Source organism: Parahoeflea olei (assembly GCF_001703635.1).
In the GTDB taxonomy this organism is placed as follows: domain Bacteria; phylum Pseudomonadota; class Alphaproteobacteria; order Rhizobiales; family Rhizobiaceae; genus Hoeflea; species Hoeflea olei.
Window position 1 is genome coordinate 29,676 of record NZ_LQZT01000003.1, and the last position, 54,692, is coordinate 84,367.

The 54,692-nt window shown below is 64.7% G+C and carries 57 protein-coding genes, 4 tRNA genes and 1 pseudogene (1 of these 62 only partly in view); 23 read left to right on the top strand and 39 right to left on the bottom strand.

All coding sequences use genetic code 11. The features are described from left to right. A pseudogene (locus AWJ14_RS22675) lies at positions 1-255 on the top strand (DNA topoisomerase IV subunit B); the annotation flags it as partial. Between the two features lie 76 nt (positions 256-331). Here AWJ14_RS22675 and AWJ14_RS04040 read toward each other — a convergent pair. Continuing rightward, positions 332-1,471 (bottom strand): DUF2336 domain-containing protein, encoded by a 1,140-nt coding sequence (locus tag AWJ14_RS04040; RefSeq protein ID WP_066175267.1) that lies wholly within the window; start codon positions 1,469-1,471, stop codon positions 332-334. Between the two features lie 163 nt (positions 1,472-1,634). Here AWJ14_RS04040 and AWJ14_RS04045 point away from each other — a divergent pair, with 163 nt between their 5' ends. Further along, positions 1,635-2,090, top strand: coding sequence for a MaoC family dehydratase (locus tag AWJ14_RS04045; protein ID WP_066175270.1), 456 nt, complete (start codon positions 1,635-1,637; stop codon positions 2,088-2,090). Then, positions 2,090-2,989 carry an HpcH/HpaI aldolase/citrate lyase family protein gene (locus tag AWJ14_RS04050; protein ID WP_066175540.1) on the top strand — a complete coding sequence of 300 codons (900 nt, stop codon included), beginning with the start codon at positions 2,090-2,092 and terminating at the stop codon, positions 2,987-2,989. Before AWJ14_RS04045 ends, AWJ14_RS04050 begins: the two co-directional genes overlap by 1 nt. 22 nt (positions 2,990-3,011) lie before the next feature. On the opposite strand, the gene AWJ14_RS04055 is transcribed toward AWJ14_RS04050, so the two are convergent. Together AWJ14_RS04055 and AWJ14_RS04060 are read right to left on the bottom strand one after the other, a co-directional pair. Further along, positions 3,012-3,623 (bottom strand): flavin reductase family protein, encoded by a 612-nt coding sequence (locus AWJ14_RS04055; protein ID WP_066175273.1) that lies wholly within the window; start codon positions 3,621-3,623, stop codon positions 3,012-3,014. A 9-nt stretch (positions 3,624-3,632) separates the two neighbouring features. Further along, positions 3,633-4,211: a nitroreductase family protein gene (locus AWJ14_RS04060; RefSeq protein WP_066175542.1), complete on the bottom strand. Its 579-nt coding sequence runs from the start codon at positions 4,209-4,211 to the stop codon at positions 3,633-3,635. 94 nt (positions 4,212-4,305) lie between these two features. Here AWJ14_RS04060 and AWJ14_RS04065 point away from each other — a divergent pair, with 94 nt between their 5' ends. After that, positions 4,306-5,232, top strand: a complete 927-nt coding sequence (locus AWJ14_RS04065; RefSeq protein ID WP_066175275.1) for a hypothetical protein — start codon at positions 4,306-4,308, stop codon at positions 5,230-5,232. Positions 5,233-5,378: 146 nt separating this feature from the next. Here the strand turns inward: AWJ14_RS04065 and thrS are convergent, their stop codons facing one another. From thrS to AWJ14_RS04095, 6 genes are all read right to left on the bottom strand, one after another. Continuing rightward, positions 5,379-7,382: a threonine--tRNA ligase gene (thrS, locus tag AWJ14_RS04070; RefSeq protein ID WP_066175276.1), complete on the bottom strand. Its 2,004-nt coding sequence runs from the start codon at positions 7,380-7,382 to the stop codon at positions 5,379-5,381. Positions 7,383-7,506: 124 nt separating this feature from the next. Then, on the bottom strand, positions 7,507-7,923 hold the full coding sequence (locus AWJ14_RS04075) for a DUF2267 domain-containing protein (protein ID WP_066175279.1): 417 nt from the start codon (positions 7,921-7,923) through the stop codon (positions 7,507-7,509). Next, the gene (gene yidD / locus AWJ14_RS04080) at positions 7,920-8,249 is read right to left on the bottom strand and encodes a membrane protein insertion efficiency factor YidD (RefSeq protein WP_066175281.1); all 330 of its coding nucleotides are present in this window, start codon (positions 8,247-8,249) and stop codon (positions 7,920-7,922) included. The genes AWJ14_RS04075 and yidD overlap by 4 nt, the downstream gene beginning before the upstream one ends. Further along, a complete protein-coding gene (locus tag AWJ14_RS04085) occupies positions 8,246-8,530 on the bottom strand; it encodes a HepT-like ribonuclease domain-containing protein (protein ID WP_171904814.1) in 285 nt (94 codons plus the stop codon). The genes yidD and AWJ14_RS04085 overlap by 4 nt, the downstream gene beginning before the upstream one ends. Positions 8,531-8,601: 71 nt before the next feature. Then, positions 8,602-8,892 carry a nucleotidyltransferase family protein gene (locus tag AWJ14_RS04090; RefSeq protein WP_066175284.1) on the bottom strand — a complete coding sequence of 97 codons (291 nt, stop codon included), beginning with the start codon at positions 8,890-8,892 and terminating at the stop codon, positions 8,602-8,604. A 13-nt stretch (positions 8,893-8,905) separates the two neighbouring features. Further along, positions 8,906-9,355 (bottom strand): iron-sulfur cluster assembly scaffold protein, encoded by a 450-nt coding sequence (locus AWJ14_RS04095; RefSeq protein WP_139112523.1) that lies wholly within the window; start codon positions 9,353-9,355, stop codon positions 8,906-8,908. Positions 9,356-9,741: 386 nt separating this feature from the next. Here AWJ14_RS04095 and folE point away from each other — a divergent pair, with 386 nt between their 5' ends. From folE to AWJ14_RS04110, 3 genes are all read left to right on the top strand, one after another. Beyond that, a complete protein-coding gene (gene folE / locus AWJ14_RS04100) occupies positions 9,742-10,350 on the top strand; it encodes a GTP cyclohydrolase I FolE (RefSeq protein ID WP_066175285.1) in 609 nt (202 codons plus the stop codon). A gap of 27 nt (positions 10,351-10,377) precedes the next feature. Continuing rightward, positions 10,378-10,815 carry a phosphoribosyl-AMP cyclohydrolase gene (gene hisI / locus AWJ14_RS04105; protein ID WP_066175287.1) on the top strand — a complete coding sequence of 146 codons (438 nt, stop codon included), beginning with the start codon at positions 10,378-10,380 and terminating at the stop codon, positions 10,813-10,815. A gap of 115 nt (positions 10,816-10,930) precedes the next feature. Beyond that, the gene (locus AWJ14_RS04110; RefSeq protein ID WP_066175289.1) at positions 10,931-11,914 is read left to right on the top strand and encodes a patatin-like phospholipase family protein; all 984 of its coding nucleotides are present in this window, start codon (positions 10,931-10,933) and stop codon (positions 11,912-11,914) included. 81 nt (positions 11,915-11,995) lie between these two features. Here the strand turns inward: AWJ14_RS04110 and AWJ14_RS04115 are convergent, their stop codons facing one another. Both AWJ14_RS04115 and AWJ14_RS04120 read right to left on the bottom strand, forming a co-directional pair. Continuing rightward, a complete protein-coding gene (locus AWJ14_RS04115) occupies positions 11,996-12,424 on the bottom strand; it encodes a CBS domain-containing protein (RefSeq protein ID WP_066175293.1) in 429 nt (142 codons plus the stop codon). A gap of 176 nt (positions 12,425-12,600) precedes the next feature. Then, entirely contained in the window at positions 12,601-13,317 is a 717-nt protein-coding gene (locus AWJ14_RS04120; RefSeq protein WP_066175295.1) for a rhomboid family intramembrane serine protease, read from the bottom strand. Positions 13,318-13,671: 354 nt separating this feature from the next. Here AWJ14_RS04120 and AWJ14_RS04125 point away from each other — a divergent pair, with 354 nt between their 5' ends. The 3 genes from AWJ14_RS04125 to AWJ14_RS04135 all read left to right on the top strand — a co-directional run bounded on the left by AWJ14_RS04125 (position 13,672) and on the right by AWJ14_RS04135 (position 16,143). Then, the gene (locus AWJ14_RS04125) at positions 13,672-14,301 is read left to right on the top strand and encodes a PAS domain-containing protein (protein ID WP_066175299.1); all 630 of its coding nucleotides are present in this window, start codon (positions 13,672-13,674) and stop codon (positions 14,299-14,301) included. A gap of 178 nt (positions 14,302-14,479) precedes the next feature. Beyond that, a complete protein-coding gene (locus tag AWJ14_RS04130) occupies positions 14,480-14,995 on the top strand; it encodes a PilZ domain-containing protein (protein WP_083220018.1) in 516 nt (171 codons plus the stop codon). A 536-nt stretch (positions 14,996-15,531) separates the two neighbouring features. Continuing rightward, positions 15,532-16,143, top strand: a complete 612-nt coding sequence (locus AWJ14_RS04135; RefSeq protein ID WP_083220001.1) for a transglutaminase-like cysteine peptidase — start codon at positions 15,532-15,534, stop codon at positions 16,141-16,143. A 219-nt stretch (positions 16,144-16,362) separates the two neighbouring features. On the opposite strand, the gene AWJ14_RS04140 is transcribed toward AWJ14_RS04135, so the two are convergent. Both AWJ14_RS04140 and AWJ14_RS04145 read right to left on the bottom strand, forming a co-directional pair. After that, positions 16,363-16,890, bottom strand: a complete 528-nt coding sequence (locus AWJ14_RS04140) for a gamma carbonic anhydrase family protein (RefSeq protein WP_066175303.1) — start codon at positions 16,888-16,890, stop codon at positions 16,363-16,365. An 89-nt stretch (positions 16,891-16,979) separates the two neighbouring features. Next, a complete protein-coding gene (locus AWJ14_RS04145; protein ID WP_066175305.1) occupies positions 16,980-17,336 on the bottom strand; it encodes a DUF6949 family protein in 357 nt (118 codons plus the stop codon). A 116-nt stretch (positions 17,337-17,452) separates the two neighbouring features. Here AWJ14_RS04145 and AWJ14_RS04150 point away from each other — a divergent pair, with 116 nt between their 5' ends. Beyond that, the gene (locus tag AWJ14_RS04150) at positions 17,453-18,187 is read left to right on the top strand and encodes a hypothetical protein (protein WP_083220002.1); all 735 of its coding nucleotides are present in this window, start codon (positions 17,453-17,455) and stop codon (positions 18,185-18,187) included. Here AWJ14_RS04150 and AWJ14_RS04155 read toward each other — a convergent pair. Both AWJ14_RS04155 and cysE read right to left on the bottom strand, forming a co-directional pair. Beyond that, a complete protein-coding gene (locus AWJ14_RS04155) occupies positions 18,184-18,387 on the bottom strand; it encodes a DUF3126 family protein (RefSeq protein WP_066175306.1) in 204 nt (67 codons plus the stop codon). The two genes, AWJ14_RS04150 and AWJ14_RS04155, sit on opposite strands and share 4 nt — an antisense overlap. A 124-nt stretch (positions 18,388-18,511) precedes the next feature. Continuing rightward, positions 18,512-19,336: a serine O-acetyltransferase gene (gene cysE / locus AWJ14_RS04160; protein ID WP_066175308.1), complete on the bottom strand. Its 825-nt coding sequence runs from the start codon at positions 19,334-19,336 to the stop codon at positions 18,512-18,514. Between the two features lie 115 nt (positions 19,337-19,451). Here cysE and AWJ14_RS04165 point away from each other — a divergent pair, with 115 nt between their 5' ends. Further along, a complete protein-coding gene (locus tag AWJ14_RS04165; protein ID WP_342587240.1) occupies positions 19,452-20,210 on the top strand; it encodes an enoyl-CoA hydratase-related protein in 759 nt (252 codons plus the stop codon). On the opposite strand, the gene AWJ14_RS04170 is transcribed toward AWJ14_RS04165, so the two are convergent. Both AWJ14_RS04170 and AWJ14_RS04175 read right to left on the bottom strand, forming a co-directional pair. Continuing rightward, on the bottom strand, positions 20,197-21,105 hold the full coding sequence (locus AWJ14_RS04170; protein WP_066175313.1) for an alpha/beta fold hydrolase: 909 nt from the start codon (positions 21,103-21,105) through the stop codon (positions 20,197-20,199). The genes AWJ14_RS04165 and AWJ14_RS04170 overlap by 14 nt on opposite strands. Then, entirely contained in the window at positions 21,102-21,896 is a 795-nt protein-coding gene (locus tag AWJ14_RS04175) for an alpha/beta fold hydrolase (RefSeq protein WP_066175315.1), read from the bottom strand. The genes AWJ14_RS04170 and AWJ14_RS04175 overlap by 4 nt, the downstream gene beginning before the upstream one ends. 165 nt (positions 21,897-22,061) lie before the next feature. On the opposite strand from AWJ14_RS04175, the gene AWJ14_RS04180 reads away from it, so the two are divergent. Next, positions 22,062-22,307: a zinc-finger domain-containing protein gene (locus AWJ14_RS04180; RefSeq protein ID WP_066175317.1), complete on the top strand. Its 246-nt coding sequence runs from the start codon at positions 22,062-22,064 to the stop codon at positions 22,305-22,307. 33 nt (positions 22,308-22,340) lie between these two features. After that, entirely contained in the window at positions 22,341-23,519 is a 1,179-nt protein-coding gene (locus AWJ14_RS04185) for an FAD-dependent monooxygenase (protein WP_066175319.1), read from the top strand. Here the strand turns inward: AWJ14_RS04185 and AWJ14_RS04190 are convergent. The 5 genes from AWJ14_RS04190 to AWJ14_RS04210 all read right to left on the bottom strand — a co-directional run bounded on the left by AWJ14_RS04190 (position 23,498) and on the right by AWJ14_RS04210 (position 28,561). Next, entirely contained in the window at positions 23,498-24,223 is a 726-nt protein-coding gene (locus AWJ14_RS04190; RefSeq protein WP_066175321.1) for a TIGR02117 family protein, read from the bottom strand. The two genes, AWJ14_RS04185 and AWJ14_RS04190, sit on opposite strands and share 22 nt — an antisense overlap. 17 nt (positions 24,224-24,240) lie before the next feature. Continuing rightward, positions 24,241-25,038, bottom strand: coding sequence for an amino acid ABC transporter ATP-binding protein (locus tag AWJ14_RS04195; RefSeq protein ID WP_066175323.1), 798 nt, complete (start codon positions 25,036-25,038; stop codon positions 24,241-24,243). A gap of 15 nt (positions 25,039-25,053) precedes the next feature. Next, positions 25,054-26,187 (bottom strand): amino acid ABC transporter permease, encoded by a 1,134-nt coding sequence (locus tag AWJ14_RS04200; protein ID WP_066175325.1) that lies wholly within the window; start codon positions 26,185-26,187, stop codon positions 25,054-25,056. A 3-nt stretch (positions 26,188-26,190) separates the two neighbouring features. Continuing rightward, the gene (locus tag AWJ14_RS04205) at positions 26,191-27,396 is read right to left on the bottom strand and encodes an amino acid ABC transporter permease (protein WP_066175326.1); all 1,206 of its coding nucleotides are present in this window, start codon (positions 27,394-27,396) and stop codon (positions 26,191-26,193) included. A gap of 142 nt (positions 27,397-27,538) precedes the next feature. Next, the gene (locus AWJ14_RS04210) at positions 27,539-28,561 is read right to left on the bottom strand and encodes an amino acid ABC transporter substrate-binding protein (protein WP_066175329.1); all 1,023 of its coding nucleotides are present in this window, start codon (positions 28,559-28,561) and stop codon (positions 27,539-27,541) included. A 319-nt stretch (positions 28,562-28,880) separates the two neighbouring features. Here AWJ14_RS04210 and AWJ14_RS04215 point away from each other — a divergent pair, with 319 nt between their 5' ends. Further along, complete coding sequence (locus tag AWJ14_RS04215) at positions 28,881-30,068, top strand: cystathionine beta-lyase (RefSeq protein WP_066175331.1); 1,188 nt, start codon at positions 28,881-28,883, stop codon at positions 30,066-30,068. A gap of 65 nt (positions 30,069-30,133) precedes the next feature. Here AWJ14_RS04215 and AWJ14_RS04220 read toward each other — a convergent pair whose 3' ends face one another. From AWJ14_RS04220 to AWJ14_RS04240, 5 genes are all read right to left on the bottom strand, one after another. Then, entirely contained in the window at positions 30,134-32,410 is a 2,277-nt protein-coding gene (locus AWJ14_RS04220) for a PAS domain S-box protein (protein WP_066175335.1), read from the bottom strand. Between the two features lie 37 nt (positions 32,411-32,447). Then, positions 32,448-32,879 carry a response regulator gene (locus AWJ14_RS04225; RefSeq protein WP_066175337.1) on the bottom strand — a complete coding sequence of 144 codons (432 nt, stop codon included), beginning with the start codon at positions 32,877-32,879 and terminating at the stop codon, positions 32,448-32,450. A gap of 10 nt (positions 32,880-32,889) precedes the next feature. Then, complete coding sequence (locus AWJ14_RS04230; RefSeq protein ID WP_171904815.1) at positions 32,890-33,573, bottom strand: helix-turn-helix transcriptional regulator; 684 nt, start codon at positions 33,571-33,573, stop codon at positions 32,890-32,892. A gap of 436 nt (positions 33,574-34,009) precedes the next feature. Continuing rightward, positions 34,010-34,086, bottom strand: a tRNA-Arg gene (locus tag AWJ14_RS04235). Between the two features lie 33 nt (positions 34,087-34,119). Then, positions 34,120-34,425 (bottom strand): ETC complex I subunit, encoded by a 306-nt coding sequence (locus AWJ14_RS04240; protein WP_066175342.1) that lies wholly within the window; start codon positions 34,423-34,425, stop codon positions 34,120-34,122. 441 nt (positions 34,426-34,866) lie between these two features. Between AWJ14_RS04240 and AWJ14_RS04245 the strand changes: the two genes are divergently transcribed. Continuing rightward, complete coding sequence (locus AWJ14_RS04245; RefSeq protein WP_066175344.1) at positions 34,867-36,030, top strand: amidohydrolase; 1,164 nt, start codon at positions 34,867-34,869, stop codon at positions 36,028-36,030. 81 nt (positions 36,031-36,111) lie between these two features. Here the strand turns inward: AWJ14_RS04245 and AWJ14_RS04250 are convergent. The 3 genes from AWJ14_RS04250 to AWJ14_RS04260 all read right to left on the bottom strand — a co-directional run bounded on the left by AWJ14_RS04250 (position 36,112) and on the right by AWJ14_RS04260 (position 37,328). Then, positions 36,112-36,188 (bottom strand) — tRNA-Pro (locus tag AWJ14_RS04250). Between the two features lie 83 nt (positions 36,189-36,271). Then, positions 36,272-36,748 carry a DUF192 domain-containing protein gene (locus tag AWJ14_RS04255; protein ID WP_066175346.1) on the bottom strand — a complete coding sequence of 159 codons (477 nt, stop codon included), beginning with the start codon at positions 36,746-36,748 and terminating at the stop codon, positions 36,272-36,274. A 4-nt stretch (positions 36,749-36,752) separates the two neighbouring features. Further along, on the bottom strand, positions 36,753-37,328 hold the full coding sequence (locus AWJ14_RS04260) for a cold-shock protein (protein ID WP_066175348.1): 576 nt from the start codon (positions 37,326-37,328) through the stop codon (positions 36,753-36,755). A gap of 307 nt (positions 37,329-37,635) precedes the next feature. Between AWJ14_RS04260 and AWJ14_RS04265 the strand changes: the two genes are divergently transcribed. The 3 genes from AWJ14_RS04265 (at position 37,636) to AWJ14_RS04275 (ending at position 39,978) form a co-directional block, all read left to right on the top strand. Next, positions 37,636-38,076, top strand: coding sequence for a VOC family protein (locus AWJ14_RS04265; protein WP_066175350.1), 441 nt, complete (start codon positions 37,636-37,638; stop codon positions 38,074-38,076). 387 nt (positions 38,077-38,463) lie between these two features. After that, entirely contained in the window at positions 38,464-39,624 is a 1,161-nt protein-coding gene (locus AWJ14_RS04270; RefSeq protein ID WP_066175352.1) for a D-Ala-D-Ala carboxypeptidase family metallohydrolase, read from the top strand. Positions 39,625-39,903: 279 nt separating this feature from the next. Continuing rightward, positions 39,904-39,978 (top strand) — tRNA-Glu (locus tag AWJ14_RS04275). Positions 39,979-40,174: 196 nt separating this feature from the next. Here AWJ14_RS04275 and recJ read toward each other — a convergent pair. The 5 genes from recJ to AWJ14_RS04300 all read right to left on the bottom strand — a co-directional run bounded on the left by recJ (position 40,175) and on the right by AWJ14_RS04300 (position 46,497). After that, positions 40,175-41,974, bottom strand: coding sequence for a single-stranded-DNA-specific exonuclease RecJ (gene recJ, locus AWJ14_RS04280; RefSeq protein ID WP_066175353.1), 1,800 nt, complete (start codon positions 41,972-41,974; stop codon positions 40,175-40,177). Positions 41,975-42,116: 142 nt separating this feature from the next. Beyond that, positions 42,117-43,103, bottom strand: a complete 987-nt coding sequence (gene glpX / locus AWJ14_RS04285; protein WP_066175354.1) for a class II fructose-bisphosphatase — start codon at positions 43,101-43,103, stop codon at positions 42,117-42,119. A gap of 154 nt (positions 43,104-43,257) precedes the next feature. Beyond that, positions 43,258-44,580 carry a homoserine dehydrogenase gene (locus AWJ14_RS04290; protein ID WP_066175356.1) on the bottom strand — a complete coding sequence of 441 codons (1,323 nt, stop codon included), beginning with the start codon at positions 44,578-44,580 and terminating at the stop codon, positions 43,258-43,260. Positions 44,581-44,680: 100 nt separating this feature from the next. Continuing rightward, positions 44,681-45,898, bottom strand: a complete 1,218-nt coding sequence (locus AWJ14_RS04295) for an LL-diaminopimelate aminotransferase (RefSeq protein ID WP_066175358.1) — start codon at positions 45,896-45,898, stop codon at positions 44,681-44,683. 80 nt (positions 45,899-45,978) lie between these two features. Further along, complete coding sequence (locus AWJ14_RS04300; RefSeq protein ID WP_139112525.1) at positions 45,979-46,497, bottom strand: hypothetical protein; 519 nt, start codon at positions 46,495-46,497, stop codon at positions 45,979-45,981. A 169-nt stretch (positions 46,498-46,666) separates the two neighbouring features. Between AWJ14_RS04300 and phaC the strand changes: the two genes are divergently transcribed. The 4 genes from phaC to radC all read left to right on the top strand — a co-directional run bounded on the left by phaC (position 46,667) and on the right by radC (position 51,032). Next, positions 46,667-48,511 (top strand): class I poly(R)-hydroxyalkanoic acid synthase, encoded by a 1,845-nt coding sequence (gene phaC / locus AWJ14_RS04305; RefSeq protein WP_066175363.1) that lies wholly within the window; start codon positions 46,667-46,669, stop codon positions 48,509-48,511. Between the two features lie 89 nt (positions 48,512-48,600). Beyond that, positions 48,601-49,323, top strand: coding sequence for a DNA/RNA nuclease SfsA (gene sfsA, locus AWJ14_RS04310; RefSeq protein WP_066175553.1), 723 nt, complete (start codon positions 48,601-48,603; stop codon positions 49,321-49,323). 45 nt (positions 49,324-49,368) lie between these two features. Next, on the top strand, positions 49,369-50,196 hold the full coding sequence (gene map, locus AWJ14_RS04315) for a type I methionyl aminopeptidase (protein ID WP_066175365.1): 828 nt from the start codon (positions 49,369-49,371) through the stop codon (positions 50,194-50,196). Then, positions 50,193-51,032 (top strand): RadC family protein, encoded by an 840-nt coding sequence (gene radC / locus AWJ14_RS04320; protein ID WP_083220004.1) that lies wholly within the window; start codon positions 50,193-50,195, stop codon positions 51,030-51,032. Before map ends, radC begins: the two co-directional genes overlap by 4 nt. On the opposite strand, the gene AWJ14_RS04325 is transcribed toward radC, so the two are convergent. The 4 genes from AWJ14_RS04325 to AWJ14_RS04340 all read right to left on the bottom strand — a co-directional run. Next, entirely contained in the window at positions 51,029-52,597 is a 1,569-nt protein-coding gene (locus AWJ14_RS04325) for a cryptochrome/photolyase family protein (protein WP_066175367.1), read from the bottom strand. The genes radC and AWJ14_RS04325 overlap by 4 nt on opposite strands. 185 nt (positions 52,598-52,782) lie before the next feature. Further along, positions 52,783-54,204, bottom strand: a complete 1,422-nt coding sequence (gene tig / locus AWJ14_RS04330; RefSeq protein ID WP_066175558.1) for a trigger factor — start codon at positions 54,202-54,204, stop codon at positions 52,783-52,785. A gap of 183 nt (positions 54,205-54,387) precedes the next feature. After that, positions 54,388-54,472, bottom strand: a tRNA-Leu gene (locus AWJ14_RS04335). Between the two features lie 171 nt (positions 54,473-54,643). Then, positions 54,644-54,692, bottom strand: partial view of a GDYXXLXY domain-containing protein gene (locus AWJ14_RS04340; RefSeq protein WP_066175369.1) — the end only. The gene runs 554 nt beyond the window's last position; only the last 49 of its 603 coding nucleotides appear in the window; the start codon falls outside the window, past its right edge; the stop codon is at positions 54,644-54,646.

Here is a 54,692-nt window from a genome sequence, read left to right on the forward strand (position 1 = left end):
CTGCTTGAAACCGAGTTCACCGGCCGCGGCAAGGTCGAGATCAACCGCTTCAAGGGCCTGGGCGAAATGATGGCGTCCCAGCTCAAGGAAACCACGATGGATCCGGCGAACCGGACGCTGTTGAAGGTGGCGGTGGACGTGACCGACCCCGAATCCACCCGCGAGACCGTCGACAGCCTGATGGGCACCAAGGCCGATGCGCGCTTCCGCTTTATCCAGGAACACGCGGAATTCGCGGACAATCTCGATATCTGAGAGGGGCCGCCCATGACGGCGATTGCCCGCCGCACCGGCTGGTACCGCGCGGCCAAGCCCACGTGATACCGGCCGCTCAGGCGGCTTCGGCGGCCAGCGCCTGGGCGTAGTCGCGCGAGACCTGGCGGCGCCAGTTGAAATGCAGGGTCTCGACCAGCCGCAGCAACTCGCCCACCGCCGGATGACGCTCGGCGTCGCAGGCGTGGCGCTCGATCAGCTGCTGCGTGACGCGGCCGGTATCGATGCCGGTGAGGCTGCGCGAGGCCGCACGCCAGATCAGGGTCGCCGACACGAACACCTGCGCCATCTCCCCACTCAGGCCGATCGCACGGTAGAGCGCGCGCATGGCGGTTTCGCGTCCGTCGACCAGGATGCCGCGCACGCGCTGGTCGCCCATGCCCGAAAGCGACACCACGGCCGCGGCGAAGAAATCGACATTTCCCGCGCACAAGGCATGGATCAGGAAGGCCGGCGTCAGACGCCCCGACATCCGCAGATGCTCGACCAGCGCCGGGATTTCCTGCGCCTCCACCGTTTCGGCGAGCCGCAGCGTGGCATTCATGCAGGCCTCTTCCGTGATCTTTCGGCCGCGGCTGCCGCCGATCGCCGAACGGACGAAATCAGACCCCGCGAGTGCCGCGCCGAGCCGCTCGACCAGCGCCTGGCGCACGTCGCAGGGCAGATCCGGGCGTTCGAACAGGCGCGCGCGCAGCTCGCAATCGTCGCCGAAGCGTTCGGCGATCCGGCGCAGCGAGATCCGCGCGATCCTGACATGGGGATTGTCGAGCATGTCGGCCACGGCCCCGGCTTCGCCGACTTCGGCAAGGGCTGCGGCAACGGCCACCGAAAGCGGGCGCCGGCAGGCCACGAACTGTTGCAGCGCCTGGCGGCCGCCGGCAACGATCTCGATCAGGTCATTGTCGGCCAGAACCGGCGACAGCGCGATCACGCGGGCCGCCACCTCGATCTGGTCGGCGGCAAGCCCGAGCACGATCGCGCGCGGCGCATGATCGAGCTGCGCCAGCCCCTCGGCCAGCGCGAGCCGCACCTTCGGCGACGGGTCCTCGATCAACAGCGCCAGCGCCGCCTCGGCCGCCTGACGTTCCGACTGGTCCATGTGGCCGAGCGCATAGGCCCGGGTCAGGGCCGCCGCGGCCTTGCACCGATCTGCAGTCTTGGCGGTTTCCGACCATTTCAGGAACGACTTGACTATCATAGGAAATCCGACCCCACTCGATACCAGCACCGCGATCCTAAGGAGAAATGGTTTACGATCGGTTCACCATGCCCGTTAACGCTTCGACGGGAAGCATCGCAGCCTTGCGCCCCGCTGCCGAACGCGGCATCAATGCGGTCGGCACAGCACAGGGGAGGTTTGAATGCGCGGCATGTATCTCGAGGACTTCGTTCCCGGCGAGGTGATTTCCCACACGCTCCGGCGCACCGTGACCGAGATGGACAACATGTTGTTCTCCAACATGACGCTCAATCCGCAGCCGCTGCATATCGATTTCGAGTTCTGCAAATCGACCGAGTTCGGCCAGCCGCTGGTCAATTCGCTGTTCACGCTGGGGCTGATGATCGGGATATCGGTCAACGATACCACCGTGGGCACGACGATCGCCAATCTCGGCATGACCGAGGTCACCTTCCCCAATCCGCTGTTTCACGGCGACACCGTGCGGGTGGAAACGAAGATCGTCTCGGTCCGCGAATCCAAGTCGAAGCCTGACCGTGGAATCGTCGAACTGGAGCACCAGGCCTTCAACCAGCGCGACCAGCTGGTGGCGCGCTGCGTGCGCCAGGCGATGATGCGCCGGAGGCCCGCGCCATGATGCGCTCGCTGCTGTTCGTTCCCGGAGACCAGGACCGCAAGATGGCGAAGGCGTCAGGCTCGGGCGCAGATGCGCTGATTCTCGATCTGGAGGATTCGGTTGCGGTTCCGCGCAAAGCCGAGGCACGGCAGATGGTAACCGCGTTTCTGGCTCAGGCCGACAGATCGGCCCCTGCCCCGCGCCTGATCGTGCGTGTCAACGCGCTTGATACCGGGCTGACGGACGACGACCTCGCAGCGGTGGTGGCGGCCGCGCCCGACGCGATCCTGCTGCCCAAGGCCGGATCCGGCGCCGACCTGCAGGACCTGAGCGCGCGGATCGCCGTGCACGAGGCCGAGGCGGGCCTGCCCGACGGCGCCATCCGCATCCACGCGCTGATGACCGAGACCGCCCGCGGACTGCTGTCGGCCGGCAGCTTTGCGGGGAAGTCCGCACGACTCTCGGCGCTCGCATGGGGGGCGGAAGATCTGGCGGCCGACATCGGCGCGGCCTCCAACAAGGACGAAACCGGTCGCTACACCGACGTCTTCCGGATGGCCCGCAGCCTGACGCTGCTTGCCGCCGCCGATGCGGGCGTCGAGGCGATCGACACCGTGTTTACAGATTTCCGCGACAATGATGCGCTTGCGGCGGAATGCCGGGCTGCGGTGCGCGACGGGTTTTCGGGCAAGATGGCGATCCATCCCGGCCAGGTCGAAACCATCAACGCCGCCTTCACCCCCGCCAGGGAGGATGTCGAGCGCGCGGTCCGGATCCTGGCGCTGTTTGCGGCCGCAGGCCCCGATGCAGGCGTGCTTTCGCTCGACGGCAAGATGATCGACCGGCCGCATCTCAGGCAGGCCGAACGTGTGGCGCGGCGCGCGGGCCTCGATGCCGCCGCCCTGCCCCAAAACGGCTGAAGGCGCGCGGCCGTCGGGCCCGTCAGGACTTCGGCCAGACCGGACGACGCATCTGGAACGGCTCGGCGCCGTCGCTGTAATCCATGTAGCCCATCCGCCCCACGGGCGTGGCGATACCCATGTCGAGCAGGCCGTCGGTGAGTGCCCGTTCGTCGATATGGATGCCCACGACCTGGCCGATGACGACGAAGGAGCCGCTCGGTGCGCCCTCAAGGCTCTTGACCTCGAATATGGTGGTGACCCGGCATTCGAGCGCGGCATGGGCTGCGGCAACGAACGGCGCATCGATCAGCCGCGCCTCGGCCATTTCGAGCCCGGCATAGGCGAATTCGCTTTCGCCATAGGGCGCGTTGACCGCACTCGCATTCATTTTCTCGGCGAGATCGCGCGTCACCATGCTCGCGGTGAAGACGCCGGTGTCCTCGGCATTGCGTAGGCTGTCCTTGCGCCCCGAGGACGAGAACATCACCGTCTTCGGGTGATCCGAGATCGCGTTGAAATAGGAGTACGGCGCCAGGTTGACCGAGCCGTCGCGGCCGCGCGTGCCGATCCAGCCGATCGGGCGCGGCGACACGATCGCCTTGAACGGGTCATGGGGAAGCCCGTGGGCATTGGCCGCGGTCTCGTAGAACACGGCCCTGCCTCACTCGCCCGAGAAGGTGACGATGTCGGCAAGATCGGGCCGCGCCCGGTCACCGGGATGCATCTTCATGGTGCCGATATGGATGAAACCGGAGATCCGCTCGCCCGGCTTGACACCGAGCAACGGATAGACGCTTTCGTCGAAGGCAAACCATTCGGTGAGCCAGTTCGAGGCGTAACCGAGCGCATTGGCGGCCATCAGCAGGTTGAGGCACACCGCGCCGGAACTCATCACCTGCTCCCACTCGGGAATCTTGACGTGGGGCGCAGCCCGAGAAACCACCGCGATCACCACCGGCGCCCGGGTGAGCCGGGTCTTTTCGACCTGTATCATGTCGTCCGCGAGATCCGGCTTGTTGGCCATCGCCACCTTGGCGAGTTCCGCCGAGATTCGGTCCCGCTCGGCTCCCTGATAGACGATGAAGCGCCAGGGCGCGAGCTTGCCGTGGTCGGGCACGCGGCTCGCCAGCGTCAGCATCTCCTCGATCTCCGCCCGCGAGGGGCCGGGTTCCTGCATCTGGAAGGCGGGAATGGAACGGCGGGTTTCAAGATAGGCTTTCAGGGCGGCATTGACCGGCATGGCTTCCTCGTGCATTCAGGTTCGGCCATGAATTTGCCATGGCGCTGATTTCAAGTGGCCTCTCACATCCCGGAAGTCAACCGGACCGGAGCGCATGAACAGACTGACGGTATTCCTGCTGGCCCTTTTCGTGCTGCCGCAGACACTCGGGCCTGCTGGTGCGCAGGATGCCTTCGGCACCGCCGACGACGCTCCGATCAAGCTGCCCGGACTGAACGAATATGCGCCGACCGACGAGGCAACCCACGCGGCCAACGGGCGCACCGTGCGCATGGAAGCGACGCTGACGGAGAACGGCGCGCCGCTCAAATACGGCCTGACCTGGCGCATTTTCCATCCGATCCCCGGCCCCGACGGCAAGCTGCCGCTGCTTGCCACCTCCGAAGGCGGATCGGCCGATTTCGAATTCGAGCCGGGCGACTATTTCATCCACGTGGCCTTCGGCCGCGCCGGCGTGACCAAGAAGCTCACGGTTCCCCGCGACGGCCCGATCGAGACACAGCACATGGTGCTCGAAGCCGGCGGGCTGGTGCTCAATGCGGTCTCCGGCATCGATGCGCGCATTCCCGCAAGCCAGCTCCGCTTCAACATCTACAAGGCCGACGAAGGCATCGACGGCGAACAGCAGCTTGTGGTCGAGGACGTCAAGCCCAACACCATCGTCCGGCTCAATGCCGGCACCTACCACATCGTCTCCGAATACGGCGCGGTGAACGCCGTGATCCGCTCGGATATCCGCGTCGAGGCCGGCAAACTCACCGAAGCCGTGATCCAGCACCGCGCGGCCCAGCTCACGCTCAAGCTGGTGGCCGAACCCGGCGGCGAGGCCATCGCCGACACCGCCTGGTCGATCCTGACCTCGGGCGGCGACGTGGTGTCGGAAAGCGTGGGCGCCTTCCCGACCATCGTTCTCGCCGAGGGCGAATACACCGCGATCGCCCGCAACAAGGGCAAGGTGCTGCAACGCGAGTTCACGGTACAGGCCGGCCAGAATTCCGATGTGGAAGTGTTGCTGAATTAGGCAGCTCGCGACATCCCGTCCACGACATCACGCGCACAAACGCGGCTGCCTGCCGGCGCGCCACCCCTTCACGGGCGGCGGGCAATCGGGCGCCCATGGAGAGAAGGATCCGGCGCGGCCTATCGTCGAGGCCGCGCCGAAAATGCTCAGGCCGCCCGGGCGGCCTTTTCGGCGTTGCGGCGCGCCACGTCCGGCGGCGTCGCCTCTTCGACCAGTTGCGCGACCGCTTCGGCAAGCGACATCGACACCTGATCGCGGCTTCCCAGACGCCGCATGTTGACCGTGTCTTCCTCGGCCTCGCGCTTGCCGCAGACGAGGATCACCGGCACCTTGGCGAGCGAGTGCTCGCGGACCTTGTAGTTGATCTTCTCGTTGCGGAAATCGGTCTCGACCTGAAGGCCTGCGTCGCGCAGCGTCTGGGCCACGCGGGCGCCGTAGTCGTCGGCCTCCGAGGTGATGGTCGCGACCACCACCTGCAGCGGCGCGAACCACATCGGCATGTGCCCGCCATGGCTCTCGATCAGGATGCCGAGGAAGCGTTCGAGCGAGCCGCAGATCGCCCGGTGCACCATCACCGGCTGCTTCTTCTCCGAATCCGCGCCGATGTAGAAGGCGCCGAAGCGTTCGGGCAGGTTGAAGTCGACCTGGGTGGTGCCGCACTGCCAGTCGCGGCCGATGGCATCGCGCAGGGTGTATTCGAACTTCGGGCCGTAGAAGGTGCCCTCGCCCTCGTTGATGCCGATCTTGATGCGGCTGTCCTCGCGCGCCATGCGTTCGAGCGCACGCTTGAGGATCTCCTCCGCATGGTCCCACATCGCGTCGGTGCCGACCCGCTTTTCGGGCCGGGTGGCGAGCTTGACCACCACTTCCTCGAAACCGAAATCCTTGTAGACCGACATCATCAGATCGTTGATCTTCAGGATCTCCGCCTCGAGCTGTTCCTCGGTGCAGAAGATGTGCGCATCGTCCTGCGTGAAGGCGCGCACGCGCATCAGCCCGTGCAGAGCGCCGGACGGCTCGTAGCGGTGGACATTGCCGAATTCGGCGAGCCGGATCGGCAGGTCGCGGTAGGATTTGAGCCCGTGCTTGAAGATCTGCACGTGGCCCGGGCAGTTCATCGGCTTCAAGGCGAAGATGCGGTTGTCCGCCTCCTCGTCGTCGGGATGGGTGAAGGCATGCGCCGATTTCACCGCGAACATGTTTTCCTGGTACCAGCCCCAGTGACCCGAGGTCTCCCACAGGCTCTTGTCAAGCACCTGCGGCGCATTGACCTCTTCATAGCTGCCTTCGAGCCTCCGGCGCATATAGGCGAGCAGGTTCTGGAACATGCGCCAGCCCTTGGAATGCCAGAACACCACGCCCGGCCCCTCGTCCTGGAAATGGAACAGGTCCATCTCGCGGCCGAGCCGGCGATGGTCGCGCTTTTCGGCCTCCTCGAGCATCGTCAGATAGGCGTCGAGTTCGGCCTGCTCGGTCCAGGCGGTGCCGTAGATGCGGGTCAGCATCGGATTGTTGGAATCGCCGCGCCAATAGGCGCCCGCGACCTTCATCAGCTTGAAGGCGGTGCCGATCTGGCCGGTCGAGGCCATGTGCGGGCCGCGGCACAGGTCGAACCAGTCGCCCTGGCGATAGATCTTCAGGTCCTGATCGGCGGGAATCGCCTCGATCAGCTCGACCTTGTAAGCCTCGCCCTTCTCCTTGAACACGCGCTTGGCTTCGTCGCGCGACCAGACTTCCTTGGTGAAGGCCTGGTTGCGGGCGATGATCTCCTTCATCTTCTTTTCGATCACCGGCAGGTCTTCGGGCGTGAACGGCTCGTTCTTGGCGAAGTCGTAATAGAAGCCGTTCTCGATCACGGGACCGATGGTGACCTGCGTGCCCGGATAAAGTTCCTGCACGGCTTCGGCCATCACGTGGGCGGCATCATGCCGGATCAGCTCAAGCGCGCGCGGGTCGGTGCGGGTGACGATCTCGAGCGCGCCCTCGCGCACGGGATCGCTCAGGTCCGCAAGTTCGCCGTCGATGGCGACCGCGACCGCTTTCTTGGCCAGAGATTTGGAAATCGACTCGGCGACCTCGCGGCCGGTCGTGCCGGCGGGGTAGTCTCGCTTCGAGCCATCGGGAAAAGTGAGGGAAACGGCTGACGCCATGACAGTCTCTCCTTGGTCCAGTCCCGCCTACGAACGCGGGTGGTTGAGTTAGGTATGTGTGCGCCGAGGCGTTTACGCCATTTGGGGAGGCCGGGCAAGGCAAACCCGCCCACTCCCGGTCCGCCTACTCCCAGAAAGCCCGGGCCTCCCCGGGCAGTCGAGCCAATGCGGCCTCGAAGGCGGCCGCGTCCATATGGGCGCGCAGGCATGCGGCGATGATCCGCCGCGCACCGGGCGGGGCGAGATTGTGGTGCCGGCGAATGGCGCGGAGCTCCGCGTCATAGGCATCCGAATCGGCAAAGGGCAGCCGTTCCGCATCCGGATCCCATTCCCGGACAAACATCGCCCCGACGATGACGGGCAGCGCCCCGGCAAACACGAGGACCTGGTCCGAATCGAGCCTTTGCCGGAACACGCGCAAGAACCCGTAGAGCACCGCATAGGTCTGGTGCCGGGTGCCGAGATTGAGTCGGTCCATGAGATCAACCAACATCGCATCAAATCGTTGCCCAGCCAGCGCGATCTCCTGCGGCACGGTCATGACGCGTCTCTCTTGGCTCGCGAGACGCTTGCGAACCGCCACGGCGCCCACCACACGAGGCGTGAATCCAGTGTTTCGGGCACATTGTCGATGCCGTGGGTTCCACCGGGGCCGCAGCGGCCGACCCGGAACAGCGCCAGCCATCCGCCCTTCCACAATCCGTGGCGGGCGATCGCTTCATAGCCATATTCCGAGCAGGTCGGCAGATGCCGGCAAGAATTGCCGATGAAGCCCGAGAGCGTGAGCTGGTAGAGCCGCACAAGACCGGTGCCGAGCAGCCGTCCGGGCGTTTTCGGCCAAGGGCCGCTGTAGTTGCGGCTGGTCATGAGTCCTCCAGAACGGCAACAACCAGTCTGCGCAAGTCCGGGATGGCCGTACGAGAGGTCTGGTAGAGGATACCCAAGTCGACCTGATCGTATCCATGCACGAGCCGGTTGCGCATGGCATAGGCGTCAGCCAGCCTCATCTCCGGATTGTCCCGCGCAAAATCCGGCCACTTGGAGAGCAGCCGACCCGCGATCTCGCCCACCTGCTCAACGGCCTTGCAGACCGCCAGTTGCCTGATCTCGTCTTGCGCGAATGCATCGAAGCCGATCCCGGACGCCATGGCCTCGACCTTTGCGCACCAGACCTCGCGGCTCCGAAGCACAGCGGTCCGTTGTCCAAAGTCCGGTGCGGTCATAGGGCCACGAGATCGCTGGCCAGAAGGCGCAGGTTTCCGTCCGAAAACTCGCCCTCGGTCCGGACATCGACCTTGACGCCGAGAAGCGCGCCCAGTTCGCGTTCGAGAGCCGCAAGATCAAAATAGGTGATCTCGCCGGTCCGTCGCACCAGAATATCGAGGTCGCTTCTTTCCGTGTCGTCTTGACGCGCCGCCGAGCCGAAAATCCGCGGGTTTTCAAGCGGATATCGTGCGATGATCGCCTTGGCCTCGTCGCGATGCCTCTTGAGCGCGTCTGAAGGTCGCATGGCTTTGGCTTCCTCAGGCCGCGTCTTCCCCCGCGCGCCGTGCCTCGATCTGGTCGAGGCAGTCATTGACGGCGTCGAAGGTCAGCAGCGTGGAAGCGTGGCGCGCGCGGTAATCGCGCACCGGTTCGAGAAACTGGAGATCGGCAAACCGGCCTTCCGGCGCCGGCCCGTTTTCCTTCAGCATGGCGCGCATCTGGTCGCGCACCGCGCGCAGTTCCGCGGCGCTGGCGCCGATGATGTTGCGGGCCATGATCGACGACGAGGCCTGCCCCAGCGCGCAGGCCTTGACGTCATGGGCGAAGTCGGCAACCCGGTCGCCGTCCATCTTGAGCCAGACCCTGACCTTCGAGCCGCACAGTTTCGAATGCGCGGAGGCTTCGGCATCGGCGTCCTCGAGCGTTCCGATCCGGGGAATATTGCCCGCGAATTCGAGGATTCGCGCATTGTACACGTCGTCAATCATGTCGTCGGACTTTCCGTCTTTCATTGCCGCCGGCGACCTTGCCGGCCGCCAGGGCGTCAGGAGCGCTGCCAAGGCCGCGTCAGCAGGCGCCGGCAGCGACACGAGATGACGCCGTCCCACCTCGACGCGCGCGTTTCGATCATTATATAGTAGGTTCCGTGCATTCGGCAAAACCTGTTTGTCAGCCAAGTGCGCAAAGGGAAACCGTGCCGGACGGCCCCGCCTGCCTGCCAGCGCCCTCAAGGCGCCTGGAGGATGGCGAATGGCCCGAAAGCCCCGGAACCCGCAGGACAATCGCGCGGCGTATCGCCGCGCAAACCGTTGTGTGCGTGGTCCGTTCGAAGATGAAACGCGTAAAGGGTGAAAACCCAACGGAGACTGCGACCATGGATGCCATCGTGAACCCCCTGCCCGGCACGGATGAAGACAATCGCCCCACGCAGGCCGAGGCCGAAGCCGCGGTCAGCACGCTGCTGCGCTGGATCGGCGACGATACCACCCGGGAAGGCCTGATCGACACGCCGATGCGCGTGGTCAAGGCCTACAAGGAATTGTTCTCAGGCTATGACCAGGATGCCGAGGAAGCGCTCGGCCGCACCTTCGAGGAGGTGGCGGGCTATGACGATATCGTGCTGATCAAGGACATCCCGTTCTTCTCGCATTGCGAGCACCACATGGTGCCGATCATCGGCAAGGCCCATGTCGCCTACCTGCCCGACGGCAAGGTCGTGGGCCTGTCCAAGATCGCCCGCGTGGTGGAGATCTTCGGCCGCCGGCTGCAGACCCAGGAAACGCTGACCGCGCAGATCGCCCATGCAATCGACGAAACGCTGAGGCCCCGCGGTGTCGCGGTGATGATCGAGGCCGAACACATGTGCATGGCCATGCGCGGCATCCAGAAGCAGGGGTCGACCACCATGACCACCACCTTCACCGGCGCCTTCAAGACCGACCCGCACGAACAGGTCCGGTTCATGACCATGCTCCGCGGCTGATCCCATCCCCTGCCTGAAAGGGCGCCCATGACGACGTTTCCCGCAGCCGAAGGCAAGGCAGCCCTCGAAGAGGGCGAAGCCCTGACTCCGCGTTTCGATGCCAACGGGCTGATCACAGCCGTGGTCGCCGACAGCCGCGACAACGCGGTGCTGATGCTCGCGCACATGAACGCCGAGGCGCTGCGGCTGACCCTCGAGACCGGCATCGCCCATTACTGGAGCCGCTCGCGCCAGAGCCTGTGGAAGAAGGGCGAGACCTCCGGCAACCTGCAGATGGTCGACGAGATCCGCGTCGATTGCGACCAGGATGCGGTGCTGCTGAAGGTTCGCGTGGGCGGCGCCGACGCCACCTGCCACACCGGCCGCCGCTCCTGCTTCTACCGCCGGATCGTGGCCGGCGACGGCGGCCCGCGGCTCGAAACAGACTCCGCGCCGCGCTTCGATCCCGCCACCGTTTATGGCTGAAAACGACCCGGCCTGCACCATTTTGGGGCAGGTCCGGTCCGCATTCACCAATTTGAAACCGATTGCTGGTGTCATGCATTGTATGGAGGGGTGTTCAGCGGGAAGGACCTGAGCGATGCTGAACTGGAACATGAACCGTACCGGCGCCGATCCGGCCGCAGTCGCGGCGCACGCGATTCCCATGCCCGTGGATCCGCCCTTGGACACCTTGCACGCCCAACCCGTCAAACCCAAACCCCGCATCGCGCTTGCGCTTGGCGGTGGAGCGGCGCGCGGATGGGCCCATATCGGCGTGCTCCGCGCGCTCGATGAAGCGGGCGTCGGCGTCTCCATGATTGCCGGCACCTCGATCGGCGCGCTGGTCGGCGGCTGCTATCTCGCAGGCCGGCTCGACGAGCTTGAAGCCTTCGCACGCAGCCTCACGATGCGCCGCATCGCGGGCCTTCTCGATTTCGCGATCGGTGGGGGCGGCCTGTTCGGCGGCATGCGGCTCAACGACCGCATGCAGGAGCACCTGGTCGGCGTCAATATCGAGGATCTCGACCGCACCTTCGTCGCGGTCGCGGCCGAACTCAACACCGGGCACGAAGTCTGGATTTCGTCCGGCTCGCTGATCACCGGGATCCGCGCCTCCTATGCGCTGCCGGGCATTTTCGAACCGGTGCGCTGCAACAACCGCACGCTGCTCGACGGCGCACTGGTCAATCCGGTGCCGGTCTCGGTCTGTCGCGCCCATGAACAGCCGCTGGTGGTGGCGGTCAACCTGCATTACGACCTCTACGGCCGCTCGGCCGTGATCAAGCACACCGCCATCGATCCGCCGCCGGTGGAAGGGGCTGAAGAGCCCCGCAAGCGGCCGCGTGAAAACCGGCTCGGCATGACCGCCGTCATGGTGCAGGCCTTCAACATCATCCAGGACCGGATCTCGCGCGCCAGGCTTGCCGGCGACCCGCCCGATCTGTCGCTGCACCCGCGGCTTGCGGATATCGGCCTGTCGGAATTCCACCGCGCCAGCGAGGCGATCGACCGAGGCTACCAGGAAGCCTCCGCCAAGCTCGGTGAAATCACCCGCATGCAGGCGGCGATCGCGCCGCTGTAGGCCCACCGCTTCCGGCGCACGCCTCCCGGCCGGGTCAGGACGTCGGATCCCAAAAGCCCGCGTGGCGCGCGTGGCGCGACCTCAGCTTGCGATATAGGCCTTGATGTCCTCGGCCTCGCGTTCGATGTCCTCGATGCGTCGACGCACCACGTCCCCGATCGAGATGATCCCGACCAGCTTGCCGCCTTCCTCGACCGGCAAATGCCGGAACCGGCCATTGGTCATCAGTTCCATGACCTGGTTGATGCTGTGCTGCTCGCCGCAAGTCGTCACTTTCGAAGTCATGATTTCGGAAATCTCGCTTGCCAGCGCCTGTACCCCGCGGGCCGCGACTGCGCGGACGATGTCGCGTTCCGACAGGATGCCGGCGATGCGGCCGCTGCCATCGGTCACCACCACCGCACCGATCTTGTTGTCCGCCAGAAACCGGATCGCCTCCTCCGTCCCCATGCTCGGGCGCACGGTCACGACATCACGACCCTTTTCGTCCAGGATTTGCTTAACAGTCATGCAGTCCTCCTTCCGCAAGAATGCCGGGGCGAACCGCCGACAAGCGACGGTTTCACAGCAAACCATGGTGCGCCGGAAGAAAATGCATTGCAAGCGGCTGGCTTTCCGCCCCGGCTCACAAAGCGAAACCGTTTCTTACCGGGCCTTGCGCGGCGGGGGCGATCCGCGGCGGCGCTTCACGGATCGAGCGGATCGAACAGCGAGAAGCAGAGGAAGCCGAACAGGAAGCCGCCGACATGCGCTTCCCAGGCGATGGCGGAATCGGCGATGCCAAAGGAAAAGCCGCCGGCCGCGAGCAGGTTTATGCCGAACCAGACCGCAAGAAAGCCCACGACCGTGCGGTTGCGCAGCGATTGTGCGACCGAAGCCCGGGGATTGAGATGGGCCAGGTCGCGGCGGAAGCCGTGGCCGCCGAAGGCGAACCGCGCCGCAGCCCCCATCAACGCCGAGACCACGCCGGAAGCGCCGACCATCACGCTGATATCGCCCCAGTGAAAGGCAAGAAACAGCGCCGCAGACGCAAGCGCGCTCGCAAACCAGAACACCAGGAACCGCACCGGCCCGATCCGGCGCGCCACGATCGAACCGAAAGCCGCGAGCCAGAACGAGTTGAGCGCGAGATGCAGGTATCCGCCATGCAGCAGCGAATAGGTGACCGGCGACCAAAGATAGGGTCCCACCTGCCCCGCGATCGGCACCGCATAGCGCTGCGGAATGAAGGCCCCCTGCAGGATGATCTCGAGCACCGCCTTTTCCGGCAGCAGCGAGGCCATGGCCACCTGGATGGCGACCATCACCAGGAGCATCGCCAGAACGACGTTCGGGATGTTGAAGAACGGCTCGTGACCTGGCTGATCCGGTGCGGCATCCGTCGGCTCTTGGGGGAAAGTCATCGCGCCTGAGCATCCTCTGCAGGGACAAGTGATTGCTGGCCGTGAGGAGTAGTGTCCGCACGCGCCGCTGACAACGCCGCAAGGGCAAAAAAAAGCCGTCCGCACCATGGCGAACGGCTGGTCGAGCCCCCCTCGAACAAATTTGTGCTGAAAACATGACACTGCATGAAGTCTGTCCTGTGTATGACATGACGCGGGACTGGCGACAATCGACACTCCCGATTAACCTTAATGCCGCGGCGGTGGCATGGTTTTCGCTTCGCTAACAGGGAATCCGCCATGCGGCCCCGGCCTGTGCCATCCCGGCGCAAATCGGGTCCCGTTCTGAAAGTTCCGGCCTCCGGAGAAACGAAAATGAAACACAAGCACAGCCTCGGGCTTTACGAATACTGGACCGCCAAGCGCGGCGCCCGCGCGGCGCCGAACCGCACCGACATCGAGCCCGCCGATATCCGGCAGATGCTGCCGCATGTGTTCATCTGCGATCTCGACGCCGAGCACCGGCTCGCCTTCCGGCTGGCCGGGACGGCGCTGTGCGCGCTCTATGGCCGCGAGCTCAAGGGCTCGTCCTTCAGTTCGCTCTGGCTGGCCGACGGCGCCCGCAACGCCGCGCGCACGGGCGTTGCGGTGGCGACCCAGACGACGCCGGCGGTGCTTTCGCTCGACGGCTTGTCCAACGGCGGTCGCGTGGCCCAGGCGGAGATGCTGCTGCTGCCGATCACCGGTCCCAGCGGTCGCCATGACCGCCTGATCGGGCTGGTGTCGGTTTTCGAGCGCCCCTATTGGGTGGGCAGCGATCCCCTCGCAGGCTTTTCGACCACCGGAATCCGTTTCATCGACCCCTCGCGCGAGCCGGTGTTTCTGGCCAACCGCCCCGAAATCGGTCTCGGCGGCACGCCCCATGCCGCCGCACCGGCCCAGGGCGGCCCGATGGCACGGAAAGTGGCGCATCTGGTGGTGCACGAGGGCGGTCGCCGCGATTGAGGCGCCAAAGGCAAATGCTTACACGTTGTTAACAATGATATGCGTAGGATGACCCAGCACACCGGGAATCGACAGGGCTGGGACCTTGACCTTCAACTCCGCATCTCACTATTACGCTCCGCCTGAAGCGCCCGACCGGCAATACAGCCGCGTCAAGATTTCGGTGCAGGGGCGTTTCATGCGTGCGGATCACTCCGAACACGATTGCCTGGTCGACACCATGTCGCCGTTCGACGCGGTGTTTTCGTCGGGCGTCCGCCCCGAAACCGGCGAACGTATCGTCGCCTATCTCGATTATATCGGCCGCATCGAAGGCAGGGTCACGGAGGCTGCGGTCCGGTCGTTCACGATCGCGCTCAACGCCACCGACCGCAAGCGCGACAAGCTCTCGGCACAGCTCACCTGGCTCGCCAACAAGCACGAGCTGGGCCTGCCCGAAGATCGGCGCCACGAACGTGTGGCCCCGAGCAATCCGGTGTCGGAAATCCGCCTCGACGACGGCCGCCGCTATCCCTGCCGCATCATCGACCTGTCGGTGTCCGGCGCCGCCGTCGAAATCGACGTGCGCCCCGCCTTCGGCACCATGGTGCTGCTCGGCAACATGCGCGGCCGCGTGGTCCGCCACTTCCAGGAAGGAATCGCCCTGGAATTCACCGCGGTCCAGCCCGAGGAGTCGATCTCCACGATCGCCTGACCGGCGCGCGGCGACATTGCTCCCGCCCGGCCCTTGAGGCTGCGCAACAGCCCACCCCCTTCTTCCTCTTCCGGATCTCCGGATCGCGGCATGAACCGCCGTTAGGGGCTTTTTTCGTCGCGGACGCCATCCGCAGGCGGTCGAAGGAGAGCACTTGTCCCTACCCAAGGCGGCACCAGCGCACGCCTTTCGCAGCTTCAAAAGCAAGGCCGGTATTGCCGGGCGCCGCAAGCCGGATGCTCAAGCCAGGCTCGCGCGCCAGACCAACCTTTATCTCCTCCCGTTGCCCCAGGCCCCGCAGGCTAGCACCGGCGCCTTTTTTCGGGCCGCCCGGCCTCGTACGCGCGATGGACGGGGCCGTTCCGTCATGGTTTGCAAATCCTTGCACGAACCCCGACAATTTTATACTTGTTTTATTGTAATTTTCGGAAGATTCGACTTAGCTTTTACTCAAGTTAATACTTATTTGTACTGGTGTTTTTTGCGCGATCGCAAGCCATGGATGTCATTGTGGCCTCGTAACGGGGAGCAAAACAATGAACGCACACATCCATGCAATCGGCAAATGTCTGGCTGTTTTCGGACTGGCAGTCAGCTTTTCGAGCGCAAGTTTGGCGGCACCGGCCAACCTGGTTCCGGCCGGCAAGACCAACCCGCCGATCGGCCATTACGAATTCTGCAAGAGCTATCCGGGAGAATGCCAGTCTCTGGGCAAGGACCGTGGCCCGATGCAGCTCACGCGTGACCGCTGGGCGAAGCTGCTCGAAGTCAACACCCAGGTCAACCAGGCAATCCGGCCCGACACGGACATGAACATCTACGGCGTCGAAGAGCTGTGGGCCTATCCGCGCGAAGTCGGTGACTGCGAGGACTATGTGCTGCTCAAGCGTCACATGCTGATGCAGGAAGGCTTTCCGGCCCGCGACCTGCTGATCACGGTTGTGCTCCAGCCCAATGGCGACGGCCACGCGGTGCTGACGGTGCGCACCGACTACGGCGATTACATTCTCGACAACATGCGCGGCGACGTGCGGCTCTGGTCTGAGACCGGCTACACCTTCGTCAAGCGGCAGTCCCCGGAACACGCCGCCGTTTGGACCAAGCTTGGCCCCGGCTCCGCACCTCTGGTCGGTACCGTCGGGAACTGACATCGACACTGTCCGGGACCACGGCCGCGGGGGCCGGTTCCGGATCCGGAATACCGGATGCCATCAGCGTCCGGCACGAAAAGGGTCCTGGTCGAGTCCCCCCATGCTTCCCCGCAACGACCAGCCCTCGAGCCGATCCCAATGTCCCCTGGGATCGGCTCACTTTTTTTGCGGCGCTCGCGCGACCGGCAGCCCGGATGAACCCGACGGGCGCCCGTCTCAGTCGATCCGCTCAAGGCCCGTGGCAAAGCGCCTGGCGTTTGCCAGGTAATGCTCCGCCGAAAGCCTGAGCCGCGCGGCGGCCTCCGCATCGAGCGTCTTGACCACCCGCGCGGGCGCGCCCACGACCAGCGAGTTGTCGGGAATGACCTTGCCTTCGGTCACCAGCGCACCGGCGCCGATCAGGCAGTTCTCGCCGATCTTCGCGCCGTTGAGCACCGTCGCGCCCATGCCCACCAGGCTGTTGTCGCCGATGCTGCAGCCGTGCAGGATCGCCGCATGGCCGATGGTGCAGCCCTTGCCGACAGTCAGCGGAAAACCCGGATCGGTGTGCAGCACGCTGTTTTCCTGGATGTTCGAGCCCGCACCGATGACAATCGGTTCGTTGTCGCCCCGGAGCACGGCGCCGAACCAGATGCCGGCGCCCTCCTCCAGCACCACATGGCCGATCACCTGCGCGCTCTCCGCCACGAAGAAGAATCCCTTCGGCAAGACCGGCGCCCGGCCATCAAGACTGTAAAGTGCCATTCGGTGTTCCTCCCTTGGGTTGCTGCGGCAAGGTGTAGTCAACGCCGCCCGGGCGCGCAACCCGGCGCCGACAGGCAGGCACGCCGGGGTCAAACCATGAAGAAGCCACTCGCGAAGGCGAGTTCCAGCACCAGCACCCCCGAGCACATCGACCAGCCGGCGGCCACGAGCGCAAGCACCCCATAGAGCGGCAGCGGCAGCGCGCCCTCCCGCCAGTTGCGATAGCCGTTGGCGAGCAGCAGGCGCGGGCCGAGCATGGCCGCAAGCGCCAGTTCCCCGCCCAGCCTGGCCGGTCCCCCGGCACCAAGTCCGTCCCCGATACCGGCGTCGGCCTGCACCGGCTCGCGCCAGCCCGCAAGCCGCGCGATCTCCAGACCGGCCCAGGATGTGGCGAACCCCGTCACCATGGCAGAAAACGCAGTCAGGATATCGGGCATGTCAATCATCGGTTAACCATGTCGAGGCAAGGTTGCGCATAGAGATCCATCAAGCAAGTCCCGTGCCGCCGCTTGATGACCCGTTCCGGCACACGAGCTCCGACTGGTTGACCATGAGAGACCGCTTGCCCGCTTCGACACCCGCGCTCGATCAGGCGCCGCTGCTGTCGTCCAGGTTCGTCTGGAAACTCACAGCCGTAGTGGCGCTGCTCTGCCTGGTCACGCTGGCGATCGCGCTTGCCGGGCGGCTGGTGGGCAGAAGCATTTCCCAGGCGGGCAACACCGCAGACACGACGCTACACGCCATCGTCATCGGCAACGATGCGCTACGGCTACCCGCCAATGTGATCCGGTTCGAGAGCCAGCGCGTCTCCGGCGCACAGATCGCCGTGGACACCTATTTCTCCTGGCCGGGCATGCAGGGTTACAGCGAAGAGACCCGCGCAGTCTTCAACCAGACCCATTCCGCCGACGGGCTGATCTTCGCCCGCATCGCCCAGGCGACGATGTCGCGCGACATGTCGGGCCGGTTCACGCCGATCTACCGCCGCCTCACGCAAGGCGCGCCGGTGGCTGGTCCGAGCGGGCTCGATTCCTACCGGCTCAAGCCCGGCGCCGGCTATGCCAACGAGTTGATGTATGTGGAACGCACCGCCGGCGCGCAGCCATATGCCATCCGCTGTCTGGTGGAGGAGGCATCGAACGGGCCGGATTTCAACACCCGAACCGGTTGCCAGCGCGACATCTTCATCGGCCAGGACCTTTCGGTCACCTACCGGTTTTCCATCGACATGCTGCCGCACTGGCGCGAGATCGAGCGCGATGTGCGCGCCCGGCTGGAGCAGGCGCTGGTCGATTAGAGATCGACGTCGAGGATCGCCATCGAGAAATTGTAGGAAAGATCGCCATCCTCGTCATCGCGGAAGATGATGCCGAGGAATTCGTCGCCGTGATAGACCTCGGCCGAGTCATCCTTGCGCGGACGCGCCTTGATCACCATGTCCTGGTTGAAAATGCGCTTGAAATAAGCTTCCAGCTTGGTGATTTCATCAGGTTTCACAATGTTCTCCTCGGCGGTTGGTGACGTCCGCGCTTTTTGCACGGACGGAGGGCTAAATCAAACCCGTGTTGGAGTTATCCCGACCTTGCGTGCCGAAACCGGTCCGGCGCCGAGGGGCGCCGCTTCAGTCACCGGCGGCGAGCATCTGGTCCATGGCGCGCGACGGCTCTTCGCATCCGGCGGTGCCCACGACCCGCGCGGGAACGCCCGCCACCGTCGAGTTCGCCGGCACCGGCTTGAGCACCACCGAGCCCGCAGCGATGCGGCTGCAGTGGCCGATTTCGATATTGCCGAGCACCTTGGCGCCGGCCCCGATCAGCACGCCGTCGCGGATCTTCGGGTGGCGGTCACCGCTTTCCTTGCCGGTGCCGCCCAGCGTGACGCCCTGCAGGATCGAGACATTGTCGCCAATGGTCGCGGTCATGCCGACGACGAGGCCGGTGGCGTGATCGAGGAAGATGCCCTTGCCGATGCGCGCGGCCGGGTTGATGTCGGTCTGGAAGATTTCCGAGGACCGGCTCTGCAGATAGAGCGCCAGATCGACGCGGCCCCGGTTCCACAGCCAGTGAGCCAGGCGATGGGTCTGGATGGCATGGAAGCCCTTGAAATAGAGCACCGGCTGGAGGAAGCGCGCGCAGGCGGGATCGCGGTCATAGACGGCCTGGATGTCGACGCGCAGCACCGCTCCCCATTCGGGCCAGTCGGCCAGCATCTCAAGGAAGGTCTGCCGGAGCAGATTGGCCTGGAGATCGGGATGGTCGAGCCGTTCGCACACGCGGTGAATCACGGCCTCTTCGAGCGAGGGCTGGTTGAGAACGGTCGAGTACAGAAACGCCGCGAGCAGCGGATCCTGTGCCACCGAGCGCTCGGCTTCCATGCGGATGGAATCCCAGATCGGGTCGATCGCCTGGAGAGATTCCCCCACGCGCACCCCTGAATTCGCTGCCATTGCCGCCTCCGGGCTGAATTGCATTCCCCCCGAAGATAAGACACAAAGCTCAAAAAACAAATGGCGGGATGAAATGGACGACAAAAAACCTTTCGCGGATGGGGCAATCATTGCCTTGACAGCGGACACGGGCATCGGGCGGCTGACCATTGCGCGGCCGGAAAAGCGCAATGCGTTGACCGATGCGATGTGGCGCGCCCTGCCCGCAGCCATTGCCTGGCTGGTCAAAACCCGCGCGATGCGGGTGATCGTGATCGAAGGCGCGGGCGGCCGCGATTTTTCCGCCGGCGCCGATATCGGCGAGTTTGAAACCCTGCGCAAGGACGCCGGCACCGCGCGTGCCTACGAGACGGCGAACTCGGCGGCCTTTGCCGCGATCCGCACCTGCCCGGTTCCGGTGATCGCTGCCATCCGCGGCATCTGCTTCGGCGGCGGCTTCGGCCTTGCGGCGGCCGCGGACCTGAGGCTCGCCGACACGAGTGCCCGCTTTGCCATTCCCGCCGCCCGGCTCGGGCTCGCCTATCCGCCTGACGCGGTGCAGGACCTGGTGCGCGCGCTCGGCGACCAGCAGGCACGCCGGGCGCTGTATACGGCCGGCGAACTCTCCGCGGCGGAAGCGCTTGCCTGCGGCTGCCTGCTGTCAGTCAGCGACGCGGACAGGCTGGATGCGGAGGTGGATGCGCTCGCCGCAAGAATGGCGGCCGCGGCCCCGCTGTCGGTCCGGGCCTCGAAAGCGGCGATTTCAGCCGGCCCGGCACCGCAGTCGCGCGACCGGGCGGACCGGCTCGCCGCCGCGACCTTCGACAGCGAGGATTACGCCGAAGGTCGCCGCGCTTTCATGGAAAAGCGGGCGCCCGCCTTTAGCGGGCGCTGAGTGCCCGCGCCCTGCCCTCGAGCTTGGCGAGGAAGCCAAGCACGGCGTCGTTGAAGGCATCGTTGCGGTCGCCCGCCACCATGTGGCCTGCACCCGACACATCGACGAAATCGGCATGCGGCACCATTTCGCCAAAGGCCCTGACGGCATCCTCCGTCACCAGTTCCGATTGCTGCCCGCGCACCAGCAGCACCGGGATGGCAAGCCCGCGCGCGGCGTCGGCCAGACGCTGCTCGATGGTGCCGGCATCGGTGTTGATCGTGCGCGGGCCGTCGATGAAGGCCGGATCCCAATGCCAGCGGTAGCGGCCGTCGCCGCCCTTGCGCAGGTTCTTGCCAAGCCCGGAAAGCGACTTGCGCGGAGGCCGGTTGGGCAGATAGGCGGCAATCGCCTCGGCGGCTTCCTCGAGCGTGGCAAAGCCTTCGCGCATCCTCGCCGCCATGAATCCCTGGATCCTGGCCACGCCGTCGGCATCCATGTGCGGCGTGATATCGACCAGCACCAGACCGGCAACCAGCCCCGCCTCACCGAGCGCGCAGGCAAGCAGCCCGGAAATCCCGCCAAGCGACGCCCCCACCAGCACCGGCGGCTTGCCGCATTGCTGGGCGATCTCGCGGCAGACCGCGATCGCGTCGCGGGCGTAGTCCTCGGCCGCATAGGCCCCGTCCTCGACCCAGGCGCTGTCGCCATGGCCGCGCTGATCGACGGTAAAGGCCGCATGTCCGGCATCGGCGATCCGTCGCGCCGCGCCGCCCCAGGCATGCCGGGTCTGGCCACCGCCGTGAAGCAACAAGACGGGATTGCCGTGCGCTGCGCCCGCCGGCTCGTGCCTGTCCGCCGTGAGCCGGTTGCCGGCAGCGCCCGTGAACGCCAGGGCGGTCTTGCCATGGGTCACGCGCGGTCTCCCGCTTCGAGTTCGGCATAGAAGTCGAGCACCGCCGCCTTGAACACCTTGTCGCCCACCGCCAGCATGTGGTCGCGCCGGGGAATGTCGAGACTCCGGCCGTTCGGCAGAAGTTCGGCCAGACCTTCGGCGGAGCCGGCGATGTCGTCGCGCGTCCCGACGGCGACCAGCGTGGGCATCGTCAGCCGCATCAGGTCGGCGCGGTCGACCAGGGTGCGCGAGGTGCTGATGCAGGCCGCGAGCGCCAGCCTGTCGCTTTTGGTCTGTTCGGCGAAGGCGCGGAACATCCGCCCGCGCTCGTCGGTGACGTCGTCGAGCGAGGGCGCACGCAGCGCCTCGGCAATCGGATCCCAGTCGCCCACCCCGTCGATCATGCCCATGCCGAGCCCGCCCAGCACCAGCGACCGTACCCGTTCGGGCCGGGCCAGCGCGAGGAAGGTGGAGATGCGCGCCCCCATCGAATAACCCATCACATGGGCCGATTCGATCCCGAGCTCGTCCAGCAGACCGCCCGCATCCGTCGCCATCGACTCCGGGTCATAGGCATCGGGGTCATGCGGCTTGGAGGATTGGCCATGGCCGCGATTGTCGAGCGCGATCACCCGATAGCCGGCGTCGCCGAGCGTCTTGAACCAGCCCGGGAACACCCAGTTGACATGGGCGGTGGAGGCAAAGCCGTGGATCAGCAGAACCGGGGCGCCGTCAGAATGTCCGCCCTCGTACCAGGCGATTTCGATATCGCCGGAGGCAAAGCGTCCGGCCTGCAACTGTTCGAGATTCATGCGGTGTATCCTTCAAGCCCTAACTAACCCAAATGGCGCGACTTGCAAACAAGGCCAGAGCCAAGCGGGTTGAAGCGGCGAAATCGGCAGATTCATCGCTACACTTTTGCGATTTCAGTGTATATGGTCGCGCCAAACACCGGATTCCCGCGACGGAGACTGCCCATGTCCGACCACTCAATTCCGCATTTCCAGAACGATGCGGGCCATTCCAGCATCGAGATTGGCGTCAAGGAATTCATGTGCGTGGGGGCAAATCCGCCTTTCGATCACCCGCATGTCTTCCTCGACATGGGCGCTGATTCCGAAAAAGTCTGCCCCTATTGCTCGACGCTGTATCGCTACAATGCCAGCCTGCATGCCGACGTGACGGTGCCGGCCGGCTGCGCATGGAAATACCAGGCTGCCTGAGGCGAGCCCCCTGGCCCGACCGGGAGGCCATTCATGACTGCCCAGAGCATTTCCATCGTCGGCGCAGGCATTGCCGGGCTCACCGCCGCGCTCGCCTTCGCCGCCAGGGGATTTGACGTCGATATCGTCGAGCAGGCCGAAGAACTCAGCGAGCTTGGCGCCGGGCTTCAGGTTTCACCCAATGCAAGCCGGATCCTGATTGCGCTCGGCCTCGGCGAGGCCCTCGAACGCGTGATCATCCGCCCCGAGCAGGTCAAGCTCGTGTCCGGCCTGTCCCTGCAGAAGATCGCCCATGTGCCCTGCGGTGCCTTCGCGGCCGAACGCTGGGGCGCGCCCTATGGCGTCGTGCACCGTGCCGATCTGCAGGCGATCCTGCTGCAGGCGGTGCTGGACAGCAAAAGCTGCCGGCTGCATCTGGGCCAGCGGGTGAATGCATCCGGGATGCCCGAGCCGGATGAACGGCCCGACGCCCCTGCCCCCGCGCTCACCATCGGCGCCGACGGCGTCTGGTCGCAAAGCCGCCGCTGCATTCCCGGCGCCAACGCGCCCCGGTTTTCGGGCCTCGTCGCCTGGCGCTTCATGATGCCGCCGGATGCCGCCGGCGCACTTCTGGACCGCCACAACGTCACTGCCTTTCTCGGCCCGGATGCGCATATGGTGGCCTATCCGGTCGATGGCGGCCGCTCGATCAACGTGATCGCGATCACCCGCGGCACGGATCCCGGGCGCACCTGGGCGCAGCGCGAAACCCCCACCGAGCGACTGGGCCTGCTCGATTCCTTTGCCGACTGGCATCCCGACATCGTGGCGGTGTTTCGCCAGGCGCCGCAGATGACCTGGTGGCCGCTGTTCGGCGTGCCCGACGGCCGCTGGTACGACGAGGCCGGCACCATGCTGATCGGCGATGCGGCCCATGCCACCACGCCGTTTGCAGCGCAGGGCGCAGGCATGGCGATCGAGGATGCCTACGAGTTGGCCCAGGCATTTGCCAATGCGCCCGAGACCGGGCGGATCGAGGCGCTCAAGAATTATGAAACGCACCGGCGGCAGCGCGTCGGACGAGCGCGCAACCGCGCGGCCTTCAACAAGTTCGCCTATCACGCCCGGGGCCCGGTCCGGATCGCCCGCGACATGGTGCTTGCGATCCGAAGCCCGGAAAGCCTGGCCCGCGACCTCGATTGGCTCTACGGCTATCGCGCTCCGGGAACCTGAACGAACAGTTCCTTGTCGTTGTGAAGCGCCAGACCAGCCGTCAGCAGACCCGGCAGCGGCGTCCACCAGCCCGTGGTTATGCCGGCCGCGCGCAGCATCCGCGCCGTCCAGACATTGCAACCCACAAGCGCGTTGAACGATCCGCGCGCCTCGTAGAATCTGTCATAGGGACCGTATTGCGCACCGGCGAGCGGAAGCTCGGCCCTATTCGCGCCGCGCATGAAGCTGTCCGACACCGCGGCAAGCAGCCTGTCGAATGCCGCAGGCGGCAGATTCAGCGTGATAACATCCGGATGGCGGCGGTCGATGGGCCCGGCGAGCGCCATGTGCATCACCGATCGGTCAAGCGTGAGCGCCTTGAAGACGGGTCCGGGCTTGAGGTCAGCCCAGGTCGGGGTCTCGATGTAGAAACTGCGCCCGCCCCAGCCGGCAATGACATGGGCCACGCCCGGCATGCCCGGATCGAGCCCGTCCCGCGCCATGAAGCGGAATCTGCCGATGACATCCGCATCGGCGGGAAACGCGATGTCGGTGTGAATCCGGGAGGACAGTATCAGCACGGTCCGGGTCGTGGTGCTGAAGGTCTGCCGGAACGGAGCATGAGCGTCTTCGGACGAAAAAGGCCTCGGAACCAGGATTCCGAGGCCCAACAGGACGGCGATTGCCAGACATGCGATTGCCGCGGTCGCGATGGCCTTTCGCATGCGCCCGGCAGCGGCGCTCAGTGCAGGATCTGGCTCAGGAACAGCTTGGTGCGTTCGTGCTGCGGGTTGTCGAAGAACTCGCCTGGCTCGTTTTGTTCGACGATCTGGCCCTGGTCCATGAAGATCACCCGGTTGGCGACCTGGCGGGCGAAACCCATCTCATGGGTGACGCACAGCATGGTCATGCCTTCCTCGGCAAGTCCCACCATGGTGTCGAGCACTTCCTTGATCATTTCCGGATCGAGCGCGGAAGTGGGCTCGTCGAACAGCATGATGCGCGGGTTCATGCACAGCGAGCGGGCGATCGCCACGCGCTGCTGCTGGCCGCCCGACAACTGGCCCGGATACTTGTTGGCCTGCTCGGGGATCTTGACCCGCTCGAGATAGTGCATCGCCACTTCCTCGGCCTTCTTCTTCGGCATCTTGCGCACCCAGATCGGCGCCAGCGTGCAGTTCTCCAGGATCGTCAGATGCGGGAACAGGTTGAAGTGCTGGAACACCATGCCGACTTCGCGGCGCACTTCGTCGATCTTCTTCAGATCGTTGGTCAGCTCGATGCCATCGACGATGATCTTGCCCTTCTGGTGCTCCTCCAGGCGGTTGATGCAGCGGATCATGGTCGACTTGCCGGAGCCCGAGGGGCCGGCGATGACGATCCGTTCGCCGCGCATCACCTTGAGGTTGATGTCGCGCAGCACATGGAACTCGCCGTACCATTTGTTCATGCCGATAAGCTCGATCGCCACATCGGTTTCCGACACCGTCATTTTCGACGGCGTGACGCTCGCTGTTTGCGCTGTGTTGCTGTCAGCCATGGTTGCAGTCCCCTGTTATCGTTTGTGGCCGGTGTCGAGCCGCCGTTCCATATAAGCGGAATAGCGCGACATGCCGAAGCAGAAAATGAAGAAGACGAAGGCGGCGAAGACGAAGCCCGTCGCCGGCGTCACCGGAGAGATCCAGTTGGGATCGGTCATGTTCTGCTGGACGATGCCGAGCAGATCGAACAGGCCGATGATCAGAACGAGGCTCGTATCCTTGAACAACCCGATGAAGGTGTTGACGATGCCGGGAATGACCAGCTTGAGGGCCTGCGGCATGATCACCAGCCGCGTCCCCTGCCAGAAGGTCAGCGCCATCGCATTGGCCGCTTCGTACTGGCCCTTCGGGATCGCCTGCAGACCACCGCGGATCACCTCGGCCATATAGGCCGACGAGAACAGCGCGACGCCGATCAGCGCCCTCAGTAGCTTGTCGAACGACACCCCGTCCGGCAGGAACAACGGCAGCATCACCGAGGACATGAACAGCACGGTGATCAACGGCACGCCGCGCCAGAACTCGATGAAGATCACGCAGAACATCTTGACGATCGGCATGTGCGACCGGCGTCCGAGTGCCAGCAGGATGCCGAGCGGAAACGACACGACGATGCCGACGATGGCAACCACCAGCGTGACCAGCAGGCCGCCCCACAGCGGCGTTTCGACCGGCTTGAGCCCGAATTGCCCGGTGAGCAGGATGAAGGCCAGCACCGGGAACACGATCAGCAGGTAGAGCGCATTCTCGCGCTTGTAGGGCACGGAGGGAATGGCGATCGGAACCAGGCCCGCGACCAGCAGCAGGCCCGCCAGATTGACCCGCCAACGCTCTTCCAGCGGATAGCGGCCATAGATGAACTGGCCGAACTTGGCATCGACGAAGGCCCAGCAGGCACCGGTATCGGGTCCGATGCAGGCTTCGCGGTTGTCACCGGTCCAGACCGCGCTGATGAAGGCCCAGTCGATGACCGGCGGGATGATCCAGAGCAGGACCAGGAAGGTGATGATGGTCAGCACCGTGTCGCGCGGGGTGGCGAACAGGTTTTCCTTGAGCCATCCGCCCACGCCCCCGGATTTCGACGGCGGCGCCGAACGCGGCGTCTCCTCGGTTCGCACATAGGCGATCGATTTGGTCGTGTGATCCATGGCTTAGCGCTCCACCAATGCGACGCTGGCATTGAACCAGTTCATGAAGGCCGATGTCAGCAGCGACAGGGTCAGGTAGACCAGCATGGTGATCGAGATCACCTCGACAGCCTGCCCCGTCTGGTTGAGCACGGTTCCGGTGACCGACACCAGATCGGGGTAACCGATGGCGACGGCGAGCGAGGAGTTCTTGGTCAGGTTCAGATACTGGCTGGTCAGCGGCGGGATGATCACGCGCATGGCCTGCGGCACGATCACGAGCCGGCTGGTGAGGTTCGGCCGGATGCCGAGCGCATAGGCCGCTTCGGTCTGCCCGTGCGACACCGCCAGGATGCCCGCGCGCACGATTTCGGCGATGAAGGACGCCGTGTAGAGCGACAGCCCCAGCAACAGCGCCATGAACTCCGGCTGGATCACCCAGCCATTGACCATGTTGAACCCCTGCAGGCTCGCATATTCGAGCGACAGCGGCATGCCGGTGACGAAAAACGCCAGCAGTGGCAAGACGATGAAAAGACCGAGGCCGGTCACGAACACCGGAAACTGCTGGCCTGTCGCCATCTGCCGCTTTTTCGCCCAGCGGCCGAGAACGAACCAGACCGCCAGAACCGCGATCGCCGTGAACAGGATCAGCGACGCCCCCGCTTCCGGCACGATCCGCGGCAGGTAGAGCCCGCGATTGTTGAGGCTGAAGGCGATCTCGGAGCCGGGCTCGATTCCCATCGCCCGCGGCGAAGGCAGGATCGACAACACCGCCTTGTACCAGAACAGAAGCTGCAGCAGCAGCGGAATGTTGCGCAGCGTCTCCACGTAGACGGTGGCGAATTTCCGCACCAGGTAGTTCTTCGAAAGCCGGGCCAGGCCGACGATGAAGCCGATCACCGTGGCAAAGAAGATCCCGATCACCGCGACCACCAGCGTGTTGCCGAGCCCCACGAAGAAGGCCCTGAGATAGGTGCTGTCATTGGTGTAATGGATGAAGGACTGGCCAATGTCGAAGCCGGCACGCTCCTTGAAGAAGCCGAAGCCCGACGCGATGCCCGCGCGCTGCAGGTTGTCATGCGCATTCGTCAGGCCGGACCAGACCAGGCCGGCGACGACGATGATCAGCAAGGCCTGAAACACAAAGCCTCGGACTCTGGGATCGTAGATAAGAGATGCGCGCCCGGAATCATCAGCGCCCGCTGAGACGCTTTCTTGATGAGCCATGTCTGTCCCCATTTTTGTACGTCCGGATCTTGTGGCCGGATCGCTTGTTAACCCGACGCCTGTGGCGCCAGATCCTTGACTTCTCACGATAAAGGCGGAGAAGGCGGGCTTCCGGAGAAGCCCGCCCGATGGTCATGCCGGATTAGCGGATCGGCGGTGCGTACTGCAGGCCGCCCTTCGACCACAGCGCGTTCACGCCGCGGCTGATGTTGAGCTGGGTCGAAGCGCCGACATTGCGCTCGAACACTTCACCATAGTTGCCGACCTGCTTGATCACGTTGTAGGCCCAGTCGTTGCCGATGCCCAGGGAATCGCCGAAGGCGCCTTCCTTGCCGAGCATGCGCATCACGTTCGGGTCGGTGGAGTTCATCATTTCATCGACGTTCTCCGAGGTGATGCCCATTTCCTCGGCATTGAGCATGGCGAAATGGACCCACTTGACGATAGCGAACCACTGGTCGTCGCCCTGGCGCACCACGGGGCCGAGCGGCTCCTTGGAGATCACTTCGGGCAGAACCATGTGCTCGTCGGGTGCCGAAAGGCCGAGGCGGATCGAATACAGGCCCGACTGGTCGGTGGTGTAGACGTCGCAACGGTTGGCGTCATAGGCGGCGTTCACTTCTTCGAGCTTTTCGAACACGACCGGATTGTAGGTCATGTCGTTGGCCTTGAAGTAGTCGGTCAGGTTGAGTTCGGTGGTGGTGCCGGTCTGCACGCAGACCGAAGCGCCCGAAAGCTGCAGTGCGGAGTTCACGCCGAGCGACTTGCGGACCATGAAGCCCTGGCCGTCGTAGTAGTTGACGCCGGCGAAGTTCAGGCCGAGCTGCGTGTCGCGGCTCATGGTCCAGGTGGTGTTGCGCGACAGCACATCGATTTCACCAGACTGAAGCGCGGTGAACCGCTCCTTGGCCGACAGCGGGCTGTACTTGACCGCCTTTGCATCGCCGAACACCGCAGCGGCGACGCCGCGGCACAGATCCACGTCCAGGCCGGACCAGTCACCCGCATCGTTCGGAGCGGAGAAGCCGGCGAGGCCGGTGGAAACGCCGCACTGGACGAATCCCTTTGCCTTGACATCATCCAGCGTTGCTGCGGAAGCGGCGGCGGCTCCCAGGCCCGCAACGGCCGCGACACCAACGACAGCCGACAAAATCTCTTTTTTCATTTGATACAACCTTTTTTTCTGTTGCCCTGTTTGAGGTGCGACAAAAGCGGCAGGAGCGGCGTGTCCGCGCCTCCGCCGATGCTTTTTTGCACTATGACATACCATGACGAAATCAACCGACGGTCAAGTGTCCATTGTCTTAAATTCGACAAGTCTACCTGTCCGGCGACAATTTGCGCCATTTCGCAAGTCTAGCTGCCATGGGCCGCAGGTGCCGGTTCAAGCCTTCACCGCACGTGGTCCGGACCATTCTTGAGATTGCCGACAAGTCGGTTTAAGCCTTCAGAACCAGCAACCTCGCCAACAGACCGGATATCAGATGAGCAAGAGCACCAGCGCCGCCACCCATGGAGTGAACACCCGCCTCGCCCATACGGGGCACGACCCGAAGAGCTTCCACGGTTTCGTCAACCCGCCCGTGGTGCATGCCTCGACGGTCCTGTTCCCCGATGCGGCAACCATGGTCTCGCGCGACCAGAAATACACCTACGGCACCCACGGCACCCCCACCACCGATGCGCTGAACGCGGCCTTCAACGAGCTCGAAGGCTCCGCGGGATCGGTGGCCGTCCCCTCCGGTCTGGCCGCCGTAACGCTGCCGTTCCTGGCCGTGCTGAACGCGGGCGACCACCTGCTGGTGGTGGATTCGGTCTACTCCCCGACCCGCAATTTCTGCGCGGGCATGCTCGCACGCTTCGGCGTCGAGACCACCTATTACGACCCGCTGATCGGCGCCGACATCGAAAGCCTGATGCGCCCCAACACCAAGCTGGTCCACACCGAGGCTCCCGGCTCCAACACCTTCGAAATGCAGGATATTCCGGCCATCGCCGAGGTTGCCCACGCCCACGGCGCGCTGGTGTCGATCGACAACACCTGGGCCACGCCGCTGTTCTTCAGGCCGCTCGAGCACGGCGTCGACATCTCGATCCATGCCGCGACCAAGTATCCGGCCGGCCACTCCGACATCCTGATCGGCACGGTCTCGGCCAACAAGCAGGCCTGGCCCGCGGTCCACAAGGCCTTCGGCATGCTCGGCATCTGCGCGGCCCCCGACGATTCCTACATGACGCTGCGCGGCCTGCGCACCATGGGCGTGCGGCTTGCCCGCCACCAGGAAAGCGCGCTCGCGATTGCCCGCGCGCTCGAAGACATGCCGGGTGTGGCACGGGTGCTCCACCCCGCACTCGAGAGCTTTCCGGGCCACGACATCTGGAAGCGCGACTTCTGCGGCTCGAGCGGCATTTTCTCGATCGTGCTCGACGTCGCCGATCCGGCACGCCACCAGGCCAAGGCGCACGCCTTCCTCAACGCGCTCGAAATCTTCGGCCTGGGCTATTCCTGGGGCGGATACGAGAGCCTTGCCGTGCATGCCAACCTCTCGGACCGCACCATCGCCCTGCCGCCCAAGGAAGGTCCGGTGATCCGGCTGCAGATCGGCCTAGAGGACGTGGCCGACCTGATGGCCGACATCGACCGCGCGCTGGCTGCGGCCAAGGCGGCCTGAGGCGTCGTCCCGACAAGGGGCACCCATGCCCGCGGCCGGCAGCTCCGGCCACGGGCGTGGCGGGATCAGACGGGGGACACGGAGGGCTCCGCCGCCCCGGTTCCCGCCTGCGCGAGCCGGCGGGGCAAGCTGAGCACGAAGCGCGCGCCCGGCGGCCCGTAACTGGTGTCGAGCACGACCGTTCCGTCATGGCTCTCGGCGATCAGCCGGCACAGGCTGAGGCCAAGCCCGTTGCCCGAATAGGTGCGCTGGTCGCGATGCAGGCGTTTGAACACGCCGAATATGCTTTCGGCGTGTTCTGGCGCGATGCCGATACCGTTGTCGGCCACCGAAATGTGAATCCGGTTCTTGACCAGTTCGACCTCGACCTCGACCAGCACCGGCTGATCCGGCAGCCTGTACTTGATGGAGTTGGCGAACAGGTTCTGCAGAAGCTGGATCATCAGGTCGAAATCCGCATTCAGCTCGATGTCGGAATCGTTGATCAGGCGCGCATTCGCCTCGGCGGCATTGACCGACAGGTTGCTCCAGGCCACCGAAACCGCCTCCGACAGCATGAAGCTGCTCGGCTTGATGGCCTGATAGGCCAGCTGGGAATATTCGAGCAGGCTCGACACCATCCGCTCCATGGATTCGGCGCGTCCGGAAATATGCTCGGAGAATTTCTTGAGGTCTTCGGTTCGCCCGTTGCTGACATCTTCCGCAATCATGTCGACGAACAGCCGGATCTGGCGCAGCGGCGCCTTGAGATCGTGCGAGACCATCCCCGCGAACTGTTCGAGGGCCTGGTTGCGCATCGCCAGTTCGCGCGCCTGCTGCGCGATGCGCTCGCGGGACAGGTGGCTTTCGGTGATGTCGCGGCCCAGGGAGACAAGCTCGAGCGGCCGGCCGTTCTCGAACACCATCAGGTTGGTCCAGGCATACCAGTAGGTCCGGCCGGCGTGATCCCGCATCAGCCGTTCCTCGGTCTTCATCGGCTGGTCGGGTTGCAGGCTTTCAAGCTTCCGCTGCACCTCGGGCTGCAACTCGGGCGGAATAAGATCGATGAATTTCAGCCCGATCATGTCTTCCGCGCGCATTCCGCTGAAGCGGGCATAGTTCTCGTTGACATAAGTCAGCGTGGTGTCGGGCTCCGAGCGGGTGATGAAATCCGGCAGGCTGCGTACGAGCGTCTCGAATTCGGCCCGCTTGCGCTGCAGCGCATTCTCGATTTCGAGCCGCTCGGTGATGTCCTCGCCGAACGAGAGCATCAGCGGCTCGTTTTCGGTGCGCAACCGCTCGAACTTGATCCTGCAATGATAGGTCGAACCATCCTTGCGCCGGTGACGCGTGTCGAGCGTCAGGGTCTTGACCTCGCCGCTCACCAGCGGCCGCATCTTTTCGCTCAGTTGCTCCGGCGACCATCCGGCATTGAGCAGGCGGGCATCCATCCCGCGCATTTCCTCGAGGCTGTATTGCAGATTGTCGCGCGCGGCCTTGTTGACATAGATGATCGCGCGCGTGACCGGGTTCACCAGATAGATCTCCTGGGACACGCCTTCAAGGATCACACCGAGCCGCTCGGCCTCGGATCGGGCGCGAACCAGTGCCGAGACATCCGCCCTCAGGCCGACGCGGAAATTGCCTTCCGTTATCCGGTCCTCGATCTGGATCCAGCGGTCATCGCCGATCTGCCGGACATAGGGCTCACCGGGATTGTTGTGCAGGTCGACCAGCTTGCGCAGCCATTCGTCGCGCGATTCCGGGGTGTCTCCCGCTTCTGAAATCAGGCCAGCTTCAAGCGCATCGCGCAGGGTCGCCTCATAGGTCTTGCCGATCCTGATCGATGGCCTGAGCAGCGGGTGCATGTCGCGGTAGGCCTTGTTGCACACCAGCAGCCGGTCATCGGGATCGTAGATCGCAAAGCCGTGCGACACAGAATCGAGCGCGGACATAAACAGGGCGTTGGTGTCCGGATCGCCCGCGGTGCTGCGCGGATCCGCCTCGAGAACGCGAAGCACGACCACCGCCCCGCTCGACGTCTCGCCGCCAGCGGCAAGCGCCGTTCGGCTGAAATCGACTTCAAGCACGCGGCCGTCCTTGGCGCGGACACCCGTCCTCCGGCGCTGCCGCAGCCTCGACGGTTCGTCTGAAGACGCCTCCCCGTCCGGCTCAATGGCCACATGGTCCGGAACCAGAAGGGTCAGGACATCGATCCCTGCCAGTTCGGCGGCTTCATATCCCAGCACTTGCGCAGCGGCCGGGTTCGACGCGACGATCATGCCGTCAGCGTCGGTCACGAGCACCGGGTCCGGGAACGCATCGTACAACGCGGTGACGAGCGTGCCAGGAAGCAGGTCCATTTCAGTACGGGGCCCGGGAGCGTCGATCAGATGCACCTCACGAGAAATCTTCCGCGCAATTGTCCGAAAGCTGGTTGCGCGTGTATTCGGCGATGATGAAGGATATCGCGGCGCGGTCGATCTCGTTCTTGTTGATGCGGAAATCGACCCCGAATTCCGGGAATTCCTGGAAATAGCTGCCGCTGATATCCGAGGAGATGATGCCGATCGGGCCTATGAAGCCCGCATGGCGCAGTTGCGGCGCGGTTTCGCGAAAATCGTTGTTCGGCACCAGCCGGTTGTCGAGAAACACCATGTCGATGCCGCCGCCCTTGACGCATTCGACCGCAGACTCGATGTCCGCCACATATTCGAGTTCGATCGGCGGCCCATCCACCTTTTCCAGGGTCCGCCGCAGCAAAAGGTGTTCTGCCGGATCGTCATCGACAAGCAGGATCTTCAAGGGATACTCGGTCTGACCGGTGGTCATGGGATTTCTCCTAAGCTATCAGCCCGCTGCGCAAGGCCGACGCCACCATCTGAGCGCGATTGACGACATGCAGCTTGCGCAGAACGGTCGCGATGTAGGAATTGACGGTATGCTCGGACAGCCCGAGAATGATGGCGATTTCGGCAGAAGTCTTGCCTTCCGAAGTCCAGCGGACGATCTGGATCTCGCGGTCGTTGAGGCCGCTGATCGAATCCAGCGACAGAATGGCATCGTGATAGCGCTGGAAGATCAGCGCCGCATCGAGCGCGACCACCGCGAGCGTTTCATGTTCGGGCAGGCCGCGATCTCCAAGCATCATCAGGCAGTAGCGACGCGCCGCGACCGTATGCAGCGGCACCGCGATCATGGTCGCCGCGCCGATCGCATCGAGAATCCGGGAGGCGCCCGCTCCCGGCGCCACACCATAGGCCGCAGTCGACGGCTTGCAGGCAGCGAGCAACTCGTCGCCGGCGCCCAGCGGCCTTCCCCCTGCCGCATCGATCAGGCTGTCGGGAAGATTGTGCAGCACATGCGGGTTGCGAAGGTTGATCCCCTCATCCTCGCCGCCCACTTCGAACAGGACGAAGTGCTGGAACCCTTGCCCGAGCGCCAGCGCCTTGAACAATCTGAAGAAGTCCATTCGGTTGACGGCGCGGCCCAGTTCCGTACCAAGATGATAAGCAGCTTCCGGCATCAACATAGGGCCTCTTTCGAATCAACAATGCTTATTAGCAAATTAGATTACATACATCGACGTGACCACAAGACAATCCGCAAGAATTTACTTACAAAACATGGTGAAAGAATCGGACATATGCGCTGCGTACAGTATATTCCGATGTCACTCCCGCGGGACCGCGCCTTCGCGCGGACGCAACCTGAACGTGCTGTCGCAGGCTGTCAATGGCCTGACACGCCCTGAAAGCGGCGACAATCCGTATTTTGGCGCAGGAAGATTAACATCCCGGTCGCTCCTGCCGGCCAGATATGACAGCACCGGCGCGCGATGAAGCCATTTGCCGCACGGCAGGCTCGACCGGCAAGCGCATAAGACAGGTCGTCCTTGCCCAGATGCAGGAGAGAGGCTGTGTATGAGGCAGAAAATGTGCCCGGGTCGGACAAGGCGAAAATGGCGACCCCTGCAGGATTCGAACCTGCGACCGTCGGCTTAGAAGGCCGGTGCTCTATCCAGCTGAGCTAAGGGGCCGATCGGTGCCGGACGGCGCGCCACCGGTAATCTTCAGTGAGTCCAGGGCTGGCGGCGGTCGAACTTGAAATTGTCCGAATAGGCCACTCGCCGGCGCTTGGGTTCCTTGGGCTCGGCCACCCGGAACGCCAGGCCGTTGCGCACGGCATAGGCGACGGCGGCTTCACGCGTGTCGAACTTGAGGCGGATCTGGCTCTGCATGTCGCCGGAGGAGGTGTAGCCCATCATCGGATCGATGGTGCGCGGCTTTTCCGGCTCGAATTCCAGCACCCAGTCCTGGGTCTTGGCTTTCCCGGACTGCATGGCGGTCTTTGCGGGACGGTAGATTTTCGCGGTCATGTCCCAATTCCCTTCACGGCGGCGGCCGCCCGTTCGGGTCGGTTGCGGCGCCCGGCTGTGTTCAATCCACTTACGTGGATCCGGTAAGCGCGGCCGAAGCGGCGTGTGCTCCCGCATCCAGTTCCGGTCGAAACCGGGAGCGGAGGCCGCTTTCCTGCCGGTTCGCCCCTCCCGAGACCCGCTGATTTGCAGGTCGATATCGACCGAGGCGACCTCCGCTCAATGCCCCGACGCTTCCCCAAAGTCAAGCCGCCTTGTCCGGCCGCCTTGTCCGGCCACATTGTGGGGCCGCATTGTCGGGCCGGGCATGCCCCGCCCGGTCCCCCAGGCCCAGCCCGCTTGACCGGGCGAGCCGAGATGCTACGTCCCGTCTGTCCGCGCACAGCCCGCACGCGGCGCCGCGATCCGCGCGGCGCCCAACCGACGGAAAGGAATCCACGCATGACCGCCGATATCGCCTCCCTGATCGGGCTCCGTCACTGGCTGCATGCCCACCCGGAAATCTCGCGCCACGAAACCGAAACCGCACGCCATCTCCGCGAATATCTCGATCGCACCGCGCGCCCCGATGAGGTCGTCGATCTCGACGGCGCGGGCTTTGCCGCCGTCTACAATGGCGCGCGACCGGGCCGGACGGTGATGCTGCGCTGCGAACTCGACGCGCTTCAGATCGACGAAACCAACGCCCTTGCCTACCGCTCGACCCGTGACGGCGTCGGCCACAAATGCGGCCATGACGGGCATATGACGATCCTGGCAGGCGTGGCGCAGACATTGACGACGCGGCCCGCGGCCGGCCGGGTGGTGCTGCTGTTCCAGCCCGACGAGGAAACCGGCTCGGGTGCCCGGCTCTGTCGCGCGCATCCCGGTTTCGCAAGGATCGCCCCGGATTACGTGTTCGCGCTCCACAACCTGCCGGGGTTTCCGCTGGGCCAGGTGATTTGCGGCCCGGGCAGCTTTTCCTCGCAGGTCAGGTATGCCGCCATTCACCTCGCCGGCAAGGAGGCCCACAGCGCCCAGCCCGAAACCGGCGCGAGCCCCGCCTTCGCGCTTTGCGAGCTGATGCACGCGGCGCGCGCCATCGAGGCCAAATATGACCGGCCCGAAGCCTATGCGCTCGCGGTCCCGGTGTTCTGCCAGATGGGCGTCCAGGCCTCCGGGGTCTGCCCGGCGCGGGGCGAGGCGCATTTCACCCTGCGCGCCGGCGACACCGCGGCCGTGGAAGCGATGTGGGCCGAACTCACCGGCGTCGCACGGGCGTTTGGCCTGCGTGACGGGCTCGATGTGGATTTCGAGATTCGCGAAGAATTCGCGGCCACGGTCAACGGGTCCAGGGCCACGGCGATGATCGGGCAGGCCGCAACCCGGCTCGGCCTCGCCTACCGGGGGATCGAGCGTCCTTTCCGCTGGGGCGAGGATTTCGGGGAACTGACCGCGCATCATGAAGGCGCGATGTTCGGCCTCGGCGCGGGCCTCGACAGACCCGCGCTGCACAATCCGGACTACGACTTTCCGGACGAACTGATCGAAACCGGAATCGCACTCTTTGCCGAACTCGTCGCCCTGGCGCTTGCCGCGGAGCCGGCCGAAAAGCCGCACCCCTAAAGCCGAACGGCGTTGGCAGCGGCGCGCACGGTAAAACCCGCGCCCACGAGGTGCAGAAATCGTTCGTTTTCAGGGAATTGGTGGTCGGAGCGGAGAGATTCGAACTCCCGACCCTCTGGTCCCAAACCAGATGCGCTACCAGGCTGCGCTACGCTCCGATGTCCAAGCTGTGCCCCGGATACACCGGAACGTCATGGGCCGCAACACCTAAACGTGGCCGCGGGTCGCAAGCGCTGGCGGCTCAGTCGAGGATGGCCCTGTGGCGAACCCGGTCGCCCACGGCGATGCCGAGGCGCGCGGCGGTGCCGGCATTGAGTTCGAGCACATAGCGCACCGGCCGCGGCGAGGCGACGATGTCTTCGGAAAAAGGCGTGGTGTCCGCGGCGATCCCGGCCACCCGCCCGTCCTCGCCGATGAACACCATGTCGAGCGGCAGCGGCGTGTTCTTCATCCACATCAGCACCTGCCGGGTCTGGTCGAAGCGGAACAGCATGCCGTGATCGGCCGCCATCTCGCGCCTGAACATCAGGCCCGTTGCGCGGGTGTCGGGGGTCAGCGCGAGTTCGACGGAAAACCTGACCGGTCCGCCGGCCGTGTCGATGACCAGCCTTTCGGCGTCCGTCGGCAGCACCTCCGCCCGCGCCGCCGGCGCAAGGCCCGCGCACAGAAGAAGCACCGCGGCAAACAGGACGGCGGCGAGAGACGGGAGCGCGCGCATCGGCTCAGTGGGAATTGGGAACGGGCGAATCGATGTCCGGATGGATTTCGGCCGCCATCAAGCCCTTGTCGCCATCGCCGTAGCGCACCAGCACCACCTGTCCGGGCCTCAGTTCGGCCAAGCCATAGCGCCGCAGCGTCTCCATGTGCACGAAGATGTCCTCGGTCCCCTCGCCCCGGGTCAGAAACCCGAATCCCTTGGTGCGGTTGAACCACTTGACGATGGCGCGCTCGAGCCCGCTGGTCGGCTTGACCTGGACATGGGTGCGCACCGGCGGCAGCTGCGAGGGATGGACGGCGGTCGACGTGTCCATCGAAATGATGCGGAACGTCTGGTAGCCACGCTCGCGCTTCTGGATCTCGCAGACGATGCGGGTGCCTTCCAGAACGGTCTGATAGCCGTCGCGCCTGAGGCATGTCACATGCAGCAGGACGTCATCCATGCCATTGTCGGGGACGATGAAGCCAAAGCCCTTGGCGACGTCGAACCATTTGATGACACCGGTGATCTCGATCAGGTCGACCGCGTCACCATGCGCCCCCGCCAACGCCTCGTTCTTGTCAGAGGACCTTTCCCCCATCCGGATAGCTCTCCGATACGCGCCACATGGAATTCGACTGATTCTCGAATAAAACATTAACATTGTATTGCGCGCGCTGTGCAAGCCCCGCCGTAAAACTTGTTGCACCATCCACTTCTAATACAAGCGACGCACCTCAGACGGTGATGCGGACCCGCAGCCGTCGTCGAAACGGCGCGCAATCCTTTGCGAAGCCGGGCATTGCCCTTACGGAAACCGCAAAATGAGCAGGCTTTGCACGGTGCCGGCATTGCCTCCGGGGGAAATCCGCCTATCGTTCCCCGGACGATGAACAAGAGGTAGGCTCATGCAGTATTTGCACACAATGGTCCGGGTGACGGATGTCGACGCTTCGCTCGATTTCTATTGCAACAAGCTCGGACTGGAGGAAATCCGCCGGCACGAGAGCGAACAGGGACGCTTCACGCTGATCTTTCTGGCGGCGCCCGACGACAAGGAGCGCGCGCTCGCCGACAAGGCGCCGATGGTGGAGCTGACCTACAACTGGGACCCCGAGGAGTATCACGGCGGGCGCAATTTCGGCCACCTCGCTTATGCGGTCGACGATATCTACGCGCTCTGCCAGCACCTGATGGACAACGGCGTGACCATCAACCGCCCGCCGCGCGACGGCCACATGGCCTTCGTACGCTCGCCGGACGGAATCTCGATCGAGCTTCTGCAGAAGGGCGATCCGCTGGAGCCGGCGGAACCCTGGGCCTCGATGAAGAACACCGGGGCCTGGTAGGCTGAAGCCGCGGGCCGGCCACCTCGCGCCGGCCCGCCGACAACACCCGGGCACGAGCCCAGCACCAGCCCTCAGCAGCAGCCCTCAGCAGCAGCCAAGGGGACCGTTCGGCCCGCGCGCCGGAGTGCAAGGCCCCCTGACGCATTGTCGCGGTCGCGCGCAAGGCTCACGCAATCGACGGCTGCTACAAAGCCAAATATGTCATGGTTTTGCCGTATTTGAACCGCATCGCAAGATCAGGATCCACACTCCCGTTTGTCCGGTCACGCTCGGATATGTGCGTTTACAACAGCATGACAAATGGGTACGCACCTTCTGAGGTCCACGTACCTCTTATCGCATACACAGGGGCTCCATAGTTTGCTGACAGGCGGGAAATATTCGGTCATGCGCCGCACGGACGGCCACATCTACTTGTTGGCCTCTGTTGCACTGGTTCTGACCGGATGCGTGTCTGCCGGCGATTCGTCGATCTATGCGACGAGCCCGGGCTTCGCCCCCTCCTCTTCCAGCTATGTCGACCTGTCGAGCGCAGACGAATCGGACGCGCTGATGATGGCGTCGCGGGCCGAAGACGCGACCCAGACCGCGACCATTCCCGAATCCGGCCAGGCGGCCGCGGAACCCCAGCCGCAGCAGGCCCAGCCCGGATCGATGGTGATGGCCGAAACCTCGGTCGATGCGCTCAATCGCGGCATTACCCAGGCCCAGCCGGCGCAGCCGGCGACCAATCTTTACAGCGCTCCCGCCACTGCGCCGCAGGCACCCACCGAGAGCGCCGCCGCGGAACCTGAAATCACGCCGGACCCGGCCAATATCGCGCAGCGCATGGCCTCGGCCGAATTGCCGCCGGCGACCGCTGAGACGGAAGCCGCCGCCCAGGCTGCTGCCCCGACTGCTGCCCAGGCGCCGGTTCAGGAACTGGCGGTCGTCGCCCCGCCGAAGAAGCAATCGATTTTCGCGCGCCTGTTCGCGCCGCAACAGAAATCGGCCAAGGCCGCGCCCGCGGGCACCAAGCAGCGGGTGGTATCGCCCAAGGCTGAGCCGGTGGTGGTCGCCTCGGCTTCCGGTGGCGCCACCACGGAACTGCCGGGCGTGCGCATGTCGAACGTCTTCGATATCGGCTCCAGCGAGGGCGACGGCGAAGACGAGGGCCCGATCGAAGTCGCCTCGGCGGCAGGCCTCGCGCGACTCGCGCCCAACGGATTGCACCTGCAGACCGAAAAGGTCGAGGTTGGCTGCTTCAAACCGGAACTGGTGCGCGTTCTCAAGGGCATCGAACGGCATTACGGCCGGCCTCTGGTGGTGACCTCCGGCTACCGCAGCCCCAGGCACAACCGCAAGGTCGGCGGCGCCTCGGGCTCGCGCCACACCACCTGCGAAGCAGCCGACATCCAGATCGAAGGCGTTTCCAAGTGGCAGTTGGCGAAATATCTGCGCTCGATGCCCGACCGCGGCGGCGTCGGCACCTACTGCCACACCGAATCGGTGCATATCGACGTGGGCACCCCGCGCGACTGGAACTGGCGCTGCCGCCGTCGCAAGTAACCCCGACTTGAGTCTGGCCTGACGGCCGGGCGCGCGTTGCGTCGACACCGGTTGCCGTCACCTCCCCCAATTTTGTTGAGCGAATGGCCCGATGCGCGGCAGTGGCGCAGTCGGTGGTTCCCGTTTTCATCGGCAAGATCATGCGTGCCGGGCGCTGTCACGCCCACGCGCCCCGCACCGCTCCGCCTCTCTCAAAAAAAGTTCGATTTTTTTCGCCCAAATGCAATTAACCGCTTGCGGTCCGAAAACGGTCTGACTATAAGACGCCCACCAGCGCACGCGCCCTTCGTCTATCGGTTAGGACGCCAGATTTTCATTCTGGAAAGAGGGGTTCGACTCCCCTAGGGCGTGCCACTTTTCAAGCACTTGGCTTGATTTCTTCACCTAAAATTCGAACATGATTTTCAGCGCAGCCCGGCCTGCGGCGGACATCGCACATGCGTAGCCGGCTCCGCAGTGGAGAGACGAATACGCGTGCCGGAACGGCGCCTGCAGGGGCCGGTGAAGGCTGTCCTGAGCGCGTTGGGACCGTCAGCTGAAAGAAGGTGGCCTAACGGGCCACGGCAGCGTCTACGACGCGAATCTGGACGCGCCGCACGCCCTGCCAGTGATCGGCCGACAGCGTCCCTGCGACGTGGAACGACAGGCCGCGGCCATTGAGCAGCGCCGAGCCCATTTCGGTGTCGGCGGCGCGGAAGGCAATGCCGTTCAGCCTGCCGCCATCGGCGCCCTGCAGCGTGAGCTTGATGTGATTCTGCCCCACCACGCGCGCATCGCTGAGCGTATGGGCGGGCACGGCGAACACCGGCTGCGGATGCCCCGCGCCATAGGGGCCGGCGCGCTCGATCATGTCGATGAGATCGAGTGTTGCACCGGAGGCCGAAACCGCGCCATCGATCTTCAAGCGGTGCGCTGCGGTCAGGCCGGCAACGGTCTCGGCGGCATTGTCCTCGAAATAGGCCCTGAGATCGCCCAGGCGCCGCTTGTCCACGGTGATGCCCGCTGCCATGGCATGCCCGCCTCCCTTGACCAGGAGGCCCGTTTCCACCGCCTTGCGCACCAGCCTGCCGATATCGAGGCCAGGCACCGAGCGGCCCGATCCCGTGCCCTTGCCCATGCCGTCAAACGCGATGGCAAAAGCGGGGCGGCGATAGCGCTCCTTCAGTCGCGAGGCGAGCAGGCCGACGACGCCGGGATGCCAGCCCTCGCGGGCGGTGACGATGACGGCAGGCCCCGCGCCGCTCGCCATCTCGGCTGCGGCCTCGGCGTCGGCTTCCTCCAGCATCGCCGCCTCGATCGCCTGGCGCTCGCGGTTCAATTCCTCGAGCCGTTCGGCAATCGCTCCGGCTTCCGCGGTGTCTTCGAGCGTCAGCAGCCGGCTGCCGAGCGCGGCATCGCCGATTCGTCCGCCGGCATTAATTCGCGGGCCGATCAGATAGCCCAGATGATAGGGCGAGATCGGGCCGTTGACGCCGACCCGCTGGATCAGCGCGGCAAGGCCGGCATTGGCCATCGAGCGCGCCGCGAGCAGGCCCTTGACCACGAAGGCGCGGTTGAGCCCCTTGAGCGGCACCACGTCGCAGACGGTGGCGAGCGCCACCAGGTCGAGGCAGGCAAGCAGGTCGAACTCCCCTGCCCGCCGGTCGCCGGAAGTGCGTAAAAGCCGCAGCACGCCGGCAAGCACCATGAACACCACGCCGCAGGCGCACAGATGGCCGAGGCCCGACAGGTCGTCCTCGCGGTTGGGATTGACCAGTGCGTGGCACACCGGCAGTTCGCTCGACACCTGGTGATGGTCGATCACCACCACATCGACGCCGCGCCGCGCTGCTTCCTCGAGCGATTGATGGCTGGTCGATCCACAATCGACGGTGATGATCAGCCCGGCGCCGCGCTCGATCAATTCGCCGATGGCGGCGGGATTCGGGCCGTAGCCTTCGAAAATGCGGTCCGGGATGTAGATTTCCGATGGAAGTCCGAAATGGCGCAGGAAGCGCTGCATCAGCGCCGAGGAGGCCGCGCCGTCGACATCGTAGTCGCCGAACACCGCCACCCGTTCGCCGCGCTTGATGGCGGCGGCGATCCGCTCTGCCGCGCGGTCGCAATCGGTCAGCCGCGAAGGATCCGGCATCAGCGTCTTGATGGTGGGATCGAGGAAAGCCTTCGCATCGCCGATCGCCACATCCCGGCCGGCGAGCACGCGGGCGATCACATCGGGCAATCCGGTGGTCTGGGCGATCGAAATCGCCTTGTTCTCGCCCGCGAGATCAAGCCGCGCCGTCCATTTCTGGCCGGAAAGCGATTGCTCGACACCGAGAAACGCCCGCTCGGATGCGCTGCTGCCTGTCATCGGCTGTCACCTGTGCTTGCCCGCCTTGCCACCATGACCGCGCCGCAGACATTGCTCATAGACCAAAGCAGCGCGGCCCGCAAAATGCAGGGCCGCGCAACAGGTCATTTCCGGATCCGGGTGGCGCCGCCGGCGCCATCGCTCAGTCGAACTTTTCGAGGTCCTGGTGGCGGGCCTTGATTTCGCGCACGGTGCGCGACGACGAACGCATGACGATGGTGTGGGTGATGATCGCGTCGGGGGCGAAGCGGACGCCTTGCAGCAGATTGCCGTCGGTCACGCCGGTGGCGGCGAACAGCACATCGCCGCTCGCCATTTCTTCCATGGAATAGACCCGGTGCGGATCGGTGATCCCCATCTTGGCGGCGCGCGCCAGCTTGTCCTCGGTATTGAGTTCGAGCCGGCCCTGCATCTGGCCGCCGATGCAGCGCAAGGCGGCGGCGGCAAGCACGCCCTCGGGCGCCCCGCCAATGCCCATATAGATGTCGATGCCGGTCTGTTCCGGATCGGTGGTATGGATGATGCCGGCCACGTCGCCATCGCCGATCAGCCGGATCGCCGCGCCCGTGTCGCGCACCTCCTCGATCAGCCGCGCATGACGCGGACGGTCGAGAATGCAGGCCGTGACCTGGCTCACGTCCACGCCCTTCGCGCGCGCCACGGCATGCAGGTTCTCGGTCGGCGTCGCGTCGAGCGAGACGGTATTGGGCGGATAGCCGGGGCCGATCGCGATCTTTTCCATATAGACGTCGGCGGCGTAGAGCAGGCTGCCCTTTTCGGCGATGGCGATCACGGCCAGCGAATTGGGCAGGTTCTTGGCGCAGATGGTGGTGCCCTCGAGCGGATCGAGCGCGATGTCGACCTTGGCGCCGTCGCGGGTTCCGACTTCCTCGCCGATATAGAGCATCGGCGCTTCGTCGCGCTCGCCCTCGCCGATCACCACCACGCCGTCGATCGGCAGGCGGTTGAGCTCCGAGCGCATCGCATCGACGGCAGCCTGGTCGGCCGCCTTTTCGTCTCCACGGCCGCGCAGCCGGGCAGCGGCCACGGCCGCGCGTTCTGTGACCCGGGCAATCTCGAGTGTCAGAATGCGGTCGAGACCGCTCGTCTCTGTCGGTGTATCAGCCATGATGCGGGTTCCTCAGCGTGTCATTCCGGCAGGTCTTACAGCCAGAAAACACTCCAAGGCAATCCGCGCGGGGCATTTAAACCCGCTGTTTTTTCAAGATATTGGCTTGTTCCAAGCCTAAATCGATTAGACGCAGCCCGGCCACCGCCAGCGCTCAGCCCTCGCGGGTGCGCTCGATCCGGATCACCTGCGGCTCGCCCGACAGATAGCCCTCGCCCTTGATCGCGCCGACCGCGGAGCGGACCTTGGATTCGGTGGTCGCATGGGTGACCAGGATCACGGTCTGCGGACCGTCCGCGGCCCCGCCCGGCCGCGCCCGCTGCACGATCGATTCCAGCGAGATGCCGTTGTCGGCCATCTTGGTGGCGATCGAGGCGAACACGCCGGCGCGGTCGTCGACCTTGAGCGATATGAAATAGCCGCCTTCGTGGCTCTGGATCTGCGCCCGCTGATAGGGCTCGAGCTTGGCGGCGGGACGGCCGAGCGCCGGTGCATGCTGGTGGCCGGGCCGGCTCTTGGCGATGTCGGCGACGTCACCGAGCACGGCGGACGCGGTGGCATCGCCGCCCGCGCCGGGGCCCGACAGCATCAGCTCGCCCAGGATGTCGGCCTCGATCGTCACCGCATTGGTCACGCCCTCGACCTGCGCGATCATCGAGCCCTTGGGCACCATGGTCGGATGCACCCGCTGTTCGATGCCGGTCCCGGTTTTCAGCGCCACGCCGAGCAGCTTGATGCGGTAGCCGAGCTCGTCGGCGGCATGGATATCGTCGATGGAAATATTGGTGATGCCCTCGACATAGACCTCGTCGGCGGCGATCTGGGTGCCGAACGCCAGGCTGGTCAGGATCGACAGCTTGTGCGCGGTGTCGTTGCCCTCGATGTCGAAAGCGGGATCGGCCTCGGCATAGCCGAGCCGCTGCGCCTCGGCGAGACACTCGGCGAAGCCGAGATTGTCGCGCTGCATGCGGGTGAGGATGTAATTGCAGGTGCCGTTGAGGATGCCGTAGATCCGCTGGACCGAGTTGCCGGTCAGCGATTCCCGCATCGCCTTGATCACCGGAATGCCGCCGGCCACCGCCGCCTCGAAATTCAGCAGCACGCCATTCGATTCCGCAAGCTTCGCAAGCTCCACGCCATGGCGGGCGAGCATCGCCTTGTTGGCGGTCACCACATGCCGTCCGGCAGCGAGCGCGGCGGTGGCGGCCGCAAGCGCAGGATCGCCCTCGCCGCCCATCAGTTCGACGAACACGTCGATGTCCGCCTCGCGCGCCATGGCGACCGGATCGTCATACCAGTTCACGCCGTCGAGGCTGAAGCCGCGATCACGATTGCGGCTGCGCGCGCTCACGGCGGTGATGACGATCTCCCGCCCGCAAATGTCGGCAAGCATGTTGTGGCGGGTGGTGATCGCGCGAAACAGCGCTGAGCCGACGGTTCCCAGTCCCGCAATGCCGATTTTGAGGGCATCAGTCATGTTTGCTATCCATTTTGCCTGGTCAGTGTCCGAATGCCTCCGCGCGGGCCGCGCGGAACGAAGATGGTGAGGGGCGGTTTACCGGCAGCACCCTAAGGGGTCAACGCCGGGCCGACAGGGACACCACATTGTCGCCGCCGTCCTTGGCGCTCGACAGGAACCGCTTGATGTTGCGCGCGGCCTGCCGGATCCGGTGCTCGTTTTCGACGAGCGCGATGCGCACATGCTGGTCACCGTGCTCGCCGAAGCCCACGCCCGGCGCGACGGCGACATCGGCCTTCTCGACGAGGAGCTTGGAGAATTCGAGCGAGCCGAGCGCCCTGAACGGCTCGGGAATCGGCGCCCAGGCGAACATGGTTGCCGGCGGCGGCGGCACCTGCCACCCGGCCTTGGCGAAACTATCGACCAGCACGTCGCGACGGCGCTTGTAGACCGAACGCACTTCGGCGATGTCGGTCCCGTCGCCGTTGAGCGCCGCGGTGGCGGCCACCTGGATCGGCGTGAAGGCGCCGTAGTCGAGATAGGATTTCACCCGCGTCAGCGCCGCAACCAGCCGCTCGTTGCCGACGGCGAAGCCCATGCGCCATCCGGGCATGGAGAACGTCTTCGACATCGAGGTGAACTCGACGCAGATGTCGATCGCGCCGGGAACCTGCAGGACCGAAGGCGGCGGGGTTTCGTCGAAATAGATCTCGGAATAGGCGAGATCCGACAGCACGATGATGTCGTGGGCCTTGGCGAAGGCGACCACGTCCTTGTAGAAATCGAGCGTGGCGACATAGCTCGTGGGATTGGACGGGTAGTTGAGGATCAGCGCCAGCGGCTTGGGGATCGAGTGGCGCACCGCGCGTTCGAGCGCGACGAAGAAACTGTCGTCGGGCACGACGTCGAGCGAGCGGATCACGCCGCCCGACATGATGAAGCCGAAGGCGTGGATCGGATAGGTCGGGTTCGGGCACAGGATCACGTCGCCGGGCGCGGTGATCGCCTGGGCCATGTTGGCGAAGCCCTCCTTGGAGCCGAGCGTGGCAACGATCTGGGTATCGGGATTGAGCTTGACGCCGAAGCGGCGCTGGTAATAGGCGGCCTGGGCGCGCCTCAAGCCCGGAATGCCGCGCGATGTCGAGTACCGGTGGGTGCGCGGGTCGCGAACCGCCTCGCACAGCTTGTCGACGATTGCCGGCGGCGTGGGAAGATCGGGGTTTCCCATGCCGAGGTCGATGATATCCGCGCCGCCGGCCCGGGCCGAGGCCTTCAACCGGTTGACCTGTTCAAAAACATAGGGCGGAAGCCGCCGGACCTTGTGAAATTCTTCCATGGGAGTCCCCATACGTGTGGGCTGAATGCGGGTGCCTGAGCGATGACGGGTGTGCGTCCAAACAGGCGTGAACGCAAGAGCTAATTCTCGATCTGCTGCTGTGTGTCGCTGCCGTGGCTGGCCGCCAGCGCGCGCAGTTCCCTGAGCCGCGCCTCGTACTGCGCCCGTGCGCTGGGCGTGGACGCCCTATCCTTGAGCAGCTTCGCCATCTCCGCCTCGGCCGCGAGCTTTTCCGCCGTCGTCATCTGTGTGTTCGCGGCCTGCGGCACGGTGCCGATGGTGGGATAGGTGCCGGTCTGGCGCGCGCCGCTTTCGACGAAGGCCTTCTTCTCGACCGGCGCGGTCTTTTCGATCGGGACCACGGACGCGAAGCCGGGATTGCGGCGGATCACCGCGGGCGATTGTGCCGTCTCGCGCGCGGCACCGGCGGACCCTGCGGGTTGCAATGCCGCTGCTTCAGCGGGCGCGATCCCGGATGCGGACGGCGAACGGGCGGCCGGCGCGGCCTTGGGCGCGGCGTCCTCCAGCGAGGCGGTCTGGCATCCGGCAACGAAAAGCACCAGGAACAAGGCTGCTGCCGGTCGAAAAATCGGGTTCATGGTCCTGTATAATCCGGTCTCCGCCCAATGGCGGTCATGACATCGACGCAAAAAGCCCTTATCACTTAACCTTAAATGCCTGGACTTCAAACCAAGCATTGCAACCAAGCCGATTTAAGGCAGAAGACCGCGCGGAAGCAAGCTTTGGCGCTCAGGAGGAGGCAGCAACATGCCGGAAAAGGGCAAAGACGCGCCCACCGACGCCCCGAGAGACGGTGCTGACGCCGGTTCCTCGGCCGCCGAGGCCTATGTGGTCAAGGATCCGGAAGCCTTTGCCCGCAATGTCGCGCGCATGCTCGAGCAACTGGGCAAGGCCGCCGCCGCCTGGGTCGAGCCGCGCGAAAAGGGCGAAGTCGCCGACACCCTGTCCGAACCGATGGCCGACATGGTCAAGACCTTTTCCAAGGTCGGCGAATACTGGCTCGCCGACCCCAAGCGCGCGATAGAAGCCCAGACATCGCTGCTGACGGGCTATTTCGGCATGTGGACCGAATCGGTCAAGCGCATGTCCGGAGAGACGGCCGAGCCCCGGCCGAAAACCACGGACAAGCGCTTCTCCGATCCCGACTGGGACAATAATCCCTTCTTCGAGTTCCTCAAGAACGCCTATTTCATCACCTCGGACTGGGCCAACCGGCTGGTGGCCGACAGCCAGGGGCTCGATGAGCACACCCGCCACAAGGCGGCCTTCTACATGCGCCAGATCACCTCCGCCCTGTCGCCGGCCAATTTCCTTGCCACCAATCCGGAACTCTACAAGGAGATGGTCGCGTCCAACGGCGCCAACCTGGTGCGCGGCATGCACATGCTGGCCGAGGACATCGCCGCCGGCAGGGGCGAGCTCAAGCTCCGGCAATCCGATGCCTCCAAATTCGCGGTCGGCGACAACATCGCCGTTTCGCCGGGCAAGGTCATCGCCCAGAACGACATCTGCCAGATCATCCAGTACGCGCCCTCGACCGAAACGGTCTTGAAGCGGCCGCTGATGATCGTGCCGCCCTGGATCAACAAGTTCTACATTCTCGACCTGAACCCGAAGAAGAGCTTCATCAAATGGGCGGTCGATCAGGGACAGACGGTGTTCGTGGTCTCCTGGGTCAATCCCGACAAGCGTCACGCCCGCAAGGACTGGGAAGCCTATTCGCGCGAGGGCATCTCCTTTGCGCTCGACGTGATCGAGCAGGCCACCGGCGAACGCGAGGTCAATGCCATCGGCTATTGCGTCGGCGGCACGCTGCTGGCCGCCACGCTGGCGCTGCACGCCCAGGAGAAGGACACGCGCATCGCCTCGGCGACGCTGTTCACCACGCAGACCGATTTCACCCATGCGGGCGATCTCAAGGTCTTCGTCGACCATGACCAGATTGCCGCGATCGAGGCGGCGATGGAGAAGAACGGCTATCTCGACGGCTCGCGCATGGCGACCGCCTTCAACATGTTGCGCGCCTCCGACCTGATCTGGCCCTATGTCGTCAACAACTACCTCAAGGGCAAGGATCCGATGCCCTTCGATCTGTTGTACTGGAATTCCGACGCCACGCGGATGCCGGCGGCGAACCACTCGTTCTACCTGCGCAACTGCTATCTCGAAAACAATTTGGCCCAGGGCCGGATGAAGCTCGCCGGCAAGACGCTGAAGCTCGGCCGGGTCAAGATCCCGATCTACAACCTGGCTGCGAAAGAGGATCACATCGCCCCTGCCCGCTCCGCCTATCTCGGCGGACGACTGTTCGGCGGCGACGTGACCTTCGTGATGGCAGGCTCCGGCCACATCGCCGGCGTGATCAATCCGCCCGAGGCCGGAAAATACCAGTTCTGGTCCGATGGGCCCGAGGGGGCGGACTTCGACCAATGGGTCGAAGGCGCCAAACAGACGCCGGGCTCGTGGTGGCCGCACTGGCAAGCCTGGATCCGCGCGCAATCGGATGCGGAGGTTCCGGCGCGCAAACCCGGCGGCGGCAAGCTCAAGCCAATCGAGGACGCACCCGGCTCCTATGTGCGGGTCCGCGTCTGAAGCGTATCAGCCGCGCGGCGGACCTATGATCGCCGCGTCCAGCGCCTACTGATTTGCCGATCCGCCAAAAGCCTGCTATCGCCGCCGCGATGAAATTCGATCCCCCTCTCGTTCCCGCCACGCTTGTGCGTCGCTACAAGCGGTTCCTGGTCGATGTCGAACTCGACAGCGGCGAGATGATCACCGGCTCCTGCCCCAACACCGGATCGATGCTGGGGCTGACGGCTCCGGGCTCGCGCTGCTATCTGACCGAACACGCAGGCGGCACGCGCAAGTTCCGTCACGCGCTCGAACTGGTGGAAGCCGACGGCACACTGGTGGGGATCAACACCGCCCGGCCCAACCGGCTGGTCGAGGAAGCCATCGAAGCGGGCATGATCGGCTCGCTCGGGCTCTATGCGGAGCGACGGCGCGAGCAGAAATACGGCCTCAATTCGCGCATCGACATCCTGCTCTCCGATCCGGAGCGCGGGCGCGCCTATGTCGAGGTCAAGAACGTGCATTTCTGCCGCACCCCGCGGCTCGCCGAGTTTCCGGACAGCGTCACCCTGCGTGGCGCCAAGCATCTCGAGGAACTGGGCGACATGGTCGAGGCCGGGCATCGCGCGATCATGGTTTATTTGATCCAGCGCGACGACATCGACCGCCTCAGGATTTGCCACGATCTCGATCCCGGATATGCGGCGGCATTTCGGCGCGCCATGAAACGCGGGGTTGAAGCTTGCGCGATACGGTGCAAGATCACATCTGAGGAATTGTGCGCTGAATCGCTGGTCCCCGTTGAGGAACCGGACGTAAACAGCGTATCATGATCCCACCCGGCCAGGCCGGGCGGGACACAAGAGAGCGAGCCTGCCATGATCACCTATGTCGACGCCGCTTCGGCTCCGTTGAAGAACACCGGCCAGATCCGGCTTTATGGCCCGGACGGCTTTGAAGGCATGCGCAAGGCAAGCCACATCACCGCCCGCTGCCTTGACGAGCTGGCGGCCATGGTCGCGCCGGGCGTGACCACCAACGAGATCGACCGGTTCGTCTACGAATTCGGCATGGACAACAACGCGCTCCCCGCGACGCTGAATTATCGCGGCTATACCAAGTCCACCTGCACCTCGATCAACCATGTGGTGTGCCACGGCATCCCCAACGACAAGCCGCTGCGCGAAGGCGACATCGTCAATATCGACGTGACCTATGTGGTCGACGGCTGGCACGGCGATTCGAGCCGCATGTACCCGGTGGGCCAGATCAAGCGCGCCGCCGAACGCCTGCTCGAAATCACCCACAATTCGCTGATGCTCGGCATCGCCGCCGTCAAGCCCGGTGCCCGCACCGGCGCCATCGGCCAGGCGATCCAGACCTATGCCGAAGCGGAACGCTGTTCCGTGGTGCGCGATTTCTGCGGCCATGGCGTGGGCCAGCTGTTCCACGACGCGCCCAACATCCTGCATTACGGCCGCGCCGACGAAGGGCCGGAAATGCGCCCGGGCATGATCTTCACCATCGAGCCGATGATCAATCTCGGCCGCCCGCATGTCAAAGTCCTCTCCGACGGCTGGACCGCGGTCACCCGCGACCGCTCGCTGACCGCGCAATATGAGCACACGGTCGGCGTGACTGAGGACGGCTGCGAGATCTTCACCCTGTCGCCGGCGGGGCTCGACCGGCCAGGCCTGCCGGCATGACATCACGCCGCGGCCCGGTTCGGACGGACGAGCATCCCGGCGGCGGCGGCCTGCATGACGAAGGCCAGGATTTCGCGCCCGGTGACGAGCGCGCCTTCTTCGCCGAAACCCAGCCCGGCAAGGGCCAGGGGCTGGCGGCACGCTCCCCGCTCGGGTCGGGTGGCGAAGAGCATTACCACGGCCACCGCGACCGGCTGCGCCTGCGGTTCCGCGAGGGCGGCGACCGGGCGCTCGCCGATTACGAACTGCTGGAACTCCTGCTGTTCCGGCTGATCCCGCGCCGCGACACCAAACCGATCGCCAAGGCGCTGCTGGCGCGCTTCGGCTCCCTGACCGAAGTGCTTGGCGCGCCGGCGCATCTGCTGACCGAGGTCAAGGGCGTGGGCGACAGCGTCGCCACCGATCTGAAGCTCGTCGCCGCGGTCGCCCACCGCATGCTCAAGGGCGATCTCAAGGGCCGGCAGGTGCTGGCCTCCTGGTCGTCCGTGATCGACTATTGCCGCGCCGCCATGGCTTTCGAAACACGCGAGCAGTTCCGGGTGCTGTTTCTCGACAAGAAGAACGCACTGATCGCCGACGAGGTGCAGCAGACCGGCACGGTCGACCATACGCCGGTCTATCCGCGCGAAGTGGTCAAGCGGGCGCTCGAACTCTCCGCCACCGCCCTCATTCTGGTCCACAATCACCCGTCCGGCGACCCGACCCCCTCGCGCGCCGACATCGAGATGACCAAGCTGATCGTCGACACCGCCCGTCCGCTCGGCATCACCGTTCACGATCACATCATCATCGGCAAGGACGGCCATGCGAGCCTCAAGGGGCTCAAGCTGATCTAGGTCCCGCTCCATCCGGCCATCTCGGCGCTGTCGAGAAAGCGCGCCGAGTCGGCCTTGATCTCTTCGATTCGGTCCGGCGTCATCTTGCCGAGCGACCCCATGATCACGCCCATGCGGTGATTCTGCCTGAGCTGCCGTTCGTTGCGCATGAGGAAATCCCAGTAGAGATAATTGAACGGACAGGCCTCTTCGCCGGCCTTCTTCTTCACATCGAACCGGCAGCCAGCGCAGTAATCGCTCATCCGGTCGATATAGGCGCCCGAGGCGGCATAGGGCTTGGACGCGAGAAAGCCGCCATCGGCATAGAGCGCCATGCCCACCACATTGGGCATTTCCACCCATTCATAGGCGTCGTGATAGACCACCAGGAACCATTCCTGGACCTCGGCCGGATCTATGCCTGCAAGCAGGCAGAAATTGCCGAGCACCATCAGCCGCTGGATGTGATGCGCATAGGCATGCGCCTTGGTCTCGGAGATCGCCTGGTGCAAGCAGTTCATGCGCGTTTCGCCGGTCCAGAAGAAGCCGGGCAGCGGGCGCGTGGCCTCAAGCGCGTTGGCGTGCGCGTAATCCGGCATTTTCAGCCAGTAGACGCCGCGGATGAATTCGCGCCAGCCGATGATCTGGCGGACGAACCCCTCGACCGCGTTGAGCGGCGCCCTGCCCGCCGCATGGGCCTTGACCGCCGCGTCGCAGCATTCGCGCGGATCGAGGAGCCCGCAATTGATCAGCGCCGACAGGTGGCTGTGAAACAACAGCGGCTCGCCCTCTTTCATCGCGTCCTGCCAGTCGCCGAAGCCGGGCAGCGCCTTGGCGATGAACCAGTCGAGATAATCTTTCGCATCGGCGCGCGTGACCGGGTGATCGAACGGATCGAGATCGCCGAAATGGGTGGCGAACCGATCACCCACCAGTTCGAGAACCTCTTTCGTCACTGCGTCCGGCGGATACCGTGGCCGCTCGGGAATTTTCACGTCCCCAGCCAGGGGCTTGCGGTTCTGGGAATCAAAATTCCACTGCCCTCCCTCGGGCTCGCCGTCCACCATCAGATAGCCGGTGCGCCGGCGCATCTCGCGATAGAAATACTCCATCCTGAGCGATTTCGGCTGCGCGCCACGGTCATCGACCGCCCAGCTCACGAAATCCTCGTGGCTCGCCAGAAAGCGCGAGTCGGCGCGAATCTCGAGATCTGCCGCCAGTTCCTCCCGCCACGAGCGGGCGGCATCGAGCACCCGGAGTTCCGACGGCTCGGTCATCACCACGCGGCTCGCGCCAGTGCGGGAAACGGCCTCGGCCAGCGCGGCGCCGAAGGATCCCGGATTGCCGTCGGCATCGAGCGCAAGATAGTCGACCTCGAAACCCTCGGCGCGCAGCTCCTCGGCAAAATGCCGCATCGCCGAAAACAGGAAGGCGATCTTCTTCTTGTGATGGCGCACGGAGGTGGCTTCCGCCATCACCTCGGCCATGAAGATCACGTCGCGCCCCGGCACGGCGTCGGCAAGGCTCGACAGATCGCGCGACAACTGGTCGCCGAGCACGAAACGCAGGCATGTCTGCTCGGCCATGATCCTCCTCCCAAGATGCGCATTCAGGCAGCAAAGCTCCAGGCACCCGCCCGTCTTACGCCGCAGCGCGCCGCATGGATCGCCCCGGAGCGCGGACTGGCATTCGCGAGCGCACCGAAACGAAAAACGCCGGGGCGATCTCTCGCCCCGGCGCTCGTTGATGATGCCAAAGTGGCTGGCGCGTCTTATTCGGACGCTGCGTCATCCTTCTTGGCGGCCTTCTTCTTGGCCGGAGCCTTCTTCTTCGGCGCCGGCTTTTCGGCAGCCTCTGCCTCGTCGTCGGCCAGCAGTTCTTCCTTGGTCACGGTCTTGTCCGTCACGTCGATGACGGTCAGCATGTGATCGATGGTCTTTTCTTCAAAGATCGGAGCGCGCAGCGAAGCCACAGCACCCGGGGTCTTCTGGAAATATTCATAGATCTGCTGTTCCTGGCCGGGGAACTTGCGCACCTGATCGAACAGCGCGCGCTGCAGTTCCTCGTCGGAAACCTGGACATTGGCCTCTTCGCCGATCTTCGACAGCACCAGACCGAGGCGCACGCGGCGCTCGGCGAGCTTGCGGTATTCCTCGCGGGCCGCTTCCTCGGTGGTGTCCTCGTCCTCGAAGGTCTTGCCGTTGTCGGAAAGTTCCTGGTTGATCTGGCGCCAGATGCTTTCGAATTCGGCGTCGACCAGCTTGGACGGCGTGTCGAACTTGTGGGCTTCGTCGAGCTGGTCGAGGATCTGCCGCTTCAGCTTCTGGCGGGTCACCTGACCATACTGGCTTTCGATCTGCGAGCGCACGATCTCGCGCAGCTTGTCAGCCGATTCGAGGCCCAGCGTCTTGGCGAGTTCGTCATTGATCTCGAGTTCGCCGGGAGCGGCAACCGCCTTCACCGTGATGTCGAAGGTGGCTTCCTTGCCGGCGAGGTGCGCGGCCTGGTACTCGGCCGGGAACGTGACGGTGATCACCTTCTCGTCGCCGGCCTTCAGGCCCACGAGCTGCTCTTCGAAGCCCGGGATGAAGCGGTTCGAGCCGATCACCAGTTCGGCGTCCTGGTCGGCGCCGCCTTCGAAGGGCTCGCCCTCGAGCTTGCCGAGGTAATCGATCGTCACCTTGTCGCCGTCGGCGGCCTTGCCGTCCTTGGGCTCGTAGGTGCGGCTGTTTTCGGCCACGCGCAGGACCTGCTCCTCGACTTCTTCGGCCGGAACGTCGATGACTTCGCGCACGACCTTGAAGCTCGACATGTCGGCCACGTCGAAGGCCGGAATCACTTCATAGGACATGGTGAATTCGAAGTCGGCATTGCCGTTGAGGATCTCGTCGGCTTCCTTCTCGTCCTCGGTCATGGCGATCTCGGGCTGCGTCGCAGCACGTTCACCACGCTCGGACAGGATCGCCGTCGGCTTTTCCTGGATCATCTCGTTGACGAGCTGGGCCATGATCGACTTGCCGTAGACCTTCTTGAGGTGCGAAATCGGCACCTTGCCCGGGCGAAAGCCGTTGAGCCGCATCTTGCCCTTGGCTTCGGCAAGCTTCTCGTTCATCTGCGAATTCATGTCCGCAGCGGGGACCACAACCTTCAATTCGCGCTTCAGCCCTTCGGCAAGCGTTTCGGTAACCTGCATGTTCAAACCTTCATTTCCTCGCGACTGCGACCGTTCGGGTTGGCCCCGCGACTGGGCCGGTTATCCGGCGTCGCCTGTGGCATTCTTCAAATTGAGCCGTCAAACCGGATCCTCCGGCAGACCGCCCCCTTGGTGTCCGTCCGCACATCCGGCGCCGAGCGGCAGCCGGAACGGACGCTAATCTGGTGCGGGTAGAGAGACTTGAACTCCCACGCCTTGCGGCACCAGAACCTAAATCTGGCGTGTCTACCAATTTCACCATACCCGCTCTAGGGTCGCAAAACACCGCTCGCGCAAGGCGACCCTGAACGCGGTCGCTCTATATCACCCGTTTGGCGGCGATCAAAGCAAAAATGACCTGAATGCCGCGGGTTTTTGCCCGGCTTCCCGCCCAAAGCCGGGTTCGGGGCGCCCGGCTTCTGCGGAGCGCCCGGGATTCTCAGTAGAGGGGCTCATTATAAAGCGTCTCGCCATCGATCATCAGCCGC

Coding starts and splice junctions, on each gene's coding strand:
- AWJ14_RS04180 (WP_066175317.1), top strand. CDS start 22,062: ATGTCCGACCACTCAATTCCGCATTTCCAGAACGATGCGGGCCATTCC.
- phaC (WP_066175363.1), top strand. CDS start 46,667: ATGCCGGAAAAGGGCAAAGACGCGCCCACCGACGCCCCGAGAGACGGT.
- sfsA (WP_066175553.1), top strand. CDS start 48,601: ATGAAATTCGATCCCCCTCTCGTTCCCGCCACGCTTGTGCGTCGCTAC.
- AWJ14_RS04140 (WP_066175303.1), bottom strand. CDS start 16,890: ATGGCACTTTACAGTCTTGATGGCCGGGCGCCGGTCTTGCCGAAGGGA.
- AWJ14_RS04190 (WP_066175321.1), bottom strand. CDS start 24,223: ATGCGAAAGGCCATCGCGACCGCGGCAATCGCATGTCTGGCAATCGCC.
- AWJ14_RS04185 (WP_066175319.1), top strand. CDS start 22,341: ATGACTGCCCAGAGCATTTCCATCGTCGGCGCAGGCATTGCCGGGCTC.
- AWJ14_RS04120 (WP_066175295.1), bottom strand. CDS start 13,317: ATGACTTTCCCCCAAGAGCCGACGGATGCCGCACCGGATCAGCCAGGT.
- AWJ14_RS04195 (WP_066175323.1), bottom strand. CDS start 25,038: ATGGCTGACAGCAACACAGCGCAAACAGCGAGCGTCACGCCGTCGAAA.
- AWJ14_RS04225 (WP_066175337.1), bottom strand. CDS start 32,879: ATGACCACCGGTCAGACCGAGTATCCCTTGAAGATCCTGCTTGTCGAT.
- AWJ14_RS04240 (WP_066175342.1), bottom strand. CDS start 34,425: ATGACCGCGAAAATCTACCGTCCCGCAAAGACCGCCATGCAGTCCGGG.
- AWJ14_RS04265 (WP_066175350.1), top strand. CDS start 37,636: ATGCAGTATTTGCACACAATGGTCCGGGTGACGGATGTCGACGCTTCG.
- AWJ14_RS04145 (WP_066175305.1), bottom strand. CDS start 17,336: ATGATTGACATGCCCGATATCCTGACTGCGTTTTCTGCCATGGTGACG.
- AWJ14_RS04290 (WP_066175356.1), bottom strand. CDS start 44,580: ATGACTGATGCCCTCAAAATCGGCATTGCGGGACTGGGAACCGTCGGC.
- AWJ14_RS04255 (WP_066175346.1), bottom strand. CDS start 36,748: ATGCGCGCGCTCCCGTCTCTCGCCGCCGTCCTGTTTGCCGCGGTGCTT.
- AWJ14_RS04205 (WP_066175326.1), bottom strand. CDS start 27,396: ATGGCTCATCAAGAAAGCGTCTCAGCGGGCGCTGATGATTCCGGGCGC.
- AWJ14_RS04270 (WP_066175352.1), top strand. CDS start 38,464: ATGCGCCGCACGGACGGCCACATCTACTTGTTGGCCTCTGTTGCACTG.
- AWJ14_RS04215 (WP_066175331.1), top strand. CDS start 28,881: ATGAGCAAGAGCACCAGCGCCGCCACCCATGGAGTGAACACCCGCCTC.
- AWJ14_RS04135 (WP_083220001.1), top strand. CDS start 15,532: ATGAACGCACACATCCATGCAATCGGCAAATGTCTGGCTGTTTTCGGA.
- tig (WP_066175558.1), bottom strand. CDS start 54,204: ATGCAGGTTACCGAAACGCTTGCCGAAGGGCTGAAGCGCGAATTGAAG.
- hisI (WP_066175287.1), top strand. CDS start 10,378: ATGACGACGTTTCCCGCAGCCGAAGGCAAGGCAGCCCTCGAAGAGGGC.
- AWJ14_RS04065 (WP_066175275.1), top strand. CDS start 4,306: ATGAACAGACTGACGGTATTCCTGCTGGCCCTTTTCGTGCTGCCGCAG.
- AWJ14_RS04130 (WP_083220018.1), top strand. CDS start 14,480: ATGCGTGCGGATCACTCCGAACACGATTGCCTGGTCGACACCATGTCG.
- cysE (WP_066175308.1), bottom strand. CDS start 19,336: ATGGCAGCGAATTCAGGGGTGCGCGTGGGGGAATCTCTCCAGGCGATC.
- thrS (WP_066175276.1), bottom strand. CDS start 7,382: ATGGCGTCAGCCGTTTCCCTCACTTTTCCCGATGGCTCGAAGCGAGAC.
- AWJ14_RS04300 (WP_139112525.1), bottom strand. CDS start 46,497: ATGAACCCGATTTTTCGACCGGCAGCAGCCTTGTTCCTGGTGCTTTTC.
- AWJ14_RS04060 (WP_066175542.1), bottom strand. CDS start 4,211: ATGCCGGTCAATGCCGCCCTGAAAGCCTATCTTGAAACCCGCCGTTCC.
- AWJ14_RS04200 (WP_066175325.1), bottom strand. CDS start 26,187: ATGGATCACACGACCAAATCGATCGCCTATGTGCGAACCGAGGAGACG.
- map (WP_066175365.1), top strand. CDS start 49,369: ATGATCACCTATGTCGACGCCGCTTCGGCTCCGTTGAAGAACACCGGC.
- AWJ14_RS04260 (WP_066175348.1), bottom strand. CDS start 37,328: ATGGGGGAAAGGTCCTCTGACAAGAACGAGGCGTTGGCGGGGGCGCAT.
- AWJ14_RS04110 (WP_066175289.1), top strand. CDS start 10,931: ATGCTGAACTGGAACATGAACCGTACCGGCGCCGATCCGGCCGCAGTC.
- AWJ14_RS04095 (WP_139112523.1), bottom strand. CDS start 9,355: ATGATTGACGACGTGTACAATGCGCGAATCCTCGAATTCGCGGGCAAT.
- folE (WP_066175285.1), top strand. CDS start 9,742: ATGGATGCCATCGTGAACCCCCTGCCCGGCACGGATGAAGACAATCGC.
- AWJ14_RS04075 (WP_066175279.1), bottom strand. CDS start 7,923: ATGACCGTGCCGCAGGAGATCGCGCTGGCTGGGCAACGATTTGATGCG.
- AWJ14_RS04085 (WP_171904814.1), bottom strand. CDS start 8,530: ATGGCGTCCGGGATCGGCTTCGATGCATTCGCGCAAGACGAGATCAGG.
- AWJ14_RS04325 (WP_066175367.1), bottom strand. CDS start 52,597: ATGGCCGAGCAGACATGCCTGCGTTTCGTGCTCGGCGACCAGTTGTCG.
- AWJ14_RS04295 (WP_066175358.1), bottom strand. CDS start 45,898: ATGGAAGAATTTCACAAGGTCCGGCGGCTTCCGCCCTATGTTTTTGAA.
- AWJ14_RS04115 (WP_066175293.1), bottom strand. CDS start 12,424: ATGACTGTTAAGCAAATCCTGGACGAAAAGGGTCGTGATGTCGTGACC.
- AWJ14_RS04040 (WP_066175267.1), bottom strand. CDS start 1,471: ATGATAGTCAAGTCGTTCCTGAAATGGTCGGAAACCGCCAAGACTGCA.
- AWJ14_RS04175 (WP_066175315.1), bottom strand. CDS start 21,896: ATGAATCTCGAACAGTTGCAGGCCGGACGCTTTGCCTCCGGCGATATC.
- AWJ14_RS04090 (WP_066175284.1), bottom strand. CDS start 8,892: ATGCGACCTTCAGACGCGCTCAAGAGGCATCGCGACGAGGCCAAGGCG.
- AWJ14_RS04125 (WP_066175299.1), top strand. CDS start 13,672: ATGAAACACAAGCACAGCCTCGGGCTTTACGAATACTGGACCGCCAAG.
- AWJ14_RS04045 (WP_066175270.1), top strand. CDS start 1,635: ATGCGCGGCATGTATCTCGAGGACTTCGTTCCCGGCGAGGTGATTTCC.
- glpX (WP_066175354.1), bottom strand. CDS start 43,103: ATGGCTGATACACCGACAGAGACGAGCGGTCTCGACCGCATTCTGACA.
- AWJ14_RS04245 (WP_066175344.1), top strand. CDS start 34,867: ATGACCGCCGATATCGCCTCCCTGATCGGGCTCCGTCACTGGCTGCAT.
- AWJ14_RS04220 (WP_066175335.1), bottom strand. CDS start 32,410: ATGGACCTGCTTCCTGGCACGCTCGTCACCGCGTTGTACGATGCGTTC.
- yidD (WP_066175281.1), bottom strand. CDS start 8,249: ATGACCAGCCGCAACTACAGCGGCCCTTGGCCGAAAACGCCCGGACGG.
- AWJ14_RS04210 (WP_066175329.1), bottom strand. CDS start 28,561: ATGAAAAAAGAGATTTTGTCGGCTGTCGTTGGTGTCGCGGCCGTTGCG.
- radC (WP_083220004.1), top strand. CDS start 50,193: ATGACATCACGCCGCGGCCCGGTTCGGACGGACGAGCATCCCGGCGGC.
- AWJ14_RS04050 (WP_066175540.1), top strand. CDS start 2,090: ATGCGCTCGCTGCTGTTCGTTCCCGGAGACCAGGACCGCAAGATGGCG.
- AWJ14_RS04230 (WP_171904815.1), bottom strand. CDS start 33,573: ATGCCGGAAGCTGCTTATCATCTTGGTACGGAACTGGGCCGCGCCGTC.
- recJ (WP_066175353.1), bottom strand. CDS start 41,974: ATGACAGGCAGCAGCGCATCCGAGCGGGCGTTTCTCGGTGTCGAGCAA.